General features: G+C 39.6%; 47 protein-coding genes, 1 tRNA gene and 1 pseudogene. 29 read left to right on the plus strand and 20 right to left on the minus strand.

Features of this window, described 5'->3' with window-relative positions:
• The first annotated feature begins 508 nt into the window (after positions 1 to 508).
• From BB781_RS10050 to BB781_RS10060, 3 genes are all read left to right on the plus strand, one after another.
• The gene (locus tag BB781_RS10050; protein WP_094228362.1) at positions 509 to 1,303 is read left to right on the plus strand and encodes a hypothetical protein; all 795 of its coding nucleotides are present in this window, start codon (positions 509 to 511) and stop codon (positions 1,301 to 1,303) included.
• 128 nt (positions 1,304 to 1,431) lie between these two features.
• Positions 1,432 to 1,731, plus strand: a complete 300-nt coding sequence (locus BB781_RS10055) for a hypothetical protein (protein WP_094228363.1) — start codon at positions 1,432 to 1,434, stop codon at positions 1,729 to 1,731.
• Between the two features lie 112 nt (positions 1,732 to 1,843).
• Positions 1,844 to 2,062: a hypothetical protein gene (locus BB781_RS10060; RefSeq protein WP_094228364.1), complete on the plus strand. Its 219-nt coding sequence runs from the start codon at positions 1,844 to 1,846 to the stop codon at positions 2,060 to 2,062.
• Between the two features lie 161 nt (positions 2,063 to 2,223).
• Here BB781_RS10060 and BB781_RS10065 read toward each other — a convergent pair whose 3' ends face one another.
• The 5 genes from BB781_RS10065 to BB781_RS10085 form a co-directional block, all read right to left on the minus strand.
• The gene (locus tag BB781_RS10065) at positions 2,224 to 2,973 is read right to left on the minus strand and encodes a tetratricopeptide repeat protein (RefSeq protein ID WP_164997843.1); all 750 of its coding nucleotides are present in this window, start codon (positions 2,971 to 2,973) and stop codon (positions 2,224 to 2,226) included.
• 149 nt (positions 2,974 to 3,122) lie between these two features.
• Positions 3,123 to 3,194, minus strand: a tRNA-Thr gene (locus BB781_RS10070).
• Positions 3,195 to 3,270: 76 nt separating this feature from the next.
• On the minus strand, positions 3,271 to 3,777 hold the full coding sequence (locus BB781_RS10075) for a chorismate--pyruvate lyase family protein (RefSeq protein ID WP_094228366.1): 507 nt from the start codon (positions 3,775 to 3,777) through the stop codon (positions 3,271 to 3,273).
• 65 nt (positions 3,778 to 3,842) lie between these two features.
• Positions 3,843 to 4,154, minus strand: a complete 312-nt coding sequence (locus BB781_RS10080; RefSeq protein WP_094228367.1) for a DUF5611 family protein — start codon at positions 4,152 to 4,154, stop codon at positions 3,843 to 3,845.
• A gap of 146 nt (positions 4,155 to 4,300) precedes the next feature.
• Entirely contained in the window at positions 4,301 to 4,996 is a 696-nt protein-coding gene (locus BB781_RS10085) for a radical SAM protein (protein WP_094228368.1), read from the minus strand.
• A 138-nt stretch (positions 4,997 to 5,134) separates the two neighbouring features.
• Between BB781_RS10085 and BB781_RS10090 the strand changes: the two genes are divergently transcribed.
• Positions 5,135 to 5,443, plus strand: a complete 309-nt coding sequence (locus BB781_RS10090) for a hypothetical protein (protein ID WP_340637519.1) — start codon at positions 5,135 to 5,137, stop codon at positions 5,441 to 5,443.
• A 35-nt stretch (positions 5,444 to 5,478) separates the two neighbouring features.
• On the opposite strand, the gene BB781_RS10095 is transcribed toward BB781_RS10090, so the two are convergent.
• From BB781_RS10095 to queC, 6 genes are all read right to left on the minus strand, one after another.
• Positions 5,479 to 6,450 carry a methanogenesis marker 2 protein gene (locus tag BB781_RS10095; RefSeq protein WP_094228370.1) on the minus strand — a complete coding sequence of 324 codons (972 nt, stop codon included), beginning with the start codon at positions 6,448 to 6,450 and terminating at the stop codon, positions 5,479 to 5,481.
• A 106-nt stretch (positions 6,451 to 6,556) separates the two neighbouring features.
• Complete coding sequence (nifB, locus tag BB781_RS10100; RefSeq protein WP_094228371.1) at positions 6,557 to 7,495, minus strand: nitrogenase cofactor biosynthesis protein NifB; 939 nt, start codon at positions 7,493 to 7,495, stop codon at positions 6,557 to 6,559.
• Positions 7,496 to 7,586: 91 nt separating this feature from the next.
• Positions 7,587 to 7,934, minus strand: coding sequence for a 6-carboxytetrahydropterin synthase QueD (gene queD, locus BB781_RS10105; RefSeq protein ID WP_094228372.1), 348 nt, complete (start codon positions 7,932 to 7,934; stop codon positions 7,587 to 7,589).
• 1 nt (position 7,935) lies between these two features.
• Positions 7,936 to 8,652 (minus strand): 7-carboxy-7-deazaguanine synthase QueE, encoded by a 717-nt coding sequence (locus BB781_RS10110; RefSeq protein WP_094228373.1) that lies wholly within the window; start codon positions 8,650 to 8,652, stop codon positions 7,936 to 7,938.
• Positions 8,652 to 9,209 (minus strand): DUF366 family protein, encoded by a 558-nt coding sequence (locus BB781_RS10115; RefSeq protein WP_094228374.1) that lies wholly within the window; start codon positions 9,207 to 9,209, stop codon positions 8,652 to 8,654. Before BB781_RS10115 ends, BB781_RS10110 begins: the two co-directional genes overlap by 1 nt.
• A 33-nt stretch (positions 9,210 to 9,242) precedes the next feature.
• The gene (gene queC / locus BB781_RS10120) at positions 9,243 to 9,938 is read right to left on the minus strand and encodes a 7-cyano-7-deazaguanine synthase QueC (RefSeq protein WP_094228406.1); all 696 of its coding nucleotides are present in this window, start codon (positions 9,936 to 9,938) and stop codon (positions 9,243 to 9,245) included.
• A 165-nt stretch (positions 9,939 to 10,103) separates the two neighbouring features.
• Here queC and BB781_RS10125 point away from each other — a divergent pair, with 165 nt between their 5' ends.
• Positions 10,104 to 10,583: a hypothetical protein gene (locus BB781_RS10125; RefSeq protein ID WP_242492618.1), complete on the plus strand. Its 480-nt coding sequence runs from the start codon at positions 10,104 to 10,106 to the stop codon at positions 10,581 to 10,583.
• Positions 10,584 to 10,617: 34 nt separating this feature from the next.
• Here BB781_RS10125 and BB781_RS10130 read toward each other — a convergent pair whose 3' ends face one another.
• Positions 10,618 to 11,064, minus strand: coding sequence for a PEF-CTERM sorting domain-containing protein (locus tag BB781_RS10130; protein ID WP_094228376.1), 447 nt, complete (start codon positions 11,062 to 11,064; stop codon positions 10,618 to 10,620).
• 244 nt (positions 11,065 to 11,308) lie between these two features.
• Here BB781_RS10130 and BB781_RS10135 point away from each other — a divergent pair, with 244 nt between their 5' ends.
• Positions 11,309 to 13,426 carry a thioredoxin domain-containing protein gene (locus BB781_RS10135; protein WP_094228377.1) on the plus strand — a complete coding sequence of 706 codons (2,118 nt, stop codon included), beginning with the start codon at positions 11,309 to 11,311 and terminating at the stop codon, positions 13,424 to 13,426.
• A gap of 17 nt (positions 13,427 to 13,443) precedes the next feature.
• Positions 13,444 to 14,799: a coenzyme F390 synthetase gene (gene ftsA, locus BB781_RS10140; RefSeq protein WP_094228378.1), complete on the plus strand. Its 1,356-nt coding sequence runs from the start codon at positions 13,444 to 13,446 to the stop codon at positions 14,797 to 14,799.
• Here the strand turns inward: ftsA and BB781_RS10145 are convergent, their stop codons facing one another.
• The 3 genes from BB781_RS10145 to BB781_RS10155 form a co-directional block, all read right to left on the minus strand.
• The gene (locus BB781_RS10145) at positions 14,800 to 15,219 is read right to left on the minus strand and encodes a hypothetical protein (RefSeq protein ID WP_094228379.1); all 420 of its coding nucleotides are present in this window, start codon (positions 15,217 to 15,219) and stop codon (positions 14,800 to 14,802) included. It abuts the gene before it with no gap.
• Positions 15,220 to 15,291: 72 nt separating this feature from the next.
• A complete protein-coding gene (locus BB781_RS10150; RefSeq protein ID WP_094228380.1) occupies positions 15,292 to 15,990 on the minus strand; it encodes an RAD55 family ATPase in 699 nt (232 codons plus the stop codon).
• A gap of 116 nt (positions 15,991 to 16,106) precedes the next feature.
• Positions 16,107 to 17,750 carry a DUF835 domain-containing protein gene (locus BB781_RS10155; RefSeq protein WP_094228381.1) on the minus strand — a complete coding sequence of 548 codons (1,644 nt, stop codon included), beginning with the start codon at positions 17,748 to 17,750 and terminating at the stop codon, positions 16,107 to 16,109.
• A 262-nt stretch (positions 17,751 to 18,012) separates the two neighbouring features.
• On the opposite strand from BB781_RS10155, the gene BB781_RS10160 reads away from it, so the two are divergent.
• From BB781_RS10160 to truD, 5 genes are read left to right on the plus strand one after another with little or no spacing between them, the layout of a single operon-like run.
• Complete coding sequence (locus tag BB781_RS10160) at positions 18,013 to 18,699, plus strand: DUF434 domain-containing protein (RefSeq protein ID WP_242492615.1); 687 nt, start codon at positions 18,013 to 18,015, stop codon at positions 18,697 to 18,699.
• A 26-nt stretch (positions 18,700 to 18,725) separates the two neighbouring features.
• Positions 18,726 to 19,634 (plus strand): tetrahydromethanopterin:alpha-L-glutamate ligase, encoded by a 909-nt coding sequence (gene mptN / locus BB781_RS10165; RefSeq protein ID WP_094228382.1) that lies wholly within the window; start codon positions 18,726 to 18,728, stop codon positions 19,632 to 19,634.
• Between the two features lie 24 nt (positions 19,635 to 19,658).
• A complete protein-coding gene (gene pth2 / locus BB781_RS10170) occupies positions 19,659 to 20,006 on the plus strand; it encodes a peptidyl-tRNA hydrolase Pth2 (protein WP_094228383.1) in 348 nt (115 codons plus the stop codon).
• A 30-nt stretch (positions 20,007 to 20,036) separates the two neighbouring features.
• Positions 20,037 to 21,215, plus strand: coding sequence for a transglutaminase-like domain-containing protein (locus BB781_RS10175; protein WP_094228384.1), 1,179 nt, complete (start codon positions 20,037 to 20,039; stop codon positions 21,213 to 21,215).
• An 11-nt stretch (positions 21,216 to 21,226) separates the two neighbouring features.
• Positions 21,227 to 22,540 (plus strand): tRNA pseudouridine(13) synthase TruD, encoded by a 1,314-nt coding sequence (truD, locus tag BB781_RS10180; RefSeq protein WP_094228385.1) that lies wholly within the window; start codon positions 21,227 to 21,229, stop codon positions 22,538 to 22,540.
• Positions 22,541 to 22,571: 31 nt separating this feature from the next.
• Here the strand turns inward: truD and pyrG are convergent, their stop codons facing one another.
• From pyrG to BB781_RS10195, 3 genes are read right to left on the minus strand one after another with little or no spacing between them, the layout of a single operon-like run.
• Complete coding sequence (gene pyrG / locus BB781_RS10185; RefSeq protein ID WP_094228386.1) at positions 22,572 to 24,161, minus strand: glutamine hydrolyzing CTP synthase; 1,590 nt, start codon at positions 24,159 to 24,161, stop codon at positions 22,572 to 22,574.
• Positions 24,162 to 24,175: 14 nt separating this feature from the next.
• On the minus strand, positions 24,176 to 24,859 hold the full coding sequence (locus BB781_RS10190; protein ID WP_449288762.1) for a DUF7524 family protein: 684 nt from the start codon (positions 24,857 to 24,859) through the stop codon (positions 24,176 to 24,178).
• Between the two features lie 26 nt (positions 24,860 to 24,885).
• A complete protein-coding gene (locus BB781_RS10195) occupies positions 24,886 to 25,077 on the minus strand; it encodes a methytransferase partner Trm112 (protein WP_242492616.1) in 192 nt (63 codons plus the stop codon).
• Between the two features lie 139 nt (positions 25,078 to 25,216).
• On the opposite strand from BB781_RS10195, the gene BB781_RS10200 reads away from it, so the two are divergent.
• From BB781_RS10200 to BB781_RS10280, 17 genes and pseudogenes are all read left to right on the plus strand, one after another.
• Positions 25,217 to 26,155 carry a nucleoside recognition domain-containing protein gene (locus tag BB781_RS10200; protein WP_094228389.1) on the plus strand — a complete coding sequence of 313 codons (939 nt, stop codon included), beginning with the start codon at positions 25,217 to 25,219 and terminating at the stop codon, positions 26,153 to 26,155.
• Positions 26,156 to 26,537: 382 nt separating this feature from the next.
• Positions 26,538 to 26,894: a response regulator gene (locus BB781_RS10205; RefSeq protein ID WP_094228408.1), complete on the plus strand. Its 357-nt coding sequence runs from the start codon at positions 26,538 to 26,540 to the stop codon at positions 26,892 to 26,894.
• A 1-nt stretch (position 26,895) separates the two neighbouring features.
• On the plus strand, positions 26,896 to 28,002 hold the full coding sequence (locus tag BB781_RS10210) for a protein-glutamate methylesterase/protein-glutamine glutaminase (protein WP_094228390.1): 1,107 nt from the start codon (positions 26,896 to 26,898) through the stop codon (positions 28,000 to 28,002).
• 51 nt (positions 28,003 to 28,053) lie between these two features.
• On the plus strand, positions 28,054 to 30,093 hold the full coding sequence (locus BB781_RS10215) for a chemotaxis protein CheA (RefSeq protein WP_094228391.1): 2,040 nt from the start codon (positions 28,054 to 28,056) through the stop codon (positions 30,091 to 30,093).
• 15 nt (positions 30,094 to 30,108) lie between these two features.
• Positions 30,109 to 30,726, plus strand: a complete 618-nt coding sequence (locus BB781_RS10220; protein WP_094228392.1) for a chemotaxis protein CheC — start codon at positions 30,109 to 30,111, stop codon at positions 30,724 to 30,726.
• Position 30,727: 1 nt separating this feature from the next.
• Complete coding sequence (locus BB781_RS10225) at positions 30,728 to 32,848, plus strand: cell division protein FtsA (protein ID WP_094228393.1); 2,121 nt, start codon at positions 30,728 to 30,730, stop codon at positions 32,846 to 32,848.
• Between the two features lie 2 nt (positions 32,849 to 32,850).
• Positions 32,851 to 33,672: a CheR family methyltransferase gene (locus BB781_RS10230; protein WP_094228394.1), complete on the plus strand. Its 822-nt coding sequence runs from the start codon at positions 32,851 to 32,853 to the stop codon at positions 33,670 to 33,672.
• Between the two features lie 52 nt (positions 33,673 to 33,724).
• A complete protein-coding gene (locus BB781_RS10235; protein ID WP_094228395.1) occupies positions 33,725 to 34,339 on the plus strand; it encodes a chemotaxis protein CheC in 615 nt (204 codons plus the stop codon).
• Positions 34,340 to 34,353: 14 nt separating this feature from the next.
• Entirely contained in the window at positions 34,354 to 34,968 is a 615-nt protein-coding gene (locus tag BB781_RS10240) for a chemotaxis protein CheC (RefSeq protein WP_094228409.1), read from the plus strand.
• 2 nt (positions 34,969 to 34,970) lie between these two features.
• Positions 34,971 to 35,444 carry a chemotaxis protein CheD gene (locus tag BB781_RS10245; protein WP_094228396.1) on the plus strand — a complete coding sequence of 158 codons (474 nt, stop codon included), beginning with the start codon at positions 34,971 to 34,973 and terminating at the stop codon, positions 35,442 to 35,444.
• 56 nt (positions 35,445 to 35,500) lie between these two features.
• A complete protein-coding gene (locus BB781_RS10250) occupies positions 35,501 to 36,514 on the plus strand; it encodes a hypothetical protein (RefSeq protein WP_094228397.1) in 1,014 nt (337 codons plus the stop codon).
• A 17-nt stretch (positions 36,515 to 36,531) separates the two neighbouring features.
• Positions 36,532 to 37,158: a chemotaxis protein CheC gene (locus BB781_RS10255; RefSeq protein WP_094228398.1), complete on the plus strand. Its 627-nt coding sequence runs from the start codon at positions 36,532 to 36,534 to the stop codon at positions 37,156 to 37,158.
• 43 nt (positions 37,159 to 37,201) lie between these two features.
• Positions 37,202 to 37,732 carry a hypothetical protein gene (locus BB781_RS10260; protein WP_094228399.1) on the plus strand — a complete coding sequence of 177 codons (531 nt, stop codon included), beginning with the start codon at positions 37,202 to 37,204 and terminating at the stop codon, positions 37,730 to 37,732.
• A gap of 108 nt (positions 37,733 to 37,840) precedes the next feature.
• Positions 37,841 to 38,467, plus strand: a complete 627-nt coding sequence (locus tag BB781_RS10265) for a hypothetical protein (protein ID WP_094228400.1) — start codon at positions 37,841 to 37,843, stop codon at positions 38,465 to 38,467.
• A gap of 12 nt (positions 38,468 to 38,479) precedes the next feature.
• Positions 38,480 to 39,085, plus strand: coding sequence for a hypothetical protein (locus BB781_RS10270; RefSeq protein ID WP_094228401.1), 606 nt, complete (start codon positions 38,480 to 38,482; stop codon positions 39,083 to 39,085).
• A 64-nt stretch (positions 39,086 to 39,149) separates the two neighbouring features.
• A complete protein-coding gene (locus BB781_RS10275; RefSeq protein ID WP_094228402.1) occupies positions 39,150 to 40,436 on the plus strand; it encodes a GntP family permease in 1,287 nt (428 codons plus the stop codon).
• 473 nt (positions 40,437 to 40,909) lie between these two features.
• Positions 40,910 to 41,321, plus strand: a pseudogene (locus BB781_RS10280) (transposase); the annotation flags it as partial.
• A 2-nt stretch (positions 41,322 to 41,323) separates the two neighbouring features.
• On the opposite strand, the gene BB781_RS10285 reads toward BB781_RS10280, so the two are convergent.
• Both BB781_RS10285 and BB781_RS10295 read right to left on the minus strand, forming a co-directional pair.
• Complete coding sequence (locus tag BB781_RS10285; protein WP_094228403.1) at positions 41,324 to 42,346, minus strand: urease accessory protein UreH domain-containing protein; 1,023 nt, start codon at positions 42,344 to 42,346, stop codon at positions 41,324 to 41,326.
• Positions 42,347 to 42,672: 326 nt separating this feature from the next.
• Positions 42,673 to 43,437 (minus strand): hypothetical protein, encoded by a 765-nt coding sequence (locus BB781_RS10295; protein ID WP_094228405.1) that lies wholly within the window; start codon positions 43,435 to 43,437, stop codon positions 42,673 to 42,675.
• Positions 43,438 to 43,736: the final 299 nt, after the last annotated feature.

A 43,736-nucleotide genomic window follows, 5' to 3' on the forward strand; every position in this document is an offset into this window, starting at 1 on the left:
ATCTCTTCCAGATGCTTGACACGTTCTTCCAGTTTTTCTATTATCAAAAATAGCTGAGTAACAAGTTCGACGACTGCCTCAGGACCAGCATCATAAACTGCAAGTATTTCTTCCCGTTCTATACAAATCCCCTCTGATCAATAAAATCTTTTTTCTGAACGTTAAAATGAGGTCATAGTATATTGATTTTTACTTTAGTGCTGGAAGGATGGCTGAATAGTTACATTTTTCTTACAATAGCACGTAGGGATTTGATAGTTAATTGTGGGATTCGAGGAACCCCGTAGTAAACAGTATGCATGGGGTTGACAACCAGCAGCCACCTGTCGTGTACAGTAAGAACACTAGACCAATAACTACTCCCCAACCATTTTTCCCCAAAACCATAACTACAACTCAATTTGAAGTTTAGACAATTATTTAATAAGTTAACTTACATTACCATACAATAGCTGACAGACTAGCAGCAATCATAAACTTGAACAGATTAACAATTATGGAGAACTTTATGAAACGAATTATACTAGTATTCCTTCTGGCACTCGTCATTCTCAGTGCGGGATGTACAGAAGAACAAAATAATACACCGGAGATATCCGATGACGCTGTCATCACCCTTTTGACATACGGAGCATACTCTCCAGCTGAGATGGCGGTGAGTGAACTTGTTATTAACTCCACCACGGTTAATCTGAGCTACTACAACTATGAGCATGAACTGACAGCCAGATACATCAAACCAATTGACGAGGAAACTCGCAACAACTTGCTTGACCTACTCAGAAATAATGGTTTTACCGGGATGCAAGAACTCTACGAACCACAGAAAGGCCAGCCACTTGTAGTTGACACCGGAACTGCAGAGATCACAGTGACTCAGGACGGAATGACTAAGACCGTAAAGATCGATCCGTACTTCGATGATTACATGCCTGCCAATCTGCGGGAAATAAATGATGCATTGACCTATCTGAGGAGCTATGCCATGTCAATATCTGAGGACGAAGCAAAAGTGATTGCTGAGGAGTGGATCATGAATGCTCCCACGTACAGTTTTGATGGCTCGGACCTGACATTTGTAGACTACCATTCCGACACCGAATATCCTTCACAACATACCCTCACCTACACGTTCACCAGCAGCCACGGAGGTTACGGTGACAGGACAGACCAAATGGTCACCCAGGTCGTAACCAACCACACAATAGAGATGACATTATACAACAGTAATGTTGTGTTCGCGATCATCGATGGCATATGGGATGAAAGGGAACAGAACATGCTGGAGTCAGTGAAAGTATAAACAGTCTGAGAATACATATAAATTTCTACCTGTACCTCACATTCCGCATGTCAACTTAAAATCTAAACACTTTTAATGTAACCGGTTCATTTCATCCTCATGATCATCTGAGGGGATGAATCAACCGCATGAAAATAACTACAAGATCACTTGCCCATCTGGTCATGGTACTATGCTTATTCCTTTATTCAATTGCGCAATGGAAATTGAGGACAAAACTAAAGAAGACAGGATATTTTGTCAAAAACCAGGTAGAAAAACCGGTGCAAAATCCTACGATGAGATGGATTTTCTTCCTTTTCAGGGGAGGTGCTGAAGTTGAGATTGTGATTGAGGCAGCAGTTGAAACAAAGGTGGCAAATATGAAAGATGAATTATGGCAGATATTGGATCTGATGGGAGAGGAATGTAGAAAGTATTATATTTGAGGTGAGACCTGCGGAATGTGAGATTCATCAAATTGATAATCCCCACAAAGCCATATAGTGACCTATTTTTATAAACGAAATCCATTCTTGTATCAAAATAGAAGCACATAGCATGAAAATAATGGCATTTAAGGGAAGTCCCTTGAAAAATGAGAATAATGCAACACTTCGGGAGTACGCGCTTAAAGGAGCAGAGACAGAACTGATCCACCTTGTTGATTATACCCTGACTTCCGCCTTTTTAGGCGCATACGCGTCTCTTGATGTGGAAATATGTGCTTATATTTTACAACATTATTCCGTTTGGCAAGAAGTAAAAATCAAATTCTAGTGGCGTTTTCTATTTACATCTCCTGCTGATATGCGCTTAAAACTTGGGAACTCAGGTTATACCGTTATCGAGTAAGCTTGATATAAAGTGCAAAATTCACATCTATACTATTAAAAAATCAAAACCTATCAGATATAGACGACAACGATTAAAATACAGATTCATATCTTTGAAAGCGCTTCTGTTTTAGCATCCGTGGCTTCAGGGAAATTTGGTCTTGCTTCAATGGCTTCATCGAAGGAATCAACAGCTTCTTTGTATCTTCCTAACATAGAAAGCACAACACCCTTAAAATAGCACGCCTGTGAAACGTCCGGTTTTAAGGTCGAACTGCCGGTCAGTGAGATCCATGTAAAACGAGGGAAATTGAAATAAGCTATATCTGCATGATCCTTGGCTTTATTGAAAAGATCAAGGGATTCACCATACCTTCCAAGATGAGCCAGACAACTACCCTTGGAACATAATGCCTCAGTAAATTCCGGATCAATTCCAAGTGCCCTGTCAAAAGATTCCATAGCTTCTTCGTATCTTCCAAGGTAAAAAAGAGCCATACCCCTGTTGGACCAGTTACGGATATTATCCGGGTATATATCCAAAAATGGATCAATGCATCTGAGAGCATCTTCATAGCTTCCAAGTCTGAAATACACTAATCCTTTACCAGACATTGCCTCGTATAATCTCCTGTGTGCATCCTGTGCCCTATCGTCAAAATTCCGTTTTGAAAAAAAGTCGCCGATTTTCTCCCACATGTCAGCTGACCTATCATACAAAATGATAGCTTCATCATATCTTTCCATCTCTACAAGCACATTGGCCTTGCTATTCAATTCAGAAGCTTCTTTTGCACATTGCTTTACTTTATCCTCTGTAGAGCTCTTACCAAGGACTTTACTAAAAATACCCATGCACAAACTATGCTCACATAGAAACATATACCTTTTGCAGGACAACATAGCAAATATCTACATAATATATAATGATCATTTGCTTAATAATCATTCTAAAGAAGGTAACAGATAAAAAAACAAACTCCGGCTTTATATTTAGAATTAAGAGCCTCGAGCGGGATTTGAACCCGCGACCTCGTCCTTACCAAGGACGCGCTATACCCCTAAGCCATCGAGGCGCAGAATCAGTTATGGGGGTGCTTTCCCTTAATACACAGAATCAATTAATAAGTTTTCGGTTGGAAGACCGGTGATTTATAAGCACCAACGATCATCCACCGGGAATTTTTCGTTAATCCACATAAGGACACCATTATGATGGACAATGCGGTAGCTTCGGGAAAGGACTTTTTGTGCTCCAAATAATGGAAAGTCTTCGATGATATCAATGCCTTCAAAGTCCCTGCGGGTTTCGATATCGTGATCACGCAGTATCCTGCCAATTGGGATGTCGGCTTTCATCATGTCACAGCGCACGCCCTCAGGCATCTTTTCAATGGCGGACAGGGACCTTGCATACACGTATGAGACCTCACCTGCAGTGAGAGTGACCACACGCTCATTTATGTCTGCGCCCGGACTGACACTAAAGATCTCTGACATCTGCTCATCAGCCGGAATGATATGCTGATACTCCGTCACAACAGCAGTAGGATGTTTGGTCATGATCTCCAGCAGGAAAGTAACCGAACCATCAGTTCCTGCACACACCCTCAGACACGTAGGAATATCAAAGCTCTTCAGTTTTTCAAGAAAATCCATGCTAAACGTTCCAGATATTTATTAAATATGAATGGTTTAATAACTTAAAAAGGAACAAAGGAAATTTACTCGGAAACTTCCTTCTTTGCCTGTTTCAGGCGTTCCTTGGCAGTGTATCCGGTAGCTGCTAAAAGGAAATCCCTGAAACGTTTGTTAGAGTCAAGAATCAGAGCATCGTCCTTTACAGAAGTATCAGATACCGTATCAACAGCAAGCTTCTTATTTTCAATCCACACAGTCAGACTGGAAAGAATCCCGTAAGAAACAATGAGCTTGTCACCGTCCTTCTTGATCTCACCTGGGAAAATCTCTTTCAGGCATTCGCATATCCTATCCATATCAGGTGTAAAACCACGCTTTAACTTATATTCCTGCATTTGTATCGTCCCCTGTTATAAGGCTCAAACTGAATAAGAATTCCAGTATGTACCATGCATCACACTGTTTTTAACCCTATTGGTTATCAGGCAGCAGTATTTGAATGCAAAAACCTAACAATACATTCAGACACATTGCAACACCATCATTGCTGCAACAATATCTGCCCCCTCTCACCGACTATCCTCACAAGAGGAACAGTTTTTGCCACCATTTCCCCAAGCTCTTTCATCTCTGTCCATGAAGGTGTTGGCTTATTGTGACCCATGAAAGGATCATCAAACTCAGGGTTACTCATGAACTGGTACAACATGACCTCAGAAGCACATTCAATTTCAGGCAGTATACGCGGCATCGTTACAGCATTCACATACTCAGGTATTACTCTTATCCAGACCCTCAGCCACTTTCTTTTTGCAATGGACAGTGACTCCTTCAAAAGACTCACATACTTCATGCTGCGCTCCTCTGACATACCCGTAAGCTCCATTATGCCATTGATATCGTCATTTGCAGTCTTGATCTCAAGCACAAAGCCATTTACCAGCGGAAATGCACTCTCAAGCACATCAGGCTTCATACCATTTGACTTTAGTATCACATGCTTGCCCATCCTGTGTAGTTCCTCGATCAGAGGCAAGAGGTCCTTCTGAAGCGTTGGCTCAGCCCCTCCAAGATATACGTTCTCTGTAGTGGACTTACTGGCGTATTTCACCACTTCAGCAACCTCCCACTCCTTCACAGGCTGATGTATGTGAACGCAATACGGACATTTCATGTTGCACCCGCCAAATTCAATTCTGATTTGTCCCTTCGCCTCTGATAAATCGATTAGTCTCATTTATTCCCTCCGCATATACAATGATTTAAAACATATCCTAACTACATACATTTTTACAACTAACACTATTAATAGCTAAACCCTTTAAAATACAGCGATTACTTTTTATGTGTATTACACCATCAAACCAGAAAGACGGTGATCACATTGGCAAAAAAACTGCAATTTGAGGATCTTGAAAGATCAAAAAGCAAAAAAGAAGCAACGAATGCCGGAGAAGATCTGGATGATCTCTATGACCTTATAATCCCTCCCGGAACCCCATCATACATTATCTATGATCTTGTGGAAGAATTTGAACTTGAAGCTGTTGGAAGAAAAATAGGAGTTAATATCGTGGAGTGCGATGAAAGAGAATTAATAGCACTCAGGGGAACTCTGGATCAAGTTCAAGCTGCTGAAAAGTACCTTCATGAAGAACTGCAGGCCTGGATAGAAAGCGATTAAATATTGTATATGAGGACAGGCTCAATAGCCAGTCCTTAAATTCCCGTTATATCATCATTTTTTAAGTCAAAGACAATGGCTCTGCCACTATCATCATAAATATCAATGATCTGGCTAATATTGATCTCGCCAATTACAGCAGCCATTAGTCCGGCATTCTCAAAGACCTCAGCACACTGTGCAGCATTCTCTGCTTTTGCAGTAACTACGTAACCTGTTGCAGGATATATCTTCAACCACTGCTCAAAATCAACATTATCAGGCCGGGGTATCTTTCGAAGATCAACAGAAGCACCCACCCTGCTAACTTCACAGAGCATGCCAAGGGTACCTATCGTGCCAGGGTTGCTTATGTCTTTCCCGGCAGTTACCAGTTTCTTTTCCCCGATCTCCTGCATGACCATGAAACGCTCACGCACAACAGCAGCTTCCTTAAATGAAGTTGTATCCCAGCTGTATGGGGAATTCTGGCCCACCCTGCCATCCATGTCATAGGCAACTATCACCACGTCTCCGGGTCTTGCACTGTCACTTCTGATAACACAGTCCTTTTTTGCAATACCGATGATTGCAACAGCAAGTGAAGTATAGGGAGTGTCAGGATGCATGTGGCCTCCAACCATGGGCACACCGAACTTCTTGATCCCATCCCTGATACCCCTCATGAGCTCTTCAGTAGACTCCGGATCACTTGAAGACATGACATTGACCATCGCAAGTGGACGACCACCCATAGCAGATATATCGTTTACATTGACAACGACGGAAGTATAACCTGTCCACCAGGGACTTTTATTTACTATCTTTCCCCATATAGCATCAGCGGCAAAAAGTATGACATCATCAGTCCCAATATCAATAACAGCGGCATCATCCCCGAAATCATCGATCACCTCGCCGTACTCAGAACGAACCGTTTCGAATATCTTCACAATATCTGCGATTGGCTTCTTCCGGGTAACTCCTTCAAAATTCCTTAAATTTGCTGCAAGTTCTCCTATATTCAAAAAAACACCTGCACTATAATGATAAAATTTATAAATACAATTGACAAATACCTGATAAATATAGAATGTTACTACTATAAAGTAATATAAATTACAGATGAAAGGACTAGGCCTTTTCATCCGGATGCATCTTCTTTTCCATGTCAAGTTTAATGACATTCCTGCGCTCTTCACTCATCTGTGAGAGATCCTGTCCAATTAGACCGAATGCATCAGACCTGCACTGACGGCAATGCCTCATCTGCTGGACATAAGGCTCGCACTCATTTTGTACAGCCTTGCACTCTGAAGGCGATGGCGGTTCCCTGTCTGCGAATTTTGCCTGACAGATAAGTGGCATCACATTCATGATAAAAACACCAAGCTCATTGATCTTCTTGGCGACCTCTATAATATGCTTATCGTTGATACCTGGAACAAGCACAGTATTGACCTTAACAACAAGACCTGCCTCTACAGCAAGTCTGATGCCCTCCAGTTGATTCTTCACCATTATCTCTGCAGCCTCAATGCCCCTGTATATCTTCCCATGATAGGAAATGTGACCTATGAGCTGTGCTTCTATTTCAGGATCAATGGCATTCAATGTAACTGTCAGTGTAGTAACCCCTATCCTCAAAAGGTCAGGCAGTTTCTCAGGCAATGCAAGTCCGTTGGTACTCAGGCAGAGTGTCACATCCGGGAACTCATTCTTGATTAGCTCCAGTGTCTCAAAGGTCGCGTCATTGGCAAGAGGGTCACCCGGACCTGCAATACCAACAACCTTGATGAAAGGATAATCCTTCAGCACCTGTCTGGTCTTTTCAAGAGCCTCCTGCGGAGCCAGTACTTCACTGGTAACACCAGGTCTGCTTTCATTCACGCAGTCAAACTTACGATCACAATAGTTACATTGAATATTGCATTTCGGAGCTACTGCAAGGTGGATTCTTCCAAACTTGTGCTGGGCTTCTTTAGAATAACAAGGATGTTGTGCAATCACTCTCTTAATGTCATCATCCCTGGAAATTTCTATTTCGCAAATATTTGTTTCTTCAGTTTCCATAAATATAGCTCCTTTGCAGCTCCAATAAACACGGCTCAATTTAAGATAAACTCATAGATATAGTTTTGTATAAACATCCAATCATCGTGCTTTACTTACAGGTACTTACTTCACACCACTTGCCTTCGCCTTCCCACATTTTTACAGAAAGCGGGAAATGAAGTCGGGATGAAAGTTTTGCATGAACATGTTCACACAGATTCTCAACACTGGGGAATTCCAGTATGTTATTCAGAAGGACATGATCATATTCCTTAAGAACTTCCTTTATGATCTTCTTGATCTCATAGAAGTCCATAACCATGCCTGTTTCCTTTTTCTCACCTTCGATCACAACCTCCGTCTTGTAAGTGTGTCCGTGAACTATGCCGCATGTTTCATGCCCCGGAAGATAATGGGCGCTGTCAATATGATCGATTATTCCAAGTCTCATTTTCATTTTATAAACACCCCCACATTTTATGGGTCTGTGGTATTATTCTTGTATCAACATCATTCAGTAAGGACTCCTGCAAACCCAGCAGGAAGCCAGGTTCAGGCTGCATGTCCTTCTGCGTCACCGGCTGCAGTATCAGGCTGGATATACAGCCCGATATGGCGCCGACAACACCTTCAATATCATCAAACGGTGTATCTTTTGTTACAACTATCTTACAGAAACAATCCCTGTCCTTTGTAACTCTCAAGGTCCTGAAGCACTCAATAGTACTGTCAAGATGGAGCTCCGGATCCTCAAGCAATGAATGAGGAAGGAGCTTTACGTCACCGGAAACGTAGGATAAACAGTTCTTTATCTTTTTAGCCATATGAGGCAATGTCATATTGGATTCCAGGTATAGAGGAATATCCACTTGCAATGAGGATATAAACTCTGCATTAAGCAATGGCTCACCACCGGTTAGTGAAACTGAATGCAGTCCGGAGAATGATTTTACCATCCCACAGATATCAGCCGGAGAAATAGGATTTTTAACATCCTTAAAAACATTTGCTCCTGCAACATCCTCAAACCTGCAAAACTTCGTAGCTTCAGCAGGAGTATCACAGTAATTACACTTCAGGTTGCATCCGGTAAAACGAACGAATGCCTGCCTGTATCCCACATAAGGACCTTCACCCTGTACTGAGCAGAATACCTCACTGACAGGTACAAACATCAGATCACATCCAATGGTCTGGATTTTCGAAGATCCAGCTCAATATCAATAAACTCATTATAGTAGCTTTTTGCAATCTTTTCCATCAGCTTTAACACGTCATCATTGCAAATCCCGATGTCTTCAAGACTGCCATAGTAGTCGTGCATGACATTTATCCCGAAATGGATCTTCTGGGACACTGCAGATGTACTTGCAATAGACACTGTCAGCTTTTTACCATCCACGAAAAGATCATCGCCCTTTCTGATAAGATCGTTGCGGTATTCAGAAAGCACCTCTGCAACTATGGCCGTGAATAGCCTCTGTCTTGCATATACCAGTTTCAGGTCAGTTGAATCAAAATGCTCTATGATAAAGTGGACCATGTCTGTGGAAAATATCATATCGCCCTGTTTTTTGTCCTCAAGATCGATCATATGCTCTATCTTAACATCACATCCACCCCTGAAAGCAATGATGGAGTCCGCCTGGACATCTGCAAGATTATAGGCCCAGAGAGAGGATATCTGGCTGCCGTCATATTCCAGCGTTTTATCGAGAATTATACATTTCATATTAGTACACCAATAAAAACATTAAGTCTCCTGTTAAATTCCAAGCCTGGCAAGCAAAGGATCCTGAACACCTACCATCTCAAAAGCCCTTCTTCTACGGATACAGCTTTCACACTCACCGCATGGAACATCTGCGCCATGATAGCAACTCCAGCTAAATTCCAATGGTGCCTTTAGTTCAACAGCCTTAGCAACGATCTCTTTTTTGTCCATGCCTATAAGCGGTGCAAGCACCTTAACACCATTTTGTGTTGAATATGAAAGAGAATCATCAATAGCAGTGATGAAATCTGCGGAATTATCAGGGAATGTAACAGCTTCTTCTTTGTTAAAACCTACAACTACATACTCACAGCCCATACTTTCAGCAAATGCTGCTGCAATGTTTATGAGAATACCATTTCGGTTTGGAACCCAGACAGCTTTAGCAGACTGGATAGTTATTAAAGGGTCTGCTTTGTCGGATATTTCTTCGATCTTAAGTGAGGGAACTTTCACGTCAGTATTGACAAGGGACGTATTGGTAATCTCCTTCATCCACCTTATGTCAAGAATACTATATTCTATTCCATAGTGTTCACAAACCTTTACAGAATTCTCAATTTCACGCTCCACTGAGCGCTGCCCGTAGTTGAATATGAGAGCCTTTTTAACTCCGATCTTTCCCTGAACTGCTGCAATAGCAGTAACAGAATCAAGACCGCTACTTAACAAAGCAATTGAACTGATAGATAATCCTCCATGAGATGAATAATACTTGAGTAATACTGGAAGATTACTAAAGAAGGACACAATATAAAAGACCATCGTTGAGATTTCAAAACGAATAAATATAGAGCATGTAAATATAAATATAATAAATACATATATAAATAAAGAGGAATAATTTTGCCAATGATCACCGATAAAATAACTCTTGAAAAGTTACTCCAGAGAATGTACTGGATAGAGACTGAAATGGAACAACTGGGCACATGGGAAGCACGTATCGAAATGATGGAAGATAATGTAGCAGCCCTTGAAGTGCTTTCTCACGACTCCGATAAACACGGAAACATTGTACAAAAATGGTTAATAATAGGAGACATAACTGTTCCAGAAACGGCCCCCTCCGGACTCCCAAAGCACATCTTCGATTTTGAAGGGATGACAAGTAATGAGATGTTCGAAAGAATACTGAAGTATGAAATACTCGCAAAGAACGCTTACGAGGATATAAAAAATGCAAACCTAGATGTTATCACTGAATTATTCCCGAATGAAAATGACCAGACTGAATTTATGCAGGATATAGAACAACTAATAAAAGACGAAGAGAAACACGCAAATATCTGCAAAAGCAAAATTGGCGGCTTTGCAAAAATAATGTTGTAAAAACCGCTTTTCAGCGGTTTTCATATTTCTTATTTTACTGTTTTCTGCCAAAGAAGAATGCCATCCCTATGATTGCTACCATTGGAATCGCAATAGTCGGGAATTCAGGAACTTCCTGTGTTGCAGGAGAATCGTTTATTGAGTCATCATCAGGTTCGTCTTTTTCCTGCTCTTCCTGTTCTTCCTGCTCTTCCTCTACAAGTTTAGCTGAAGATGCAGGTATCCCACTTCCACCACCACCAAAATACATCATTGTAGCGACTGGTTCAGGAGCTTCATCGCTTGATTGGTTAGAAGAGACTTCTTTAGTAGGAGTTGAAGCTGCTTTCTGGGAGACCGTTACAGGATCTTCTAGAATCGGTCCAGAGTTATCAGAGTCGGAAGATTCCTGTGCAGAACCCATCTGGAAATTAACCATTCCACTTACTAGCAGAACTGATGCAAACATAATGATAACTGGCAAAATTAATCGTCTATCCATATTGTACCACCTTTAGTTTTTAGCCATGATTCGAAACAATGTTACCTAAATTTACTATAAGATGATGATAGCTATATAAACATTTGCGTACTTCCGAAAATCATACTCATTATGAAATATGAGATTTGAGAAGTTGACACCGGACAAAAAGCATAGCATATGAAATCATTTAAAAAGGAAGAACATTTCAAACTAAAGAGACTATACATAAAGAATGAACAAATGGTAAAATGGGAGTGACAGATTGAATTTCGAAAAAAAGAATGTTTCAGACAAAAAGAACAAGTTGATTGAAGAGAAAAGTCCTTATCTGCAGCAACATGCCCATAATCCTGTTGACTGGTACCCATGGGGAGATGAAGCTTTTAAAAAAGCAAACGAAGAGAAGAAACCAATATTCCTTTCAATAGGCTATTCTACCTGCCACTGGTGCCATGTGATGGAAAAAGAATCCTTTGAAAACAACACTGTAGCGCAACTTTTGAACGATTCATTCGTTTCTATAAAAGTAGACCGTGAAGAAAGACCTGATATTGACAGTATATATATGTCAGTTTGCCAGGCAATCACAGGCAGCGGTGGGTGGCCCCTAACCATCCTGATGACACCGGACAAAAAACCATTCTATGCAGCTACCTACATACCCAGGGAAAGCAGATATGGAATTCCCGGAATGATTGATATAATCCCTGCCATAAAGGAACTATGGATCAACAAAAAAGAAGAACTTGTTAACAGTGCCGATGCCATTACATCTGCAGTATCCACTTCCGGGAAAAATGAACAGCAAGTAAGTATTGATGAAAATATACTAAAAAAGTCATTCGAACAATTATCCGGTTCTTTTGACGACGTGAACGCCGGTTTTGGTAGGGCGCCAAAATTCCCGATACCACACCACCTTACATTTCTACTGAGATACTGGAAAAGAACAGGCAATTCAAAGGCACTGGAGATGGTAGAAAGAACCTTAAATGCAATGAGAATGGGAGGTATCTATGACCAGATAGGTTTTGGATTCCACCGGTATTCAACAGATAGACAATGGCTTGTACCTCATTTTGAAAAAATGTTGTATGACCAGGCATTGATGGTTATTGCCTTGTCCGAAACATACCAGGCAACCGGAAATACGGAGCACAGGAGTACTGCAAAAGAGATATTGACATACCTTAAAAGAGATATGCTATCAAAAGAAGGAGGATTCTACTCCGCCGAAGATGCAGACAGTGAGGGAGAGGAAGGCAAATTCTACATATGGACAACAGAACAAATTGACGAAATACTTGGAAATGAAGATGCAGCTCTTTTCAAAGACATATTTAATATAAATAACGACGGCAACTTCACTGATGAACACGCAAAAGTTCTCAATGGAAAAAATATTCCTCACTTAACAGAGAGCATGAATGAAATTATTTCCCGAAAAACGAATCATGTTGAAGCTATCACAGTGTCCCTTGAACGCTCAAGCAGAAAGCTGTTCAATGCCCGAGAGAAACGCATTCGCCCTTCCAAAGATGATAAGATACTCACAGACTGGAACGGACTTGCAATCGTTGCACTCTGTAAAGCTGCACAGGCCTTCGATGAAGAAGAATATGCAAAAATGGCCAGAGATGCAGCAGATTTTTTTATTAAGAAAATGACAGATAATGATGGAAAGATGAAACACCGATACCGGGAAGGAGAAGCAGCTATCGATGCTTTTCTGGAGGATTATGCCTTTTTCATATGGGGACTTATAGAACTTTACCAGACTAATTTTGAAACAAAGTATATTGAGCACGCATTGAAACTCAACAATTATCTTTTGAACCACTTCTACGACAACGAAGATGGAGGATTCTTTCATACATCAGATGAAGCTGAAGAACTTATATTCCGCAGCAAGGAAGTATATGACGGTGCTATCCCCTCCGGGAACTCTGTGTGTATCATGAATCTCCTGAAACTTGCAAAGATTACAGCAGACTCCGAATTTGAGAGTGTTGCCCACAGGACAATAGAGGCCTTTGCAGGGAAGGTAAATGCCGCCCCCATTGGATATACCCAATTCATGTCCGCCATATCTTTTGCCATGAGAGAGTCAATAGAAATAGTTATTGCCGGCAATCTGGAAGATGCTGAGACCAGAGACATTATCACATTTATAAATGAGAGATTCATGCCCGAAAAAGTATTACTTTTCAAACATGAAGGAATGGAAGATAAAATTAAAAATATTGCAGTTTACACAAAGGATATGGAAACGATGGATGGAAAGACAACGGTCCACATATGCCACAACCACAACTGCAAACTTCCTTCCAATGATATGGATAATGTAAAGGAACATATAGAAAACCTGTCACACATTTAGATAGCAGGCTGATGAATATGACAAACGGAACATTCTATAACCCTGAAATTGAAACCATGGATAGAAGCGAGCTTGATGCACTGGTGGATGAGAGGATCAGGTACACGGTCAACTATGCTGCAGATAATTCGTTGTTCTATAAAAAATGGTTCCATGAGAACAGTATTAAACCTTCTGACATCAGGTCACATGAGGATCTCCTGGAACTCCCCATCATCTCAGGAAAGACAATTCGTGAAAACCAGCCCCCGATTGAAAATGAGTTTGGATTTAAGACTATTGACTGGAAAGATGTGTTCACTGTACACGAAACAAGTGGGACAAGCGGAACACCAAAATCTTTTTTCCTCACATGGGAAGACTGGGAAAGATACGCAGAAAAATATGCACGCAGTTTCCGTTCCCAGGGGTTTGGGTCAAACGACCGGGTTATTGTCTGTGCATCCTATGGCATGAACGTAGGTGCAAACACAATGACACTTGCAGCCAGGAACATTGGTATGACAATGATCCCTGAAGGAAAATGTACATTCCCTGTGAGAGTAATGGAAGCATACAAACCAACTTCAATTGTAGGAAGCATCTTCAAGCTAATTCACCTTGCTAAAAGAATGAAGGAGCAGGGAATGGACCCTGCAAGATCCAGCATTGAACGTCTTGTAATTGGAGGAGAAAGCTTTGCAGAAGAATCAAGGAACTATGTTTCGGAACTATGGGATTGTGAAGTATACAATACATATGGAAGCACAGAGGGAACCATGTGTGGAGAATGCACTGAAATAAATGGTTTACATGTTCCTGAGGACCTTGTACATCTGGACGTATATGATCCGCATATGGATAAATTTGTGAAGGATGGAGAGTGCGGCAGGCTTATACTCACTACTTTACTGCCGGTTGGGGGAAAGAGCGGAAATGTACTTCTCAACTATGATACCGAAGACACTACAGTAGTAGTCGGCCGGGGAAAATGTGCCTGTGGGCGAACTCATATGAAAATAATGACTCCTCAAAGAGAAGCAGAAACATTCTGGGTATCCGATACCCCCTTTAACCGGGTTGATGTTGAAAAAGGTGTGTTCCAGAGAGAGAACATGGAATATCTGACCGGCGAGTATGAAGCTTTTCTTTATGGAGGAGAGGATGAAGGAGAAACAACCCTGAGAGTAAGCATGGAATGCAATGATCCTCAGAAATGCGATGAAGAACTTATTAAGGAAAATTTCCTCAGATCTTTCTTTTCCTATAAGAAAAACCTGGAGAACTCATACATTGATGGGAGTCTTAACATCCTGTTCAACTATACAAAACCAAGTGAAATGGAATTCTATCGTGTCAAAGGAAGACCAAAGCGCATTGTCGACAGAAGGTAGTCACAGAAGTGAAATACCCTCCCAGAGAGAGAGATAGAGACTTAAACCCCCCATGAAAACAACAATCCATAATGCAAGGGTGATCTTCATGAGGTTGAAGGGATTTACAATTGGCTTAATCCTGCCATCAACGGCAAGTTTGATGTATAGAGAGAAAATAATTATGAATATGCCTGCAAGATGATGAAGGTACATCTGGGTCTTCAGTGAAGAACCTACCCCGATCTCAGTAAGTGTTGACATTGATGGGAACATGAATGCAAGGATGGAAAACAATTGCATAAATACAGCAATGCTCACAAGCCTGCAGTGTTTCCCTGCAGGGTCTTTTGATACCTGCGATATGGCAACAGCCAGTATGAGGACCGATAAAATTTGTAATAATAGATTGACAAACGCATGATTAAACTCTGAGAACATATCCTGCGTACCTCCAATTGGTGACTGCGATATGTTTAGTCTGGAATATATAAAAATATTCGCATTTCGGTTTTAGAAATTACCTTTGTATATCTTCAAACCAGTATCCGAAACTGCAAGGATCCAGGGCTCCATACTATGGGAAGAAGCACGCATTTTCCGTACTCTCATATATCTGTTTGCAACATTACCTTTAAGATGCAGACCCAGTTCAATAATTCCGTCAGCAAGGTAACCTTCCATACCAGTTGAAGAATCTGCCATATCAGATAGTTTTTCTTCTTCGAGAATGAGAAACGTTGTGAATTCCTCACGCCTCAGGGTTTCAAGCATTTTATACATATTTTTTCTTAAATCACGAGGCTCTACGCTCAGAAGAGAATATAATGCACCAAGAGAATCTATTGCAACGCAGGTACATTTTTCTCCAACATTTTTTTTAAATTGAAGTATGTTTTCTTCAAGGATGCCAAGAAGGTCATCTGAAAAGTCATCATACTGTACCCTATAATCACTAAAATCCGAAATATGTAACTTATTGGATAGACTGATACCCATACTACCCATATTCTGCAGATGATTCTCTTTACTTTGTTCAAGAGTGACGTATAAGCCGTACTCATCCTGCTGTTCCAGATAATTGGAAAGAACCTGAAAAGTAAAACCTGACTTTAAAGTACCTGCTGCACCGGTTATAAGCACAACACTGTTTTTGGGTATATCGGTCTTAAAGACCTCATTCAAACCATCTATAGTATCCACAAATCGCATTATACCCCTCTTTCTTTACGCTACAAAAAAGAAGTAACAATAATAGAGTCTGAATAATATATATCTTTAATGGCAAAAATGATGAAATATCAAGAGGATAGTAGGTCAATCCCACGTTAACAGATAGAATCTCCAGATACAGACCTCATCCACCTTTTAAGCAGATGGAACTCTTTCTTTTCAAGTACATTAGAATCCATCTGCAGAATCATCCTTGAACTGGATGCCATAATAGTGTCATTGGTCTGTTCTATCAGTTTGACCACTGAGAGAAAATCATTGTCAAGTATCAGGTACTCCAGACCATCCATCAAAACGACACCATCGTCTATCTTATTTAAAAAATCAGCGATTGTAGGATATATTCGGAAAAGTTCTGTTGAATCGATGACTTGCTGACCGTTCATTTTATTCTTTGTAAGCCAGACAATTGGTGTTTTAGTGATTCCATACATATTGCGGATCTTATCCGGATTCCTCCTTGTAATACAAAGACCGGGCTTCCCACTCCTGACAAGTTCAGAAAATAACCGATAACTTTGTTCAGAATCCTCACATTCTGAAACATATATATAGCCACCTTCCAGCTCAACCTTAATGTCCCTTACATCCCCATCCACATCTTCGGTTAGGGGAGTGATGAATATTCCCCTTAAACGGGAACGATCCTGTAATGTGATAATGAGTCCCTGCTTTCCACCTTCGTCCACCAGAAGAGAAGTTGAGACGTTCATCTGGATTTTTTCACCATGTTTTGTGAAAAATATCATTTCAAAGTCTGTTTTATCAGCAAACTCCAACATATCCATGTTTTCTGCGAATTCCCTTATGGGCCTTGCAATAAGCTCACCCACATCAAAACCAAGAAGGTCTGCTGCATTTTTGTTGGCTGTAACTATTTTTCTTTTACTGTCAAGAGATATAATGGCAATCGGTGAGGCTTTTAAAAGATTGTCAAGATATTCATTTGCCCTTTTGATTTTAGATTCCGCTTCAAGCCTTTCTGTAATGTCCTCACCTGAAACAAGCAAACCATTTATATTCCCCTCGGAATCTTTCAGTCCAATGTTGGTCCAGCTCATTATTCTCTTTTGCTGATTACTGGTGAGAAATGGTATTTCAAAATACCCATTCCTGGAACTTTCACCGGATAACAGGCTGTTAAATCTATTTATGGCATTTTCCCGGAAAATATCAGGTACATAGTTGTCAAACCAGTCATTTCCAATAATCTCATCCTCACTGTAACCGAGAATCTCACAGCCTTTTTTGTTAATTAGCCTGACAATGCCTTTTTCGTCAAGAACAAGCAGCATTACTCCTGCAAGGTCCAGATAATTCTGCGCCTGGTCCCTTTCCGCTATGAGTTCATCGTGCAGTTTCTTTATCCGGAGAAGAGAGCTAACTCTTGTTTTAATTTCAAGCCTGTCAAGAGGTTTTGTTAGAAAATCATCAGCACCTGCATTGATACCTTTTATACGATCTTCAAGGCTTGAGAGTGCTGTGACCATTACAATCGGGATTAAGCGTGTTTTTTCAGAACCTTTCAGTATTTTACAGACTTCATAACCAGTAATGTCCGGCATCATAAGATCAAGAAGGATTATGTCAGGATTATGTGACTGCACTTTATCCAGTGCCTCAATTCCACCGGATGCAGAGATAATCTCATAATCATGTGTCAGATAAGCATCAAGCAGCCTGATATTCATTGATTCATCATCAACTATCAGCACTTTTCTTTTTTTCTGTTCATCCATTCCGGTCACTCATAAAAAGCTCTGTCAACACTTAGTGCCTTATTCTAAGACATGTCTCAAAACTAAAAGACATTATAATATTTAAGCTATATAAATAAAACCCGAATACAATGAATGAGATCTTATAGCACATTCAACCAAAATTACTGAAGAACACAACCATTATGCACATGTTTAGGTTTCTATCCTCTTCATCCCGACATATATAATGCTTCCAGATTACAGAATTACAGATTGATACTTGATGAGCGGGAGAAACTGCATGATAACAAAAATACTGCAGAAACAGATGGATGAAGCTGCAAAGGATATTCGCTATCTTCTTGAAAGAGGATATCAGAGAGATAGTTCCATCAGGTTTACAGGCGACCATTACTGTCTTGGCAAAAATGAAAGATATATACTTGCACGTACTGTGTTTTCGACAGGAACATCCGCAGAACGCAAAAAAAAGAAACTTAAATGCGAGGAACTAAAAAGCAGGACACTTCTGATAGATGGGTATAATGTTCTTATCACACTGGAAAGTCTGCTCAAAGGAGAAAAAATGTGGCTGGCAGATGATTCTTTTGTGAGGGATATAAGGGGAGTGTTCAGGAACCACTCAAATGATCATGTCACTTTCGAAGCTGTCGAGGAAATGTTATGTTTTCTTTTAAATTCCAGAATAAAAAATGCTGATGTACTATTGGACACCCAGATGAAGAACAGCGGAGAACTGGCCGCATTCATCAGAACAAAAATGGAAGAACATTCACTAACCGGTGATGTCAGGACATCAAAACATGTTGACTATGACCTGAAGAACTGCAATCCATCATATGTGGTAGCGACAGCTGATGGGATAGTGATTGATGCTGTTAAAAACGTTGTTGATATTCCTGGGTGCATATTAAGAACGTGGAATAATGAGAAAAAGTGTATATCTAAATGTGACCAACAAATCTAATTATACAGAATACTTTAGGAAGTATCATGAAAAAACTGGGAATAGTGGTTACAGATCCAACGGACTGGACTGCAGACGCATTGATACAGGAAGCCAGGAAAAGAGATTTTGAAACCTTTTGCCCGGACCTTGGAAAAATGGAAACTTCCATTCAAAAAAACATTGAACATATGACCAGTGAGATCAACCTTTTAGAATTAGATGCAATCATTATAAGAGATATAGGGCCGGTGAAGAATGATTCTCATGTTTACCGTTTCAATGTGCTTCAACAACTTGAGGAAAGCGGAGTGACTATAATAAATTCCCCGGCTGCCATACAGAATGCGGCAAACAAGTTCAATGCAAGCTGCCTTATTTCAAAAGCTGGCATTCCCACACCTGAAACCTTTGTCACACAGGAAACAGAAAAGGCCATGAAAATAACCGAAACTCTGGAAGATGTTGTCATCAAACCAGTTTTCGGGTATAAGGGAATAGGAATCAAACGTATAAAAAAGAATGAAGTTATAGGTCCGGACGGGATTCCGGAGAAAACAACAGCTTATGACTTTGTTTGTGGTCATATCGAAGAAAAAGGAATGGTTTATATACAGGAATTCATAGAGAACCCCGGACGGGACATTCGCGCATTTGTTGTTGATGGGAAGGTTATCGGTGCCATATACAGGAACGCACCTGAAGGCTGGTGGCTTAACAATCTGAGCCAGGGTGGCACTCCGCAGGAATGCAGGCTTACAGAGGAACAGGAAAATATGTGCATTGGTGCTGCCGGAGCAATTGGGGCAGTATTTGCCGGAGTTGACATAATTGAAAGTAAGGAAGGATGTTTTGTCCTGGAAGTAAATGCAACTCCTTCGGGAGCAGGTATTTATAAATCCCTGAATATCAATGTTGCAGAATACATAATAGACTCCATAGAAAACAGGCTTTAAGAATGCCTGAAAAAAGGAAGAATAATGACTGAATATAAACAATGCATCGTTATCAGAGACGACCTCAAATTGTCAAAAGGAAAACTTGCTGTGCAGGTTGCACATGCAGCAGTATCTGCTTCAGAATGGGCAGACCGCACAACCCATGATAAATGGAAAGAAGGGGGACAGAAGAAAGTTGTACTGAGAGTTGCCACATTGAAAGATATGTTCGAATTAAAGGAAGTAGCTCGGAGACAGGGACTTCCAACGGCACTTATACAGGATGCAGGACTTACCGAAATTGCACCGGGAACTGTCACTGTGCTTGGCATCGGGCCTGCAAAAGCAGATGAAATTGATAAGATCACTGGTAACCTAAAACTCCTGTGAGTATCAGGCAATATTCTGCAGAGGGTTAGTATGAAAAAAGAGGATAAAACGAATCTGGCACTATATGCCATGCTATATGCAGCATTAATAATAGCAACCCTGTCTTCAGGATGCCTTTCCGAACCAATGGGCAAAGTAGGAGATATTTTCAACCCATCGTCTATCAATCTGTTCCAGAATGAAGACTATTACCAAATAGATACGAATGAGCTTACGACCCCGATTATTCTGACCCAGCCAATATCCATGTATGAGGACAGACCGAGGGACCTTACAGATAGTTTACCGGGTTTTGAAGTTTCAAGTTACTATTACTACACGCAATTTTATGAAGGAAGCGAGAGTGTAATCAAAGTATACGTGAAAAATATGGGTGATACGCCGGTTTACGTATACCAGTTCGGATTTTTACTGACCCCTGAAAAAGAACGATCACTGCAGGAAACTGGTACAATTATACTTGCTGGCGACGAAAAAAATGTAGGAACAGTATCAATCAATGTTCCGGATGATCTGGACGAGCTTAAACTCCAGCCCCAAATATCATTGTTTTCGCAAACTAAATCCGGAAAATGGCATGACTACAAGGAGCAATATTTTGAAGAAATAACGATAGATGTTTCAGAAATAGCAATTATGCAGAAACAAAAATACATTTCAAACCCTGAGAATATTTTTAATCAGGTTAATAGTAAAATAGAACCATTTGATGTGGGTGTCCGGACTATGGCTGCAGCTTCTGCGAAGAAATATCCCGGACAATATAACATATACCAGATATGTGCATTGTTCGATGACACAAAAGAGAAAATAATATACATCAGTGACCCCAGGGGAAAAGACCTCTGGTCCACACCCAGTGACACAATAACCATTGGTGCAGGAGATTGTGATGACTATGCCATTCTTCTGGCATCATTAATAGAGTCTATCGGAGGAACCTCACGAATCTACCTGACTGATACACATGCCTTTACAGCAGTATACATAGGTAACAACACAAACGAAATAGGAACTGCAATCGGGAAATACTATGGCTCCGTACCAATATATTATACAACAGATGAATACGGATCATGGTTAATGCTGGATCCGACATCCAGCATGTATGCAGGGGGACTCCCTGGAGGAACAGCTCCAACTCGTGAAGGATGGACTTTCCTTAATACTACGACAGTCAATGTTATTGATATTGCACCTCAGAACTAGGATGATTATAAATGATACCACCAATTGAAATAAAGATGGGAATAGAACTTTACGTTACACATGCCGATGGAATTGGAGGTGTGCTTAGACAGGAACCAGAAGATTTTGTTGTCAGAGAAATAACAAATCGTGAAGAAGGTGACAGCGGGAAATACCTTGTCCTTGAGATGACAAAGACCAACTGGGATATGCACCACCTTATAAGAGACATTTCACGCAAACTTGGCATCAGTCAGAAAAGGATCGGATTTGCAGGTACAAAGGATAAAAGGGCAAAGACCACACAAAAGATCAGCATATATGATGTTTCAGAAAAAGAGATCGAAGACTTCTACCTCAAAGATGTGCAACTGAAGGTAATAGGACGGTCCAGCAGATCCCTTGGACTTGGTGACCTGTACGGCAATGAATTTGCCATTACAATAAGAGATATTGATCTTAAACCTATTGAACTTGAAAAAGCCCTTCGTGAAATAACTAAAGAAATAGTTGCACTTGGAGGAGTTCCTAACTTTTTTGGGATCCAGAGGTTTGGTGCTATCAGGCCTGTTACCCACATGGTTGGAGAACAGCTTCTAAAAGGTGATTTTGAGAAAGCTGCACTTGTATATATTGCACAGTCGTTCCCTGATGAACCAGACGATGTAAGAGAGGCCAGGGATTATGTTTGGGAAACCAGGGATTTTGCTGAAGGACTAAAAATATATCCGCTGCGCCTTAGATATGAGAGAGCAATGATGCATTACCTTGTAGAGAATCCGGGGGATTTTTCAGGTTCTTTTAGCGTACTTTCAGAAAATATCAGCAAGATGTTCATACATGCTTACCAGTCATACATCTTCAACCGTATCATCTGCAAAAGAATAGAAAGCAGACTCCCCCTAGATAAAGCCCAGAAAGGAGACATCATATGCTTCAAGAACAAGGAAGGTCTGCCTGATGTCACAAAAATGCAGAAGGCTTCTGAAGAGAATATCGATGGAATGAATAATCTACTGAGAAGAAGAAGGGCATTTATAACTGCACCCCTTGTTGGATATAGTACCGAGTTTGCATCAGATGTACCGGGAAACCTTGAAAAAGAAATATTCAATGAGACCGGAATGCCACAGGAAAACTTCCAAATGACACAACTACCGATGCTTGCATCAAAAGGACTTCGCAGGGAAATGTTGCTCTACTGCGAACCAAAATATGAAACCGGAGAGGACGACCAGAACCCTGGAAAAAGTAAGACAACACTTACCTTTTCCTTGCCAAAGGGAAGTTATGCAACAACAGTTCTCAGGGAATACATGAAAACAGAGCCATTAAAAATGAGCTAAGCCCACAGAAGTGGGCTTTATTTTCTGATATCTAATTTTGCTTTTCCACCATTGCCTGAACAAAAACCCTGAAAGGTGGTGACGGGTTGCCAGGACGGGACTTGAATTCCGGATGGAACTGTGATCCAAAGAAGAACTTTTTACCGGGAATCTCAGCAATTTCCATTCTATTTCTGTTCTTACCGGAAAATACCATTCCGTGGGCTTCGATCTTGTCCACATAATTCGGATTGACCTCATACCTGTGCCTGTGACGTTCTACTATCCTGGACTGGCCATATATCTTTTCTGCAAGTGAACCAGGCTTCAGGTCTGCTTCATAATCACCAAGGCGCATTGTTGCACCCATATCAACCACATTTTCCTGTTCAGGAAGCAGATCAATAACAGGATAAGGAGTATCTTCATCAAACTCCGTACTGTTGGCATTTTCAAGACCTGCCACGTGCCGGGCAAACTCGATGACAGACAACTGCATTCCAAGACAAAGACCAAGATATGGGATATCATTTTCCCTGGCAAATTGTATAGCCTTTATCTTGCCCTCAGTACCTCTTTCCCCAAAACCTCCGGGAACAAGTATACCATCATATTCTGTGAGAGATGAGATTGTTTCAGGGTGCTCTTCAAAGGATTCTGCATTTATCCAGCAGACTTCATAATTTACACCGCACTCGATAGCTGCATGTTTAATAGAAGCGCTTATACTCAGGTATGAATCTTCAAGATAAGTATATTTTCCTACAATGCCGATCTTTACTCCACCGCTGAGATTATGCATCCTATCTACCATCTTTGCCCAAGAGTCATCTGTTTTTGAGGCGCTGAGGTCAAGATGTTTCATAAGGTAATCAGTAAGTCCTTCGTTCTCCATCATCAAAGGCACTTCATAAATATCGTCTGCATCATGAGCACTTATAACTGCTTCTTCAGGAACATCACAGAAAAGTGATATCTTGGAAACAGTGCTTTCAAGCAACGGTTCCTTACATCTTGTCACTATGATATTGGGTTTAAGACCAAGCTCCCTTAACTCTTTTACAGAATGTTGTGTAGGCTTTGTTTTCTGGTCACCCTGGGGGTCCATGGGCACAAGTGTCACATGTACAAAAGCAATATTTTCCCCTGGCTCCTCCCTATACATCTGCCTTACAGCTTCCAGAAAAGGCATGCTCTCAATGTCACCAACTGTGCCCCCGACCTCTATCAGACAAATATCAGCCCCGCTCTTGGCAGCAACTTTGCGTATTCTGTCTTTTATTTCATTAGTAATGTGCGGAATAATTTGCACAGTCTTCCCAAGATATTCACCCCTGCGTTCCTTGGAAATCACAGATTCATATATTTTTCCGGTTGTAAGGTTGTGTTCTCTTGTAAGTTCCGTATCAAGGAAACGTTCATAATTTCCAAGATCAAGGTCTACTTCTCCTCCATCTTTGAGAACAAAAACCTCACCATGCTGAAAAGGACTCATAGTACCTGCATCAATGTTAATATAAGGATCAATCTTGATGGCTGTGACTTTGTGCCCCCTGTTCTTCAGGTTACGCCCGATAGAAGCAGTGGTAATTCCTTTTCCAAGCCCACTCATTACGCCGCCGGTTACTATGATATATTTCATATTATTCACCTTGATTATCGTTTAGATTTAGGAAGTCTTAATAATAGGTAAGCCATAAAAAATGTCAGTAAAATTGAATAGAATACAGATTGGTAAAAACCAAAGAGTTGCTCCAGATCAATAGATAACACTACAAGAGCAAGAACAGACACTAGTAACAATAACAGAATAGCCCTGAAAATACTTGACGAATGTGAAGCAGTCAGGCCCAGCACAGATTTAACCATTTCAACAGATATGGAGGGGAGCTGAGCACTCCAATGTTCTCCTTCATATATACCAGAAGAAGACTTGGAGGGTTTTGATGATTGGGACGGTTTTGGCTTATAAAAAGCCTCGTCAACGTCCACAGAAAAACTTTGTTCATTTGGACCCGGATGACCCAGATTAAGGTTAAAGCCCTGTCTTTTGGAACCATATCCAACAGTAATAAAAACCTGCCCTTTCGTATAGAGCCTCCCATCATATGGAATCCTTGCTATCAAAGGTATATATTCCTCATGCTTAACATAAGGATTGTCTTCCAGAACTGTGATATTTTCCCGAAGGGCATCACTGACAGATAAATTGACATGGGTCGGTGCGCCATAGTTGATGAGTACAATTTCAAAACTGCGTTCCTCACCAGGAGATATAGGCAACTCAACAGTATCCGTATCGAATTCCAGCGAATTTACTCCAAGCCTGTTGATATGCACCTGTTGCAATTGAATTTCCCCACATTTCATTCCCTAAGATCAGGAGGAAGCATATTTGGTATACCCCCCTCTATGGGATAATATTCATTGCAGACAGAACAATACAGAGTGCCCGATATAACCTCACTTGCATCTTCCTTTTCTATATTAAGGACAAGATCTCCTTTACATATGGGACATGCAAGAATATCCATAAGGTTCTTTTTCAACTCGATCACCACCTTTCAATACGTTACAATCAATATAAGGTTTTTCTATCATGGAACCTATATTGATTGTACTAGTAATGAGAATTCCTGCACAGTATTCTAAAATGAAGAGATAGTTTAATTTACCTTCTTACCAGTACAATATTCCATGTTATCCATTTTCCTTATGGTACTGGACTTTGCTGTTCCTATATTGATAATGATATTCTTAGGACTTTTCGGAACAGGCATCCTTATAGAACTTGGATTCATGCAGAAATTCTCAGGACTTGTCAGTCCACTTTTCAAATACACAAACCTTCCTGATACTTGTGCATCGGCTTTCATGGTCTCGCTTGGCTCTACGGTAGCTGCAAACGGAATGGTGGTTAATTTCAGAGATAGCGGATGCATCAACGAAAAAGAGACCATGCTTTGCGCATTGCTTAATAGTACACCTGCATATGTAAGAGAAATAATCACATATCAGATACCAATTGTACTCCCAGCACTCGGACCTGTTGTGGGGGGGTTCTATGTAATGGTATTCATATTGACTGCAATCGTTAAGGTCAGTGCAGTGATATTACTTAGCAGAATATTCCTCAAAAAGAACAGATGCGTGTATGCTGAAAATACATCATCAAAGAAGGTTACCCTTAAAGATGCAATTAAAAGATCCCTGAAACGCAATCGCAAACTGTTCACAAAGATATCAATGATATATATTTCGATGACGACAGTTGTTTTTGTACTCAGAGAACGGGGAGCCTTTGAACTATTTAATGTATTGCCGCTTGCAGAACTTTTCGGAATACCTCCGGAAAGTATTGTACCCCTCACCAGCTATGTTGCAAGCCCCATCCTTGGAATATCGCTATTGGGACCAATGATAAGCAACAACGGAATATCATACATCCAGGCAATGATAGTACTTATGCTTGGAAGTATGTTTATGCTTCCCATATTCAGTATCAGGACACTTCTGCCACGATACATATCAATATTCGGTTCACGCATAGGGATAAGGATTGTAGTGTTCTCAACAGGGATCAGTATATTTGTCCGGTTTTGTATCCTTATTATACTTCTTTCAATAGCCCGCTAATAGAGAAGTCATATATCTTTTTTTTGAAGATGAACGAAGTCTGCCATTTAAACTACTTGTAGGTATTCAAATTAGAATTGGGATTTTAGGATGATATAATATATCTTTCTAATTTAAAGATATTAAAAGTATAGTTTTGTATTTATGAAATATCTGATCTACAAATAGAGAGTCTAAATAGTACAAACAATTGGTTTGATTTGCAAAAAATAGTGAAATAATAATCACTCCCAAATTGAGACACAAAAGTAGAATCAACAATAAATTAATATATTATATTATCCTCTATATAATAACGTGGAGATACAATCCATATTATACCGATATGTCGTGCAATTTTTGCACAGGTTATGCAATACCTAAAATGGGAGATATGAATAAAATGGTAAAAATAATGATTGTGGACGATGCTGCATTTATGCGTATGGTCATAAAGGATATATTAACAAAAAATGGTCATGAAGTAGTTGGCGAATGTGTTGATGGCCTTGATGCTGTACAAAAATATCCACAGATAAAACCAGAACTGGTTTTTATGGATATCGTTATGCCAAATATGGAAGGAATTGATGCTCTCAAAAAAATAATGGAAATGGATCCTGCCGCAAAAGTAGTGATGTGTTCATCCATTGGACAGCAATCAGTTGTAACTGACGCACTCAAAACCGGAGCACTTGATTTCATAGTTAAGCCGTTTGATGCAGCAAAAGTCCTAGAAGTAATTGGAAAAGTAGTCTAACATGACCATCAATGTACTTGTAGTCGATGACTCCGCGCTCATGCGTAAAGTTGTCTCTGACATCCTGAAAGAAGATCCTGAAATTAACGTAATAGCTACTGCCAGGAATGGTCTTGAAGCAGTAGAAAAAGTTGAGAAATTCAGGCCGGATGTAGTAACTCTGGACGTTGAGATGCCGGTACTTGATGGATTACACGCTCTTGGATACATAATGAGCGAATGTCCTACACCAGTTGTCATGTTGACAGCAATCGACTCCAGGTCCGCAGAGAGCACACTGAATGCATTTGAGTATGGTGCAGTTGATTTCATACAAAAACCATCTGGAAATATTAGTTTAAACATTGTGGATATTGCTATAGAGATCCGCACAAAGGTTAAAATCGCCTCCAAAGTGGACCTGAAAAAACTCGGGTTCATGGAAGAACACGTGAAAAAATCACGTGAAAATGAAGGAAAAACTTTGCATACTACACAACAGAAGCAGGTAACTCAGAAAAACAAATACTATGCAAGAGGTAAAATCGTTGCTATTGCGTCCTCAACAGGCGGACCGCGTGCACTAGAACAAGTTATTCCCAAATTACCAGGTGACCTGAAAGTTCCTGTTGTTATAGTCCAGCATATGCCCGCAGGATTTACAGCATCGCTTGCACAAAGACTTGATGCTCAGTCCCAATTGACAGTTACTGAGGCAAAGAACGGGGATGTGCTTCATGCCGGACATGCATACCTTGCACCTGGAAACTATCACATGGAGATAGTAGCAATGGAAAAAGGTGGCATTTACCATGAAGCTGTTTCACTTAACCAGAATCCTCGTGAACATGGTGTCAGACCCTGTGCAAACATACTTTTCAAATCACTGGTGCCTATCTACGGATCAAACATCATAACTGCTGTTTTGACAGGTATGGGAGCTGATGGTGCTGATGGTGTTGAAGAAATCAAGAAAGCCGGAGGAAAAGCAATTGCAGAGGATGAAAGATCTTGTGTAGTCTATGGTATGCCAAAAGCGATCGTACAACGAGGTCTTGCCGACAGTATAGTTCCCCTGGAAAAAGTGTCAAGTGAAATTGTACGGATGCTGGATTCATCAGGTGATTGAAATGTTTTTGCAAAAGGAGAAGATCATTATGATCTTAGGGTTGGTGTGACCATGGATATGTCAGAATATAAAGAAATTTTTAAAGCAGAATCTGAAGAACATCTGCAACAACTTAATGATTCATTGCTGGGGCTTGAACAGAATCCCAACGATCTGGAATACATCAATACCATGTTCCGTTCAGCACACACGTTGAAAGGGATGTCAGCAACGATGGGATTTAACACCATAGCAGAGCTGACACATGAAATGGAAAATTTAATGGACATGGTCAGAAAGTCACAGGTGATAGTGAGCAACGGACTCATAGATGTCCTTTTTGAATGCCTGGATACTCTTGAAGCACTTGTTAACACAGTAGATAGCGGAGAAGAAATAGACATCACTTCCTTACAGGCCACCCTTTCAAAAGCAATGCAAGGGACACTGCCTATACATGAGATTGCATGTTCAATTGTCGAAAGTACAAGTACTCTTCAAAGCGAGATAGGTACAAATTTACAGATAGGAGCAATAATTAGTCCCAAATTAGGTATTGAACTATCTGAATATGAAAAGCAGGAAGTAGAATGCGCTGCAATGGAGGGGAACAGGGTTGTATCCTTAAAAATAGTTCTTGATGAATCATGCGTTCTTAAATCCGCAAGGTCTACACTTGTACTTATTAATGTCACAAAGATGGGGAAAATAATAAAGTGTAAACCAAGCGAAGAAGAACTTGAGGATGAAAAATTTGGTTTTGAATTCACAGTAATATTCACTACAAAAAATACGGATGATGAAATAATAGGAAACCTCAGGAAAATATCCGAAATTAAAGATGTAATTCCCACCACAATTTCGGAAACCTACCATACTGAAGAAAAGCATCTGGATAAAAAAGAAACTGGTGAGGAAAACCAGCAAACCAGTTCCAGTGTTAAAAGGTCGGATACAGTAAAGAGCATACAAAGTGTCAGAGTTAATATTGAACGTCTTGATAACCTGATGAACCTTGTTGGAGAACTTATTATTAACAAGATAAGGCTAAACCAGCTTGCTTCTGACCTTAATGCAAAACATCTGGATGAATCACTTGCCAATCTTGACCGTCTCACAAATGAGATACAAACAGAAGTTATGGAATCAAGAATGGTTCCTATAGACCAGATATTCAGTAGATTCCCAAGAATGATAAGGGATCTTGCAAAATCAGAAGGCAAACAGATAAATCTTATCATTGAGGGTCAAGAGATAGAACTTGACAGGACTGTACTCGATGAAATCGGTGACCCACTGGTACACCTGCTGCGTAATGCAGTAGACCATGGAATTGAACCTGAGGAAGAGCGCAAAAAACTTGGAAAACCTGTTGCAGGACTTGTCAGACTTGCAGCTTCACGTCAGAGAAACAGTGTCCTTATAGAAGTAGAAGATGACGGAAAAGGAATGGACCCTGCCAATCTGAAAGACATAGCCCTTAAAAAAGGAATACTGACCCGGGAAGAGGTTGACAAACTTTCGGACACAGATGCTATGAATCTCATTTTCATGCCCGGTTTTAGTGGGGCTAAAACCATCACCGATGTTTCTGGAAGAGGAGTCGGTATGGATGCTGTCAAAACAAAGATAGAATCCCTTGGTGGAAGCGTAAAGATCAGTTCTGTGGCTGGCCAGGGAAGCATTATGAAACTACAGCTACCACTGACAGTAGCCATTATCCAGTCACTCATGGTTACCGTAGCCGATGAAACATATGCTATACCGTTAAGCAATGTTGTCCGTGACGTCGGAATAAAGTCCAGTGACATAAAAACCATAGAAGGAAAAGAAGTAATCCTTCTTAGAGGAGAAGTTCTTCCATTGCTGAGATTGCATGATGTACTTGAATGTACAAAGGAAGAAGAAGATAAAAAGAATCTCATCGTCGTTGTTGTTGAAAAGATGGGAAGCAACATCGGATTTGTAGTTGATAATCTTCTTGGACAGCAGGAAGTAATTATTAAAACGCTTGACAATAAACTTTTGAAAAATATGAGGGGATTTGCAGGTGCAACCATCCTGGGAGATGGAAGTGTTGCGCTTATCCTGGATATTGCATCATTGATCTAAATACGAGGGAATAATATGGCAGAATTGGACGAAATGGCAAAAGGAGCATTTCAAGAAGCAGGAAACATTGGAATGGGCCATCTGGCTACTTCACTTTCAAAAATGGTGAATCGGGAAGTAAAGATAGATATCCCTGTTGTTGAAATGCTTACTCTGGATGAAATAATTGCAAAGAGTAATGAAGAAGGAAAAAATAAAAGTGTCATAGGTATACACTTGCATATGTCCGGAGATGTGGACGGTGGAACTCTTATACTACTCCCAAAATTCTCAGCATTATCATTTTCGGACTTACTTATGAAAAAATCCATTGGAACAACAACAAAAATAGAAGAACCGCAGATCAGGAAACTGCGTGAAATGGGAATAAATCTCTGTAGTTCCTACATGCGGGTTGTCAATGAATTCCTGGGCATCAATCTCATTATAGGAGATCCAAGTATTGATGTAAATATGGAAGGAGTAGGGGATTTCATAAAGAAGGAAATCGGAAACCTTGCTGACAAGTTTATTGTTGTGAAAGGTGAATGTTTGATACCATCCACAAATTCAAAGAACGAATTTAACATGCTTTTCGAGCCTGGAGCTACAGATATAATAATGGCAGCTATCATGAAAAAGATGATGGGATAAGATGAACAGTGCCCATTTTGCTCTGGATATTGGAACAAGGACTGTTGTCGGGCTCATTACAGACGATGAGCATCTCAATATCAAGGCTGCATGCATATATGAACATAATGAACGGAGCATGCAAGATGGACAGATCCATGACGTTGAAAAGGTTGCAAAAGTTGTGGATGCAGTCAAAACCGATCTGGAAAAGCAAATCGGGCACAAATTATCGGAAGTATCAGTTGCTGTTGCCGGTAGAGCCCTGAAGACATCTAAAGTAAAACGTTCAGTGGAAATACCCTATAGAGAGATTACAAGAGTGGATATTTCTGAGCTGGAATTTGAAGCTATCGCAAAGGCAGGCAATGAACTTGAAACTGATGAAGGATTTAATTGTGTAGGATATTCTGTTGTCAGCTATGAACTGGACGGACAGAGAATATCCAATATCGTAGGCCAGAAAGGAAATCATATTTCTGTGGAAGTACTTGCAACATTCCTTCCTGAAGCTGTTATCAATAGTATGTTTTCTGTCCTTGACAAATGTTCCCTTAAGGCATCCAGCATTACACTGGAACCTATCGCTGCATTGAATGTTGCTATACCTACCGATATGCGCAAGCTCAACATCGCACTGGTGGATATCGGGGCAGGCACATCTGATATCGCAATCACTGATAATGGAACTGTCATCGGATATGGGATGGTACCTGAAGCAGGAGATGAGATAACTGATTTCATATGTGACTATTATCTTGTAGATTTCAAAAAAGGTGAAATGATAAAACAGTCACTGACAAACAATGAAAATATAGAACTGGAAGATATTTTCGGCGTAACATCAGAAATCCCTGTAAGCCAGATTATTTCAGACATAGAAAATGAAGTGGACAAACTTGCAATGCATATTGCAGAAGAGATCAAATCCCTCAACAATAAAATACCACGAGCTGTTGTCCTTGTTGGTGGAGGATCGCAGACTGCAGGACTTAAAGAACATCTTTCAAAACATCTGGAGCTTCCAGTACAAAGAATAGGCTTCCGCCTTCCAAAACAGATAGAAGATTTCACAGATAGTACCGGAAAGGTTACTGGAGCTGATATGATAACGCCTCTTGGAATTGCCAGGATGGCCATCCAAAAGAATGGCATCGAGTTTTTAGATGTTTCAGTTAACGGTTCAGAAATACATCTGATGGATGTTAATGGACTGTCTGTAATGGACGCTCTTGTTTCCGCAAAAGTTAAACGGCTCTACCCACGTCCAGGAATGGCTGTTAGTTTGAATGTTAATTCTAAATTCCATACCATTGAGGGAGAAGTAGGAGAACATGCAAAGATATTGCTTGATGGAAAGGAAGCAAATCTTGCAGACCCCATCCACAAAGGTGCAGTTATTGATTTTACAGCTCCTGCAGATGGAAGAGATGCACATGTGAAGGTAAAAGACCTGCTGGTCAAATTTAAAATACCACCCATTGTGAGAATAAAGGTTAATGGTAACGATAAAGAACAAATCCCTTTTGTCAGTATAAATGGTAATCCGGCATTAGCTAATGATAATGTTCCCGACAGAGCACAGATAATTATCAGACCTCACAGCCTGAAAGATGTCCTGGAACAGGAATACAATACAGAGGACATTGGGATGATCACTGTCACTGTAAATAACCAGATACGATATTTTGACAAAATGAAGTATATTGTCAAACTCAATGATAATATTATAGATTCATCGGACCTTTCCACCCATATCGTTGAAGATGGTGACGTTATAAACATAGAAAAAACCGGATTTGAATATAAACTGGAAAATATCCTGAGCAAACCAGAAGAAGGCAGGAAGATTAGTGTTTTCCTTAACGGTGAAGAGGTAGTATTCAACGGATCTCAGGCACAAATCACCGTGAATGGGAAAAAAGCAACCCTTTCTGACATAATACATTACGGTGACACTATTAATATTAAAAACGGGAAAGAAGCAGACCCTATTCTTTCAGACTTATTTGAGTTTATGGATATAAGAAAGGAGGAACTTGTAGGCAAGAGCATGAGGCTTCTTGTAAACAGTGTTCCAGCCCGGTTCACAACCCCACTGAGAGACGGTAACAATGTGACTATAGAATTTATAGAGGGATAAAAATGCTTGAAACCATTCAGAAAAAAGATGAGGATTATGAGTTGCTCAAAGTACTGATACAGAAGAAACTTGGTTTTAACTGTGAACAATATAAAGACTCACATTTTAAAAGAAGGATTGATGTCAGACTACGTGCAACTAATTCCAAAACATACAAAGATTATGTGAAAGTTCTCCAGACTGACGGCGACGAATATCCAGAACTTATGGAAACACTGACAGTCAATGTTACTAACTTCTTCAGGAACACAGAAGTGTACGATATTGTTGAGAAAGAAGTGTTACCTGCAATTATCAAAGCAAAGAGCAGTGGACTTCGTTCCATACGCATATGGAGCGCAGGATGCTCCATCGGAGTTGAAGCATACTCTATTGCAATGTTGCTACACCACATACTGGGTGATGATTTCAAGAAATATAATATTAAAATAACCGGCACAGACATCGATAAAGAAAGTCTCTTAAAAGCCCAGAAAGGCATTTACTCAAATGCTGAAATGAAAGATGTAAGGCCTGCATTTCTGAACAAGTATTTCACCAGAAGCGGCAACGACTACATGATATCTGATGAACTGAAAAAAATTGCACAGTTCAGAAAGCAAGATCTTATTTCCGGTCCAAAAATGAGCGGTTTTGATGCTGTGTTCTGCAGGAATGTCACCATATATTTCCAGAAAGATCTACAGGAACAGCTCTACATGGATTTCTATAATGCACTTTCAAAGGATGGATTCTTTGTAATGGGAAAAACTGAAACGCTCATCGGACCTTCAAAAGATATGTATAAAGCGTTCAATTCGAAAGAGAGAATATACCAGAAATGACACTTCATACTTTGTAAGGGATAATATCTAAAATGCGATTCTGGAGCTAAACATGAAATATAAAATATCAAACCTGACTGAATTACAGATCAGTGCTTTAAGAGAAATCGTTAACATAGGTGTGGGTAATGCTGTCACTTCTCTTTCAAAAATGATCTCAAAAGAAGTCAAAATAGAAGTCCCCGGACTTAAAGTAGAATTGATAGAGAAAGTACCGGAGATTGCAGGTGGAGCTGACATCATTGTATCAGGAGTTATTATGCACCTGACAGGAGATGTTGAAGGATACATAATGATGATGCTTTCGGAGGAAACGACTGAAACAATATGTAATATAATTACTAATGAAGAAAATACCGATATCCTGGATCCATTGAATCAGTCTCTTATAGAAGAAGTTGGACACATACTTGCAGGGTCATATGTCAGCTCTCTTTCTGATTTCCTGGGACTGAACATTAAAATATCACCACCTATGCAGACATTTGACATGCTTGGTGCCATAATAGATCATATACTCATAGAGATGAGTACAAAGGCTCAGCATGCACTGCTTTTTGATACATTGTTCATGATCGAAGGAAATAGAATGAATGGATTGTTCCTGACCTTGTTCGATCCTGATTCAATGGATATTATACTTGAACGGATTGATAGAATGATCTGACAGGAGTGAAATAAATGAACATAGTACTTGACAAATTCTATTATGATGCATTGAATGAAGTGGGAAACATAGGGATGGGAAATGCAACAACTGCCCTGTCACAACTTGTTGATAAATCAATAAATGTAAGCAGTTCAGCCCTGACATTGCTTAGCGCACAGGATATCAGCAAGAATGCAAACAAAGACAGGATAGGAGCAATTGTAAGAGTTATGGGCGATATGAACGGAGGATTTATACTCATAATCAGAAAACACCATTCAGAAGCACTGGCTGAAATGCTTCTTAAAAATAATGCTTCTGAAGATGATGACTATATGAAAAAATCAGCTTTCATCGAAGTTGCTAACATCCTTGCAGGAAGTTATTATAATGCCCTTTCTAAATTCCTGAATCTGGCAATTGTTCCTTCTGTTCCCAAAATATCTGAAGGAACCGCTGATGAAATATTCACAAAAGCAAAACAACACATAAACGGGAAAATGGAACACGTATTTGGTCTGACAACACTTTTTGAAGTTGCCGGAGAAGATGAATACCATAGCCTCAGCGGTGACATGTACATGTTGCTGGATTCAGCTTCTCTGCAATCCATACTTGGAAGGATAGAAGAAATGCGTACGAGATAACTATGATAATAGTGGGAATGGCCGATAGTGCTGTGGCAAGGAAGCCTGTAAAACTTACGACCCTTGGACTTGGGTCATGCGTAGGCATTTCGCTGTATGATAAGAGCACAGGCGTTGGCGGGATGGTGCATATTATGCTCCCGAGCATAGAACAGGCACGGTCAAAGGATAACCGTGCAAAATTTGCAGACACGGGCATACCTGCTCTTCTTGATAGCATGGTTGAGGAGGGTGCTTACAAGCACCGCACTACTGCAAAAATAGCAGGTGGTGCAAGCATGTTCTCATTTAATTCCAATACACAGCTAAATATCGGAGAGCGAAATGTGACGGCTACAAAGCAGTCACTGAAAGAACTTAGAATTCCCATTATTGCAGAGGATATTGGACTAAATTATGGACGTACTATAATACTTGACACCGAAAACGGAGAACTTACTGTCAAGAGTGCGCTTAAAGGCATCAAAACATATTAATATATATGTTAACTGAATAATATATGTGCTAAGAATAGAATGTAGGTGGCAGCAGGATGTTAACTCCGGATATAATAATAATACATATCATTTTCATTTCCATAGCGATGGCATGTGGATCAGCAGCTATATATTTCTGGGTCAAGGTATACTTTGAAACAAAAAAAGGATCTATTGCCTGGTTGCTTCTTGCACTCACATCCATATTTCTTATCACATCAGCCATATTTCCTTCTATTGCAATCAGTCTTCAAGATACAGATATTACTGAAACGATATTCCTGTTCCTTGGATTCTGGAGTGCGGTTTACACAAGTATGTTTGCTGCTGCTGGCTTTTTAATGTTTCAGGCATTTAGGACTGTACCAAGAGAAAAACTTGGTAATTTTCTTATAGAGGGCATGGTATTCACAAAACCTTCTACATCTGAAGATAATGTCAACAACATTCCGGAAGTTGATCAGATATCCACATTGCTCAGCCGGTCTACATTAATAGAATACACACCCAGGACCAGATACGAAGACTCTGTTATAGAGATCTGCCTGCGCCTTTATGGTGAAATGGTAAACACTGTCCTTGTATCCACACAACCACGTACATCCATCTATAAAGAAAAAATAGGAGATCTGATGGATATAGGTGCGATGAAATTCATAGAAATATCATCTACAAGCAAACAGGTCGACAATGTTGAAGGAATAATCAAATTGCCAACTGATGAACTTGATAAGTTTTTTGAACTTACCAGCAAGTTACCTAAAGGTTGTGCGGTAGTCTTTGAACCCCTTAGTCAGCTAATTCTTACAGAGGGAGAAAAAAGGACCTATGAATTTATGTCAGAAATGGTTGAAAGATTTGCAGCAAATGAACTACTTCTTGTTGGGATGATCAATAAGACTGCACATGAAGAACAGATTATATCCAGATTTGAAGGTCTATTCTTAAACCTTGCAGAAGAAGAAGGAACAAAGATCCGCCTCATGAAAGGAGGAAAAGAGGAATACATCCGATTCTATGTCGGAGAAAAATTCTACATGGATCAAAATGTATACGTTGAACTTGAGTAATGTCAGGAATGAGTTAAATGGATAAACAACTGGACAACTTTTCAATTGATGCCTTAAAGGAGATTGGAAGCATAGGGATGGGGAATGCAACCACCTCCCTGTCTAAATTGATTGAAAAACGAGTCCAATTAAATCTGTCCGATGCCAGAATGTTTGAGCCATCAGCCATCATTGACATGATACCTGAATCAATAACTATGACAGGTATAATGATCCCCATCCATGGAGACATTAATGGTCTTGTGATGTTGCTGTTCGAATTTGGGAATGCTGTTTATCTTAGCAACCTATTGTTGCAGAATATTGAGCACGAGGACGACCCGAATCTATATGAATCTGCACTTCTTGAAACTGGAAATATAATTGCAGGATCATACCTTAGTTCACTGTCATCGTTCCTTAATCTTAAAATAATGCATTCTGTACCTGATATCAGTATCGGACCTATTATAGATATCCTGAATAGAGGAACATCCATGATAGAAAATAAAACTGAAAATATATTGAATATTGAAACTATGTTCATGGTATATTCCTCAGAAAAAGATGTCGGAGCCGGAACGATCTATGGTGATATGTTTCTTTTGCTTGACTCGCAATCACTTGAAAAGCTGCAAAATTCAATCCAAGGTATGTTGGGATAACTTCGGATTGTTGTATTTATTGATTTTTAATGGTTGACCCCTTATGAAAAATATCTGGACACAACATCTTGAACGATCAAACAAGAAAAATCGTGATAAAGGAACTACGTTCACCAGGATGTTGCATTCCCTTGTAAGAACAGGAACTGAGACAGATAACTCTATGATACCTACGTTGTTCCTTTCAGGAGACATAGCTTCAGGAGATCTATCTTGTTCTATTGAAGATGATAAAGACATTGTTTCAGTTATAGAAGACAATAAGGCTATGCTGAGCAATGGAGGTATTAATGCTTCATATGTAGCAGAAACTGAACACATTGTATGGACAGCAAAAAGCCAGAAAGGACATGAATTGGGATTTGATTCTTTAATTCCTGATTATGTAAGGCTTTTGATGACAGAAGACGGACGACTTGTTCTCAGATACGATGTTGCTGGGGAGAGCACTTTTGAAATGCCGGTACAGTCAGAGAATGAAGCAATCCAGATAATTTGGGAAGATAACAAAACAACTGAACAATTGTATCCTGACAATCCGGAATTGAAATGGATTAAAATAGATATAATTTAATATAATACAATGAATTCAATGGTAAAGAATAAAAACTATAACGGCAATTAATATATAAATAACGTATAATAACTGATCTAACTAAGTACGAAAAGGAGACCTGTAATTATGATGGACATTGCAATTTATTCACTTGTTGATGATATGGTCAGCAAAGCAGGGACGGAAGGTGTTGTAGAATATTGGCTTCGTGTAGGTGAAAGTTATGCGGAGAGAATGGGGAAGGAAGCATATGTAGGATGGCCCGCTTTTAATGTGGCAATGAAAGATGGGAGAACGTCCCTGACAGTTGAGGGAGATGTAAATGTCCAGACTGACCTTGCTATCACTGACAAAGACGGGGATGTCATTGGATATGTATATGCTTTAAAAGTATGTCCGATGGCACCTACTATGGGAAGATATATTTCCAGGATAGGACCAATTCCTGATTCTGACACTGATGTTGCAGACAGTTATAACAACCGCATTCGGGACTCTGCTGTTTCAAATTATTGCATAACCCACCAGAAATTCAGGGAAGTTGCAGCAAACAATATCACTGTTGCAAAACAGGCACTTGAATGCCTGCAGCTGGCAAATAAAGGAATGACTGGTGAAGTGAAGATGGTGCCTGATAATCTGTCAAGGATCAATGTTGATGAAAGGCACATTAAAAGTATACTGCGTAATGCATCCTGTGTTTTTGCTCTCATTGTCAAGGGCAAGAGTGCAGGTGAAGGAATGATTGATTAATGGTGTGATTAAATGGCTGAAAATATAGGTTCAAATCCTTTTGTTGATGTATCAGTGTATCTTTTCTTCGAGGACATTTCTGATAAACAGGGTGTAGAAGGCTTTACCAATTACATGGTCGGGCAGGCAGAGTCCCTTGCAAAATCTGTGCCTGAAGAAGAATACAAGACCTGGGATGATTTTACAAATGCTGTTGTGAATGGGGAATCTGTTCTTTCATCATTTGAAAGTATCGGGCAGATTAGCAAGTATGGTTTTGTAACTAAGGTTTGCCCATTTTCCAAGGCTATCAGAGAGTACATAAAGCGAATAGGCAATTTCAATCCGGTACATATGGAAGCAACCGACCATTATAATCACACCATACAGCCTTCTGCTGCACACAGTGCATGTATGATGCACCAGACATACCGCAAGGAAGTGGCAAAGAGGATAAAGATCGGTGGAAAACCTTTACAGTATGCACAGATAGCAGCAAAAGCATACACCGGAAAGATAGCACTACCTCCCGAATCCTGGAAGAAGGTATTACTGGAAAAGGCAGGTATTTCAGAGACGCAGGGATTCATGGAGATGAGAGAGAATAGCTGCCTTTACCTGCTTTACATTGAAGAGTGATCTTTGAATTGGTTTAGAGTGGGTAGAGCAAGGTTTATACCACTCTAAAACCGATTTTCTATTGATGCAAGCTATAATTGTTTTCTTTTTATCCCTTCTAATAATACTATATCTTACCGCAAGGTTGAGACTACATCCATTTTTAAGCCTCATTATCACATCTGTTATTGCAGGCCTGCTTGCAGGTGAGGCATCGACAACTATTGATGCAATAACCAGTGGAATGGGAAGGGTATTTTCCAATTTCGCAATAATAATCACTGCAGGAAGTATAATCGGACTCATACTCCACAGGACAGGCGGGGCAAAACTCATTGCATCCGATGTAATAAATATATCCAGAAAGCCATTGATGGGGCTGAATTTATTGGGATTCATCTTTGCAGTGCCGCTTATGTGCTGTATCCTGGCCTATGTAGTATTCATCCCGGTTGCCAGGGAAATAAGAATTAAGCAAGGCTATTCTAAAGTACTCACTGCATCAGCTCTGGTTTTTGGAACTCTGGCATCATACAATCTTGTGTACCCTTCCCCTGTTATCTATTCGGCAGCTTTTGAGCTTGGAATTCTTAAGAGCGACATATTGCTGCCGGGAATAATCATTGCATTCATTGTATCTATGGCAGGATATTTTTACGCCACGAGGTTTTGCAGATTTGGGGACTTGAATGACTTTTTACAGGATAGTGAAGATGAACAGGTTGCCATTAAAGCGTCAAGTACTGGAAGAGTTGCCGCCTATATGCCAATTGGGATTCCTGTCGCGCTCATACTTGCTGATGTGTTTACAGATATTCCCCTGTTTGACCTTCTGGGAGAGCCGGATCTTGCCCTGCTTATCGGAGTGGTTCTTTCCATGGTGTTTGCATACAGGCAATATAGTCTTGATATTGTCAGGGAATTGCTGGAGAAAGCTGTAAAAAGAAGTGGTGTGGTTATTCTTGATATGTGCGGAGGAGGTGCTCTTGGAGCAACCCTTGCCATGACAGGAGTCGGGAATGAGATGGGAAAACTACTGACTGGTCTGGATATGCCGGCAATACTTGTTCCTTTTCTTATTGCCGTTGCGATACAGAGTGTTCAGGGTTCCCGTGTTGTCACAATGCTGGTGGCACCTTCTATAGTGATACCACTTGTCCCTGTGCTTGGACTTCCACCGGTGATTGTTCTCTTTTCAATGGCTTCGGGAACCTTCCTTATATCACACTTCAACGACCCGTTCTTCTGGATCTATAAGGACCTGGCAGAACTGGAGACCTCCGAGGTTCTGAGAAGTTATACGCTGGGTGGGGTTGGGATGGGAGGGTGCAGTTTGGTGCTGACTGGTTTGGCGTATCTGTTGTTCTACTGATAAAAAATGAACTGGTATTTGAATGAATCAAGTTTTCAACTGCAGTAAAGAGAGCATGTAATTGATGCGGAACAACTATTTTGAGTATTACAATAGCATTAGATTCAAACATACATACTAATAATTAATCATAGTATTCGGTAGAAAATCTTTCTCTTCCAGTTATAAGACTATTTTCGAAAAGTTTAATCGCTTCATCTTCACTCAGTTCGATCAATTTAATCTGAGATGAATAAGTTACATTGATAAGTACATTAGTACCCAGAAACATTTTAGAACTTTCCTTTTCCTTTCATTGATCTCCTATAGCTCTTTAGCCTCATGAATTTGCCTAGAACTTTTTTCCTTTTGATTTTAGCTAATACTTTTGAAGTTTTTCATAAAAATGGTGATTGTTCACACTATTGGATTCAACAATGATCTTAATTCAATAGATTCAATCCTCTAAATCAATTATCTTAGGATTAAGTTCCGCAAAACCTGCAATGGCATTGCTAAAACTATGCCATAAAACTCGCAAATCAAAGTACTATGTAATGGACAAGGGATACGATTCGGAATATATATATATATTCGCTAACAAGAGAGCAACTAGATGCGATAGCTATGATTCCTTTGAGACAAAGAAAAAGAATCAAAGGTAAGTATCGTAGAAAAATGGTATGAGAATTTGATGAAGAATTATATCATAACAGAAATCTGGTTGAAACGATGTTCTCTGTTCTAAAACGAAAATATGGGGAAGAAATCAGAGCTAAAAAGTACTGGAATCAAGCAAAAGAGGTTAAATTCAAGTTATTAATCCATAACCTTGACAGATATGTCAAGGTTATATTTATTATTCAAATGAGGATTTCTACAGAGCCTGCATTTGAATATCATTGAGATTAAGTAAATAATATCCATCCTCCAATGAGTACCAATATTCCACCGCTTATAATTTTAACATATGTTCGATATTCACGAATCTGCTTTGATAAAGTATATCCGCCTACCAACCCAACACCAATAAATGGGGTAAGTATGCCGATTGAAAATGTAAATAATAACACGATGTTTCCAAATGTTCCCTGATCAACTGTATTATTAAATAATACCAATAACATTGGTAAAGTACATGGAACTTTTACAAAGGAAAACAATATTCCTAATAAAAATAGTCCTGATATAGTACGTACATATTTTTGAGCTATGTTTTGAAAATATACATCGAAATGAATAGGAGTTTTGATTATTCCGATAAAAGATAATCCAATCCCAATTACAATTATTCCGACAATAGATGAAAATATGGTTAAATCTGGAAGTGTTTGTTTAAATATAATCAACATTGTTCCAATTACCATATATGCTACAATCAATCCGCTTCCAAATATAAGGGCATTAAACATACCACTTCTTGATGATGTGCTTGTGCCTGCAGTAAAACTTAAGATAAATCCAAGTATTGCCATTAAGCATGGTGACAATCCTGCAAATAATCCAAATGTATAAGCCATGATAATATTCATAGGCTGATCATCATTTTCATGTATAATTGGCATATCGTTATTTTTGTAGATGGGCATTGAATCATTGTTGAGATGCATATCAATTGCAGATTGTAGCGACTCTTCGGTTATTTCGATACGTGAAATTATAGTATAATTGTTTACTACGATAGCAGGTACATCATAAAATGAATATTGCTTCCATTCTTCAAACCCAGATACAGTATTGACATTTATCTTTGTAATAGTGATATTATCATTTTGGATTTCAATTTGATTAATAATTGGTTCAGATAATTGACAATCAGAACATCCAGGTTGATAGAAGTATCGAATTTCAACAGGTTGAGCAGATACACTAAATGTCATTGAAAATAGTAAAATTATAGTAATTAACCCAAATAATTTCGCATTTAGCATGATATCAAATTCTCCATATACGATCGTAGTTTATTGTATTAAGAAAATGTAAATTAACCCACCAATTAAGTAAACAAGTGGGTACATTAATGCATTAATCGGGGTTTTGTTTATTTCTCCAAAAGTGTACCATATACCAACATATTTTTTTGGTTTATATTTCCGAAGATAGAATGGATATTGAGTTAGTAAAATCATTATAAATACGGACAATAGTAAAGAACCAAGCAACATATTATTTAAATCTCCAATGTTTAACCATGCGATTCACAAAAAATAATATTTACCAATGGGATTCCATTGGTAAATATAACATTGTTATATATTTAACAATACTGTGAACAGGCAATGTCGACAGTGTTATGTGTTCCATATATGCACAATACAATGAATACAGCTCCACATATTGGTCCACATGCAGGAAATGCAGGACCTGTAAATGCTGCACAACCAAGCGCGCAAGTAGCTATGCCAGTCAATCCACACCCAATACCATAGATATAGTCATACATACTTTTACAGATGTCACAATCCATACTCGTTGACTCCATGGTTGCATTCAGATTCTTTGAAACAGCCAATTCTCCATTCAGATATAGGTTACCATTCTTGTTCTCAACAATTGTTTTCTTTTCAACACCATTGATGAATTCAAAAATATCTGCTTTTCCATATCCATCTTTTATTTCAATAACCATGTTACCAACCATGGTTGTTTCTGTATTTGAAATAAATAGAACTTTGGCTGTGTTTTTAGTATCATCTGATATTGCAGGTATGGTTACAATTGTTGTTTTTGGCGCATCAATAGTCTTTGGTTCTATTGTTTGAACGACCATGTCGCTATATTGTACCTCAAATCCCTTGTCTTGGATATCTTTGATCACAGTTCTTGCGTCTTCATCAAGAGTCATATCCAATAACGCGCTTAATTCACCAAGGCTCCCCTCAGTCTCAATTGTAAAATTTTCTGCAATACCTGCTTCAAGTTCTGACATTGATTTTGGTACACATGCTGATGCTGGAATTGTCAGTGCAATCAATAACATCATGGTTACAAAAATGGTACCAACTTTAGATTTTATGTTCATTCTTTGTTTACCTCGTTTAACTATTCAAGAGGCAAGGTTACCCAAACTTTAAACTATATTAAAGCAAACGTAACTATTCAGCCTAGCTCCCTTCCACCAAGCTGATTTCTCTCTCTACGATCAATTCTGCAATATTGGAATAAGTGAACCCTCATAGAATATTGCATTAATTGAGTCTATAACAGACATGGAATTCTTGCTAACAGTAGAAACGTATCCTCTTATCCGGCAGAAATTTCTCGCACCTTGTTCACTACGGAAGGTACCGGATATCTTCTGTTGTACTTTCGTCATTCTGA

Source organism: Methanolobus psychrotolerans, from assembly GCF_002243045.1.
Classification (GTDB): domain Archaea; phylum Halobacteriota; class Methanosarcinia; order Methanosarcinales; family Methanosarcinaceae; genus Methanolobus; species Methanolobus psychrotolerans.

Bases quoted from the DNA above. Each gene is read 5' to 3' on its own strand.
- BB781_RS10085 (WP_094228368.1), bottom strand. From the start codon at position 4,996: ATGAGACTAATCGATTTATCAGAGGCGAAGGGACAAATCAGAATTGAA.
- mptN (WP_094228382.1), top strand. From the start codon at position 18,726: ATGAAAAAACTGGGAATAGTGGTTACAGATCCAACGGACTGGACTGCA.
- BB781_RS10175 (WP_094228384.1), top strand. From the start codon at position 20,037: ATGAAAAAAGAGGATAAAACGAATCTGGCACTATATGCCATGCTATAT.
- BB781_RS10200 (WP_094228389.1), top strand. From the start codon at position 25,217: ATGTTATCCATTTTCCTTATGGTACTGGACTTTGCTGTTCCTATATTG.
- pth2 (WP_094228383.1), top strand. From the start codon at position 19,659: ATGACTGAATATAAACAATGCATCGTTATCAGAGACGACCTCAAATTG.
- BB781_RS10270 (WP_094228401.1), top strand. From the start codon at position 38,480: ATGGCTGAAAATATAGGTTCAAATCCTTTTGTTGATGTATCAGTGTAT.
- BB781_RS10160 (WP_242492615.1), top strand. From the start codon at position 18,013: ATGATAACAAAAATACTGCAGAAACAGATGGATGAAGCTGCAAAGGAT.
- BB781_RS10155 (WP_094228381.1), bottom strand. From the start codon at position 17,750: ATGGATGAACAGAAAAAAAGAAAAGTGCTGATAGTTGATGATGAATCA.
- BB781_RS10245 (WP_094228396.1), top strand. From the start codon at position 34,971: ATGATAATAGTGGGAATGGCCGATAGTGCTGTGGCAAGGAAGCCTGTA.
- BB781_RS10080 (WP_094228367.1), bottom strand. From the start codon at position 4,154: ATGCAGGAATATAAGTTAAAGCGTGGTTTTACACCTGATATGGATAGG.
- BB781_RS10260 (WP_094228399.1), top strand. From the start codon at position 37,202: ATGAAAAATATCTGGACACAACATCTTGAACGATCAAACAAGAAAAAT.
- BB781_RS10235 (WP_094228395.1), top strand. From the start codon at position 33,725: ATGAAATATAAAATATCAAACCTGACTGAATTACAGATCAGTGCTTTA.
- BB781_RS10230 (WP_094228394.1), top strand. From the start codon at position 32,851: ATGCTTGAAACCATTCAGAAAAAAGATGAGGATTATGAGTTGCTCAAA.
- BB781_RS10275 (WP_094228402.1), top strand. From the start codon at position 39,150: ATGCAAGCTATAATTGTTTTCTTTTTATCCCTTCTAATAATACTATAT.
- BB781_RS10295 (WP_094228405.1), bottom strand. From the start codon at position 43,437: ATGAACATAAAATCTAAAGTTGGTACCATTTTTGTAACCATGATGTTA.
- BB781_RS10225 (WP_094228393.1), top strand. From the start codon at position 30,728: ATGAACAGTGCCCATTTTGCTCTGGATATTGGAACAAGGACTGTTGTC.
- BB781_RS10050 (WP_094228362.1), top strand. From the start codon at position 509: ATGAAACGAATTATACTAGTATTCCTTCTGGCACTCGTCATTCTCAGT.
- BB781_RS10110 (WP_094228373.1), bottom strand. From the start codon at position 8,652: ATGTTTGTACCTGTCAGTGAGGTATTCTGCTCAGTACAGGGTGAAGGT.
- BB781_RS10285 (WP_094228403.1), bottom strand. From the start codon at position 42,346: ATGCTAAATGCGAAATTATTTGGGTTAATTACTATAATTTTACTATTT.
- BB781_RS10205 (WP_094228408.1), top strand. From the start codon at position 26,538: ATGGTAAAAATAATGATTGTGGACGATGCTGCATTTATGCGTATGGTC.
- queD (WP_094228372.1), bottom strand. From the start codon at position 7,934: ATGAAAATGAGACTTGGAATAATCGATCATATTGACAGCGCCCATTAT.
- BB781_RS10240 (WP_094228409.1), top strand. From the start codon at position 34,354: ATGAACATAGTACTTGACAAATTCTATTATGATGCATTGAATGAAGTG.
- BB781_RS10130 (WP_094228376.1), bottom strand. From the start codon at position 11,064: ATGGATAGACGATTAATTTTGCCAGTTATCATTATGTTTGCATCAGTT.
- ftsA (WP_094228378.1), top strand. From the start codon at position 13,444: ATGACAAACGGAACATTCTATAACCCTGAAATTGAAACCATGGATAGA.
- BB781_RS10250 (WP_094228397.1), top strand. From the start codon at position 35,501: ATGTTAACTCCGGATATAATAATAATACATATCATTTTCATTTCCATA.
- BB781_RS10255 (WP_094228398.1), top strand. From the start codon at position 36,532: ATGGATAAACAACTGGACAACTTTTCAATTGATGCCTTAAAGGAGATT.
- truD (WP_094228385.1), top strand. From the start codon at position 21,227: ATGATACCACCAATTGAAATAAAGATGGGAATAGAACTTTACGTTACA.
- BB781_RS10220 (WP_094228392.1), top strand. From the start codon at position 30,109: ATGGCAGAATTGGACGAAATGGCAAAAGGAGCATTTCAAGAAGCAGGA.
- BB781_RS10055 (WP_094228363.1), top strand. From the start codon at position 1,432: ATGAAAATAACTACAAGATCACTTGCCCATCTGGTCATGGTACTATGC.
- nifB (WP_094228371.1), bottom strand. From the start codon at position 7,495: ATGGAAACTGAAGAAACAAATATTTGCGAAATAGAAATTTCCAGGGAT.
- BB781_RS10060 (WP_094228364.1), top strand. From the start codon at position 1,844: ATGAAAATAATGGCATTTAAGGGAAGTCCCTTGAAAAATGAGAATAAT.
- pyrG (WP_094228386.1), bottom strand. From the start codon at position 24,161: ATGAAATATATCATAGTAACCGGCGGCGTAATGAGTGGGCTTGGAAAA.
- BB781_RS10145 (WP_094228379.1), bottom strand. From the start codon at position 15,219: ATGTTCTCAGAGTTTAATCATGCGTTTGTCAATCTATTATTACAAATT.
- BB781_RS10215 (WP_094228391.1), top strand. From the start codon at position 28,054: ATGGATATGTCAGAATATAAAGAAATTTTTAAAGCAGAATCTGAAGAA.
- BB781_RS10065 (WP_164997843.1), bottom strand. From the start codon at position 2,973: ATGGGTATTTTTAGTAAAGTCCTTGGTAAGAGCTCTACAGAGGATAAA.
- BB781_RS10125 (WP_242492618.1), top strand. From the start codon at position 10,104: ATGATCACCGATAAAATAACTCTTGAAAAGTTACTCCAGAGAATGTAC.
- BB781_RS10115 (WP_094228374.1), bottom strand. From the start codon at position 9,209: ATGAAATGTATAATTCTCGATAAAACGCTGGAATATGACGGCAGCCAG.
- BB781_RS10210 (WP_094228390.1), top strand. From the start codon at position 26,896: ATGACCATCAATGTACTTGTAGTCGATGACTCCGCGCTCATGCGTAAA.
- BB781_RS10150 (WP_094228380.1), bottom strand. From the start codon at position 15,990: ATGCGATTTGTGGATACTATAGATGGTTTGAATGAGGTCTTTAAGACC.
- BB781_RS10075 (WP_094228366.1), bottom strand. From the start codon at position 3,777: ATGGATTTTCTTGAAAAACTGAAGAGCTTTGATATTCCTACGTGTCTG.
- BB781_RS10265 (WP_094228400.1), top strand. From the start codon at position 37,841: ATGATGGACATTGCAATTTATTCACTTGTTGATGATATGGTCAGCAAA.